Origin of the sequence: Rhizobium sp. CC1099 (assembly GCF_029714385.1) — a bacterium.
Lineage (GTDB): Bacteria > Pseudomonadota > Alphaproteobacteria > Rhizobiales > Rhizobiaceae > Rhizobium.
On sequence record NZ_CP121641.1, the window covers coordinates 3,987,672 to 4,043,943 of the forward strand.

General features: G+C 60.0%; 54 protein-coding genes, 1 tRNA gene, 1 other RNA gene and 3 pseudogenes (2 of these 59 only partly in view). 38 read left to right on the forward strand and 21 right to left on the reverse strand.

All coding sequences use genetic code 11. The features are described 5' to 3' along the window. Positions 1-1,114: the 5' portion of a Gfo/Idh/MocA family oxidoreductase gene (locus tag QA644_RS19750; protein ID WP_283070170.1), read on the reverse strand. The gene continues 35 nt to the left of window position 1, outside the view; only the first 1,114 of its 1,149 coding nucleotides appear in the window; the start codon lies at positions 1,112-1,114; the stop codon falls past the left edge of the window. A 132-nt stretch (positions 1,115-1,246) separates the two neighbouring features. Then, on the reverse strand, positions 1,247-1,924 hold the full coding sequence (locus QA644_RS19755; protein ID WP_074066179.1) for a TetR/AcrR family transcriptional regulator: 678 nt from the start codon (positions 1,922-1,924) through the stop codon (positions 1,247-1,249). Positions 1,925-2,131: 207 nt separating this feature from the next. Between QA644_RS19755 and QA644_RS19760 the strand changes: the two genes are divergently transcribed. From QA644_RS19760 to QA644_RS19790, 7 genes are all read left to right on the forward strand, one after another. After that, entirely contained in the window at positions 2,132-3,418 is a 1,287-nt protein-coding gene (locus QA644_RS19760) for an extracellular solute-binding protein (RefSeq protein WP_194728585.1), read from the forward strand. A 5-nt stretch (positions 3,419-3,423) separates the two neighbouring features. After that, entirely contained in the window at positions 3,424-4,386 is a 963-nt protein-coding gene (locus QA644_RS19765; protein WP_239596236.1) for a sugar ABC transporter permease, read from the forward strand. Next, the gene (locus QA644_RS19770; protein ID WP_039843469.1) at positions 4,379-5,266 is read left to right on the forward strand and encodes a carbohydrate ABC transporter permease; all 888 of its coding nucleotides are present in this window, start codon (positions 4,379-4,381) and stop codon (positions 5,264-5,266) included. The genes QA644_RS19765 and QA644_RS19770 overlap by 8 nt, the downstream gene beginning before the upstream one ends. Positions 5,267-5,284: 18 nt before the next feature. Next, a complete protein-coding gene (locus tag QA644_RS19775; protein WP_074066183.1) occupies positions 5,285-6,358 on the forward strand; it encodes a Gfo/Idh/MocA family oxidoreductase in 1,074 nt (357 codons plus the stop codon). A 23-nt stretch (positions 6,359-6,381) separates the two neighbouring features. Further along, complete coding sequence (gene ugpC, locus QA644_RS19780) at positions 6,382-7,458, forward strand: sn-glycerol-3-phosphate ABC transporter ATP-binding protein UgpC (protein WP_074066184.1); 1,077 nt, start codon at positions 6,382-6,384, stop codon at positions 7,456-7,458. 69 nt (positions 7,459-7,527) lie between these two features. Further along, positions 7,528-8,403: a phosphotransferase gene (locus tag QA644_RS19785; protein ID WP_194728587.1), complete on the forward strand. Its 876-nt coding sequence runs from the start codon at positions 7,528-7,530 to the stop codon at positions 8,401-8,403. A 1-nt stretch (position 8,404) separates the two neighbouring features. Continuing rightward, a complete protein-coding gene (locus QA644_RS19790) occupies positions 8,405-10,855 on the forward strand; it encodes an FAD-dependent oxidoreductase (protein ID WP_283070176.1) in 2,451 nt (816 codons plus the stop codon). Between the two features lie 181 nt (positions 10,856-11,036). Here QA644_RS19790 and QA644_RS19795 read toward each other — a convergent pair whose 3' ends face one another. After that, complete coding sequence (locus tag QA644_RS19795) at positions 11,037-12,491, reverse strand: mannitol dehydrogenase family protein (RefSeq protein WP_283070178.1); 1,455 nt, start codon at positions 12,489-12,491, stop codon at positions 11,037-11,039. After that, positions 12,488-13,903, reverse strand: a complete 1,416-nt coding sequence (uxaC, locus tag QA644_RS19800) for a glucuronate isomerase (protein WP_283070180.1) — start codon at positions 13,901-13,903, stop codon at positions 12,488-12,490. The genes QA644_RS19795 and uxaC overlap by 4 nt, the downstream gene beginning before the upstream one ends. Before the next feature lie 168 nt (positions 13,904-14,071). Here uxaC and QA644_RS19805 point away from each other — a divergent pair, with 168 nt between their 5' ends. Next, positions 14,072-14,281: a SlyX family protein gene (locus tag QA644_RS19805; RefSeq protein WP_039843476.1), complete on the forward strand. Its 210-nt coding sequence runs from the start codon at positions 14,072-14,074 to the stop codon at positions 14,279-14,281. 45 nt (positions 14,282-14,326) lie between these two features. Here QA644_RS19805 and QA644_RS19810 read toward each other — a convergent pair whose 3' ends face one another. Together QA644_RS19810 and QA644_RS19815 are read right to left on the reverse strand one after the other, a co-directional pair. After that, positions 14,327-15,808: an NAD-dependent succinate-semialdehyde dehydrogenase gene (locus QA644_RS19810; RefSeq protein ID WP_239596222.1), complete on the reverse strand. Its 1,482-nt coding sequence runs from the start codon at positions 15,806-15,808 to the stop codon at positions 14,327-14,329. 21 nt (positions 15,809-15,829) lie between these two features. Continuing rightward, complete coding sequence (locus QA644_RS19815; RefSeq protein WP_074070105.1) at positions 15,830-17,110, reverse strand: 4-aminobutyrate--2-oxoglutarate transaminase; 1,281 nt, start codon at positions 17,108-17,110, stop codon at positions 15,830-15,832. A 206-nt stretch (positions 17,111-17,316) separates the two neighbouring features. Between QA644_RS19815 and QA644_RS19820 the strand changes: the two genes are divergently transcribed. The 3 genes from QA644_RS19820 to QA644_RS19830 all read left to right on the forward strand — a co-directional run bounded on the left by QA644_RS19820 (position 17,317) and on the right by QA644_RS19830 (position 20,572). Then, a complete protein-coding gene (locus QA644_RS19820) occupies positions 17,317-18,126 on the forward strand; it encodes a MerR family transcriptional regulator (protein WP_283070185.1) in 810 nt (269 codons plus the stop codon). An 85-nt stretch (positions 18,127-18,211) separates the two neighbouring features. Beyond that, positions 18,212-18,838, forward strand: coding sequence for a ribonuclease D (locus QA644_RS19825; RefSeq protein WP_283070186.1), 627 nt, complete (start codon positions 18,212-18,214; stop codon positions 18,836-18,838). 234 nt (positions 18,839-19,072) lie between these two features. Next, positions 19,073-20,572 (forward strand): hypothetical protein, encoded by a 1,500-nt coding sequence (locus tag QA644_RS19830; RefSeq protein WP_283070188.1) that lies wholly within the window; start codon positions 19,073-19,075, stop codon positions 20,570-20,572. Between the two features lie 58 nt (positions 20,573-20,630). Here the strand turns inward: QA644_RS19830 and rpsA are convergent, their stop codons facing one another. From rpsA to QA644_RS19845, 3 genes are all read right to left on the reverse strand, one after another. Continuing rightward, the gene (gene rpsA, locus QA644_RS19835) at positions 20,631-22,331 is read right to left on the reverse strand and encodes a 30S ribosomal protein S1 (protein WP_022713201.1); all 1,701 of its coding nucleotides are present in this window, start codon (positions 22,329-22,331) and stop codon (positions 20,631-20,633) included. Positions 22,332-22,507: 176 nt separating this feature from the next. After that, a complete protein-coding gene (cmk, locus tag QA644_RS19840; RefSeq protein WP_074066193.1) occupies positions 22,508-23,152 on the reverse strand; it encodes a (d)CMP kinase in 645 nt (214 codons plus the stop codon). Beyond that, a complete protein-coding gene (locus QA644_RS19845; RefSeq protein WP_283070195.1) occupies positions 23,149-23,436 on the reverse strand; it encodes a hypothetical protein in 288 nt (95 codons plus the stop codon). The genes cmk and QA644_RS19845 overlap by 4 nt, the downstream gene beginning before the upstream one ends. Before the next feature lie 217 nt (positions 23,437-23,653). Here QA644_RS19845 and QA644_RS19850 point away from each other — a divergent pair, with 217 nt between their 5' ends. From QA644_RS19850 to QA644_RS19880, 7 genes are all read left to right on the forward strand, one after another. Then, positions 23,654-24,037: a TIGR02300 family protein gene (locus QA644_RS19850; RefSeq protein WP_022713204.1), complete on the forward strand. Its 384-nt coding sequence runs from the start codon at positions 23,654-23,656 to the stop codon at positions 24,035-24,037. Between the two features lie 147 nt (positions 24,038-24,184). Beyond that, positions 24,185-24,260 (forward strand) — tRNA-Ala (locus QA644_RS19855). A 242-nt stretch (positions 24,261-24,502) separates the two neighbouring features. Then, on the forward strand, positions 24,503-24,949 hold the full coding sequence (locus QA644_RS19860; protein WP_183906422.1) for a helix-turn-helix domain-containing protein: 447 nt from the start codon (positions 24,503-24,505) through the stop codon (positions 24,947-24,949). A gap of 67 nt (positions 24,950-25,016) precedes the next feature. Further along, positions 25,017-25,289, forward strand: coding sequence for a hypothetical protein (locus tag QA644_RS19865; protein ID WP_283070202.1), 273 nt, complete (start codon positions 25,017-25,019; stop codon positions 25,287-25,289). Between the two features lie 510 nt (positions 25,290-25,799). After that, positions 25,800-26,924 (forward strand): DNA replication/repair protein RecF, encoded by a 1,125-nt coding sequence (gene recF, locus QA644_RS19870; RefSeq protein WP_283070204.1) that lies wholly within the window; start codon positions 25,800-25,802, stop codon positions 26,922-26,924. Further along, the gene (locus tag QA644_RS19875; protein ID WP_239596210.1) at positions 26,921-27,745 is read left to right on the forward strand and encodes a molybdopterin-synthase adenylyltransferase MoeB; all 825 of its coding nucleotides are present in this window, start codon (positions 26,921-26,923) and stop codon (positions 27,743-27,745) included. Before recF ends, QA644_RS19875 begins: the two co-directional genes overlap by 4 nt. Next, entirely contained in the window at positions 27,742-28,215 is a 474-nt protein-coding gene (locus QA644_RS19880; RefSeq protein ID WP_283070207.1) for a GNAT family N-acetyltransferase, read from the forward strand. Before QA644_RS19875 ends, QA644_RS19880 begins: the two co-directional genes overlap by 4 nt. Here the strand turns inward: QA644_RS19880 and QA644_RS19885 are convergent. Continuing rightward, complete coding sequence (locus tag QA644_RS19885) at positions 28,212-29,213, reverse strand: D-glycerate dehydrogenase (protein WP_074066199.1); 1,002 nt, start codon at positions 29,211-29,213, stop codon at positions 28,212-28,214. The genes QA644_RS19880 and QA644_RS19885 overlap by 4 nt on opposite strands. 186 nt (positions 29,214-29,399) lie before the next feature. Here QA644_RS19885 and QA644_RS19890 point away from each other — a divergent pair, with 186 nt between their 5' ends. After that, entirely contained in the window at positions 29,400-29,939 is a 540-nt protein-coding gene (locus QA644_RS19890; protein WP_283070210.1) for an SH3 domain-containing protein, read from the forward strand. On the opposite strand, the gene QA644_RS19895 is transcribed toward QA644_RS19890, so the two are convergent. Further along, positions 29,932-30,924, reverse strand: a complete 993-nt coding sequence (locus QA644_RS19895) for an adenosine kinase (protein WP_283070212.1) — start codon at positions 30,922-30,924, stop codon at positions 29,932-29,934. The two genes, QA644_RS19890 and QA644_RS19895, sit on opposite strands and share 8 nt — an antisense overlap. 201 nt (positions 30,925-31,125) lie before the next feature. Here QA644_RS19895 and QA644_RS19900 point away from each other — a divergent pair, with 201 nt between their 5' ends. Beyond that, the gene (locus tag QA644_RS19900) at positions 31,126-31,365 is read left to right on the forward strand and encodes a hypothetical protein (protein ID WP_239596200.1); all 240 of its coding nucleotides are present in this window, start codon (positions 31,126-31,128) and stop codon (positions 31,363-31,365) included. Continuing rightward, positions 31,346-32,293: an AEC family transporter gene (locus QA644_RS19905; protein WP_074066203.1), complete on the forward strand. Its 948-nt coding sequence runs from the start codon at positions 31,346-31,348 to the stop codon at positions 32,291-32,293. The genes QA644_RS19900 and QA644_RS19905 overlap by 20 nt, the downstream gene beginning before the upstream one ends. Positions 32,294-32,353: 60 nt before the next feature. Here the strand turns inward: QA644_RS19905 and QA644_RS19910 are convergent, their stop codons facing one another. Further along, on the reverse strand, positions 32,354-32,932 hold the full coding sequence (locus QA644_RS19910) for a cytochrome c family protein (protein ID WP_283070216.1): 579 nt from the start codon (positions 32,930-32,932) through the stop codon (positions 32,354-32,356). Between the two features lie 155 nt (positions 32,933-33,087). Here QA644_RS19910 and QA644_RS19915 point away from each other — a divergent pair, with 155 nt between their 5' ends. Continuing rightward, complete coding sequence (locus QA644_RS19915) at positions 33,088-33,843, forward strand: 3-deoxy-manno-octulosonate cytidylyltransferase (protein ID WP_074066205.1); 756 nt, start codon at positions 33,088-33,090, stop codon at positions 33,841-33,843. An 11-nt stretch (positions 33,844-33,854) separates the two neighbouring features. Continuing rightward, the gene (locus QA644_RS19920; protein ID WP_239596194.1) at positions 33,855-34,715 is read left to right on the forward strand and encodes a prephenate dehydratase; all 861 of its coding nucleotides are present in this window, start codon (positions 33,855-33,857) and stop codon (positions 34,713-34,715) included. A 32-nt stretch (positions 34,716-34,747) separates the two neighbouring features. Here the strand turns inward: QA644_RS19920 and QA644_RS19925 are convergent, their stop codons facing one another. From QA644_RS19925 to QA644_RS19945, 5 genes are all read right to left on the reverse strand, one after another. Beyond that, entirely contained in the window at positions 34,748-35,116 is a 369-nt protein-coding gene (locus tag QA644_RS19925; RefSeq protein ID WP_022713217.1) for a VOC family protein, read from the reverse strand. Positions 35,117-35,239: 123 nt separating this feature from the next. Continuing rightward, positions 35,240-35,371: a hypothetical protein gene (locus tag QA644_RS19930; RefSeq protein WP_257788093.1), complete on the reverse strand. Its 132-nt coding sequence runs from the start codon at positions 35,369-35,371 to the stop codon at positions 35,240-35,242. Positions 35,372-35,540: 169 nt separating this feature from the next. Beyond that, positions 35,541-36,224: a YafY family protein gene (locus QA644_RS19935; protein ID WP_039843495.1), complete on the reverse strand. Its 684-nt coding sequence runs from the start codon at positions 36,222-36,224 to the stop codon at positions 35,541-35,543. Between the two features lie 9 nt (positions 36,225-36,233). Continuing rightward, the gene (gene nudC, locus QA644_RS19940; protein WP_194728603.1) at positions 36,234-37,196 is read right to left on the reverse strand and encodes an NAD(+) diphosphatase; all 963 of its coding nucleotides are present in this window, start codon (positions 37,194-37,196) and stop codon (positions 36,234-36,236) included. Then, complete coding sequence (locus QA644_RS19945) at positions 37,193-37,603, reverse strand: HIT family protein (protein ID WP_283070223.1); 411 nt, start codon at positions 37,601-37,603, stop codon at positions 37,193-37,195. The genes nudC and QA644_RS19945 overlap by 4 nt, the downstream gene beginning before the upstream one ends. An 89-nt stretch (positions 37,604-37,692) precedes the next feature. Here QA644_RS19945 and ffs point away from each other — a divergent pair. From ffs to QA644_RS19965, 4 genes are all read left to right on the forward strand, one after another. Continuing rightward, an RNA gene (ffs, locus tag QA644_RS19950) (signal recognition particle sRNA small type) lies at positions 37,693-37,789 on the forward strand. Between the two features lie 46 nt (positions 37,790-37,835). Continuing rightward, positions 37,836-39,713 (forward strand): DNA polymerase III subunit gamma/tau, encoded by a 1,878-nt coding sequence (locus QA644_RS19955; RefSeq protein WP_283070224.1) that lies wholly within the window; start codon positions 37,836-37,838, stop codon positions 39,711-39,713. A gap of 21 nt (positions 39,714-39,734) precedes the next feature. After that, positions 39,735-40,058 (forward strand): YbaB/EbfC family nucleoid-associated protein, encoded by a 324-nt coding sequence (locus QA644_RS19960; RefSeq protein ID WP_022713223.1) that lies wholly within the window; start codon positions 39,735-39,737, stop codon positions 40,056-40,058. A gap of 34 nt (positions 40,059-40,092) precedes the next feature. Beyond that, positions 40,093-40,704: a LysE family translocator gene (locus QA644_RS19965; RefSeq protein ID WP_283070225.1), complete on the forward strand. Its 612-nt coding sequence runs from the start codon at positions 40,093-40,095 to the stop codon at positions 40,702-40,704. Positions 40,705-40,812: 108 nt separating this feature from the next. Here QA644_RS19965 and QA644_RS19970 read toward each other — a convergent pair. Then, positions 40,813-41,044 (reverse strand): annotated as a pseudogene (locus QA644_RS19970) (Lrp/AsnC family transcriptional regulator); the annotation flags it as partial. After that, positions 41,023-41,651: pseudogene (locus tag QA644_RS19975) on the reverse strand (MOSC domain-containing protein). The pseudogenes QA644_RS19975 and QA644_RS19970, both read right to left, overlap by 22 nt. A gap of 58 nt (positions 41,652-41,709) precedes the next feature. On the opposite strand from QA644_RS19975, the gene recR reads away from it, so the two are divergent. Together recR and QA644_RS19985 are read left to right on the forward strand one after the other, a co-directional pair. Beyond that, positions 41,710-42,315 carry a recombination mediator RecR gene (gene recR, locus QA644_RS19980; protein ID WP_039843500.1) on the forward strand — a complete coding sequence of 202 codons (606 nt, stop codon included), beginning with the start codon at positions 41,710-41,712 and terminating at the stop codon, positions 42,313-42,315. 9 nt (positions 42,316-42,324) lie between these two features. Beyond that, a complete protein-coding gene (locus QA644_RS19985; RefSeq protein ID WP_283070226.1) occupies positions 42,325-43,701 on the forward strand; it encodes a lytic murein transglycosylase in 1,377 nt (458 codons plus the stop codon). Positions 43,702-43,706: 5 nt separating this feature from the next. Here the strand turns inward: QA644_RS19985 and QA644_RS19990 are convergent. Both QA644_RS19990 and QA644_RS19995 read right to left on the reverse strand, forming a co-directional pair. Beyond that, a pseudogene (locus tag QA644_RS19990) lies at positions 43,707-44,161 on the reverse strand (GNAT family N-acetyltransferase). Positions 44,162-44,173: 12 nt separating this feature from the next. Continuing rightward, on the reverse strand, positions 44,174-45,805 hold the full coding sequence (locus tag QA644_RS19995) for an MFS transporter (protein ID WP_283070227.1): 1,632 nt from the start codon (positions 45,803-45,805) through the stop codon (positions 44,174-44,176). 234 nt (positions 45,806-46,039) lie between these two features. On the opposite strand from QA644_RS19995, the gene rimP reads away from it, so the two are divergent. The 9 genes from rimP to pnp all read left to right on the forward strand — a co-directional run. Next, positions 46,040-46,645 carry a ribosome maturation factor RimP gene (gene rimP, locus QA644_RS20000; RefSeq protein WP_194728608.1) on the forward strand — a complete coding sequence of 202 codons (606 nt, stop codon included), beginning with the start codon at positions 46,040-46,042 and terminating at the stop codon, positions 46,643-46,645. A gap of 59 nt (positions 46,646-46,704) precedes the next feature. Beyond that, entirely contained in the window at positions 46,705-48,309 is a 1,605-nt protein-coding gene (gene nusA / locus QA644_RS20005) for a transcription termination factor NusA (RefSeq protein WP_022713231.1), read from the forward strand. Then, entirely contained in the window at positions 48,309-48,995 is a 687-nt protein-coding gene (locus tag QA644_RS20010; RefSeq protein WP_074066213.1) for an RNA-binding protein, read from the forward strand. Before nusA ends, QA644_RS20010 begins: the two co-directional genes overlap by 1 nt. 99 nt (positions 48,996-49,094) lie before the next feature. Further along, positions 49,095-51,776: a translation initiation factor IF-2 gene (gene infB, locus QA644_RS20015; RefSeq protein WP_283070228.1), complete on the forward strand. Its 2,682-nt coding sequence runs from the start codon at positions 49,095-49,097 to the stop codon at positions 51,774-51,776. A 75-nt stretch (positions 51,777-51,851) separates the two neighbouring features. Then, the gene (gene rbfA / locus QA644_RS20020) at positions 51,852-52,259 is read left to right on the forward strand and encodes a 30S ribosome-binding factor RbfA (protein ID WP_039843506.1); all 408 of its coding nucleotides are present in this window, start codon (positions 51,852-51,854) and stop codon (positions 52,257-52,259) included. Positions 52,260-52,271: 12 nt separating this feature from the next. Further along, positions 52,272-53,204 carry a tRNA pseudouridine(55) synthase TruB gene (truB, locus tag QA644_RS20025; RefSeq protein WP_283070230.1) on the forward strand — a complete coding sequence of 311 codons (933 nt, stop codon included), beginning with the start codon at positions 52,272-52,274 and terminating at the stop codon, positions 53,202-53,204. Between the two features lie 125 nt (positions 53,205-53,329). Continuing rightward, positions 53,330-54,181, forward strand: a complete 852-nt coding sequence (locus QA644_RS20030; RefSeq protein WP_283070232.1) for an alpha/beta hydrolase — start codon at positions 53,330-53,332, stop codon at positions 54,179-54,181. Positions 54,182-54,337: 156 nt separating this feature from the next. After that, positions 54,338-54,607: a 30S ribosomal protein S15 gene (rpsO, locus tag QA644_RS20035; RefSeq protein WP_026283114.1), complete on the forward strand. Its 270-nt coding sequence runs from the start codon at positions 54,338-54,340 to the stop codon at positions 54,605-54,607. Positions 54,608-54,945: 338 nt separating this feature from the next. Continuing rightward, positions 54,946-56,272, forward strand: partial view of a polyribonucleotide nucleotidyltransferase gene (gene pnp / locus QA644_RS20040; protein WP_283070237.1) — the 5' portion only. It continues 815 nt past the right edge of the window; 1,327 of the gene's 2,142 nt are visible here — the first part of the coding sequence; it begins with the start codon at positions 54,946-54,948; the stop codon falls past the right edge of the window.

Consider the following 56,272-nt stretch of genomic DNA (forward strand, 5'->3'; position numbering starts at 1 on the left):
GCTCGGCCCAAGATTTGAGGCCCAACTCCGCAAGCTGGACGCCCTTGGCGCCCGCCTCTAGGCCGTAGGGCCATGGGGCGTCTTCGGCGACATGGCGCAGGAACATTTCCCACTGCACCTTAAAACCGTTGTCGAATGTCTGCGTATCCGGCACCTCGTCCCAGGTCTGGTAGAAGTCGATCGTTTGCGGCTGGTCCGGATTCCACACCGGCTTCGGCGTATTGACGCGATGCTGCGTCCAGCATTTCGTAAGACCGGCGACGGCAGAACCGTGCGTGCCGTCCACCTGGAAGGTCACGAGATCGTCGCGGCGCACGCGCACGGCCCAGGACGAATTGATCTGCGCAATCACGCCGCCTTCAAGCTCGAAGGTAGCATAAGCGGCATCATCCGTATCGCAGTCGTAGGCCTTGCCCTGCTCGTCGACGCGGCTGCCGATATGCGTTGCGCCGAGGCAGGAAACCGCTTTCACCTCGCCGAAAAGATTGTCGAGCACGTAGCGCCAGTGGCAGAGCATGTCGAGGATAATGCCGCCGCCATCGCCCTTGCGGTAGTTCCAGGACGGCCGCTGCGCCGGAACGCCCCAATCGCCCTCGAAAACCCAATAGCCGAACTCGCCGCGCACCGAGAGAATCTTGCCGAAGAAACCGGAATCGCGCAGCAGCGCCAGCTTGCGAAGACCCGGCAGGAAGAGCTTGTCCTGCACGACGCCGTGCTTGAGGCCGGAGGCTCGCGCTTTTCTTGCAAGGTCGACGGCCACTTGCAGGTCGTCGGAGATCGGCTTTTCGCAATAGACGTGCTTGCCGGCATCGAGTGCCTTGGAAAGCAGCTCGGCGCGCATCAAGGTCGTTCCGGCATCGAAGAAAATCTGATCGTCCGGGTTGGCGAGCGCTCCGTCCAGATCTGTCGACCAGCGCTTGATGTTGTGCTTCTTCGCCAGCTCTTCCATCTTGTCGCGGTTGCGGCCGACGATGATGGGGTCGATCTCCAGCCGCTCGCCGGATTTCAAAAACAAACCGCCCTGGTCGCGGATGGCCAGGATCGATCGCACTAGGTGCTGATTGTAGCCCATGCGGCCTGTAACGCCGTGCAAAATGATCCCCAGACGAGCCATCTCATTTCTCCCTGCCAAATTATCGAACGGCGGGAGCGGGCGTTGCCCGGCCCTCCCAAGCCAGTAACTAAACGGTTACTTGATGGCAGATCGGAAGCGGGGCTGTCAATAGTCAATTCAAATTTTGAATTTTCAGCGCTTGATCGAGGCGAGGGTCACGTGGACGATATGCTGTTCCCAACTGTCGAGATTTGAGGGCTCAATCAGTTCGCGCCCGAAGATCGTCGAAAGCGTATGTTGGTTCGAAAGGTAGAAGTATCCGAGCGACGCGATCGTCAGATAGACGTGAAGGGGATCGGCGTTCTCGATGAAGACGCCTTCCTTCTTGCCACGCTCGAGAACCCGCGCAAGCTCACCGATCAGGTGAGAATGCAATTCCTTGAGCCGGACGGATTGGCGAAGCCAGCGGGCGCGGTGCAGGTTTTCCGTACCGAGAAGGCTTAAAAACTCCGGATGCTTGAGGAAATAGCGCCAGGTGAAGAGAGCAAGTTCGCCGATTCCTTCTTCCGGGCTGCGGTCGCCGATATGCAGGGCACGCTCCGCTGTACGGATGCCGACATAAGCCTCCTCCAGCACACGTAGGTAGAGCTGCTCCTTGTCGCCAAAATAGTGATAGAGCATGCGCTTATTGGTGCCGGCCCGCTCGGCAATTGCGTCGACGCGCGCCCCGCCCATGCCGTTTTCGGCAAATTCGCGGGTAGCTGCTTCCAGGATCGCGGCCTTGGTTCTTTCGGGGTCGCGCTGCAATACGCGTTCGCCGGCCACCCGCTTGGCTTTTTTCTTTTCCCCGGTCTCGCCGCTATTATCCATCCGCTCATCTCCCCAGACGCTCTGTTGCGCTCATAAGGCTTCGGTGCGAGATTGTAAAAGCGACAATCCGGGAGGAGAACCTCGCGAAATTATCACCGCTTGACAGGCCCGATGCTTGTCCATAGCTTGTAACCAATTAGTTATTTGTTGCAAGAGAAACCAGCAAGGAGCGTGTGGAGGCGCTCCCCAAGGGAGGAGGAAAAACAGATGACACTACGCGTAAGCAGACGTAACTTCATGGCGGGCGGGGCAACGCTTCTCTCGCTTTCGGCACTGGGTTCCAGTGCCTTTGCGCAGGATACACGCCTGCGCCTGCTGTGGTGGGGATCCCAGCCACGTGCAGACCGCACCAACAAGGTATCGGAACTCTACAAAGCGAAGAATCCGGGCACGTCGATAACCGGCGAGTATCTCGGTTGGGGTGATTACTGGCCTCGCCTCGCGACGCAGGTCGCTGGCAAGAATGCCCCCGATGTTATCCAGATGGATTACCGTTACATCGTCGAGTATGCACGCCGCGGCGCACTTGCGCCTCTCGATTCCTACATGCCGTCGAAGCTCAATCTAGGTGACTTTGACAAGGCGCAGATCGAGGGCGGCAGCGTCGATGGACATCTTTATGGCGTGAGTCTGGGTGCGAATTCGGCGGCAACCATGCTGAGCAAGACCGCGTTCGAGGAAGCGGGCATCGATCTTCCGACAAAGGCAACGACCTGGGAAGAGTTTGGCAAGATGGCAGCCGAACTGACCAAGGCCGGCAAGCGTAAAGGCATGTTCGGAATGGCCGATGGCAGTGGTGGGGAGCCGCTTTTCGAAAACTACCTCCGCCAACGCGGAAAGGCGCTTTATACTGCTGATGCGAAGATTGGCTTTGGCGTCGAAGAGGCATCCGAATGGTTTGATATGTGGAACAAGTTCCGTGAAAGCGGTGCATGCGTTCCGCCTGACATTCAGGCTTTGGACAAGAACGACATCGAGACCAATACGCTGACCCTTGGCAAGTCTGCCGCTGGTTTCGCGCACTCGAACCAATTCGTGGCATATCAGCAGATGAACAAGGACAAGCTCACTCTGGCAAACCACATGCGAGTGACAAAGGACTCGAAGGGCGGCCACTACCGCAAGCCTTCGATGTTCTTCTCGGTTTCAGCTCAGTCGAAAGTGGTCGATCAGGCAGTCGATTACGTGAACTTCTTCGTCACGAACCCGGATGCCGCGCTGGCGCTGGGTGTTGAACGCGGCATTCCGGAATCGGCAGCGATGCGTGAGGTCGTGGCAGCCAAGCTCGACGCAGTCGGCAAAGTGCCGCTGGAATACGTCTCCGGCCTCGGCGATCTCGCCGGCAAGTTGCCGCCACCGCCGCCTGCGGGTGCCGGTGAGGGCGAGCTCACGCTTCGAAACATCTCTGAGCAGGTCGGCTTCGGGCAGTTGACAGCGGCAGACGGCGCCAAGCAACTCGTGGACGAACTTACGCGCATTCTCGCGCGGGGCTGATCCATATGAATAATGCGATGCGCACGATGCCTGCAGAGGCGGCGACGGTAGAACGGTATCGGGGGGCGGTGGCCGACAGCCGGTTCAGGCGGCTGTGGAATGCCAATGCTCCAGGCTATCTCTTCCTGCTGCCCTGGCTTCTGGGTTTCTTCGGGCTGACGTTCGGACCTGCCCTGATGTCGCTCTACCTATCCTTCACCGACTTCGACATGTTGAGGTCGCCGGGCTGGGTGGGCGCGGCAAACTACGTGCGCATCGCCACTGCCGATCCGAAATTCGCCTCGGCGATGTCGGTCACACTGACCTACGTGATGTTGGCCGTGCCCTTCAAGCTTGCTTTTGCGCTGATGGTTGCGCTGGCGTTGAACCGGGGCATCAAAGGCCTACCAATCTATCGTGCTATCTTCTATCTGCCCTCGCTGCTCGGCGCGAGCGTGGCGATCGCCGTCCTCTGGCGCCAGCTTTTTGCCGGTGACGGCTTGGTCAATGCGGCACTTGCACAAGTTGGCATTCAGGGACCGAGCTGGATTTCGCATCCGAACTATTCAATCTATACGCTGGTTGCGCTCAGCGTCTGGCAGTTCGGCTCGCCGATGATCATCTTCCTTGCCGGTCTGCGTCAGATCCCGCAGGACATGTACGAAGCCGCCAGTCTCGACGGCGCCTCGAAGTTCCGGCAGTTCTACAAGATCACGCTGCCGCTTCTGACGCCGGTCATCTTCTTCAACGCCGTCGTGCAGACGATCGACGCCTTCAAGGCCTTCACGCCCGCCTTCATCATCTCCGGCGGCACCGGCGGGCCGATCAATTCGACGCTGTTCTATACGCTTTATCTCTACCAGGAAGCCTTCGGGAACTTCCGCATGGGCTATGCCTCGGCGCTTGCCTGGATCCTAGTGATCATTATCGCGATCTTCACCGCCTTCTCCTTCCTGTCCTCGCGTTACTGGGTGCACTACGATGACTGAGATGACTGCCATTGTCACCGCCCCGCAGCCGCCCTCGGACGTCAACAAGCGCAGCCTGCCGGGCTCGATCCTGGTCCATGCCCTGCTGATCGGCGGCTCGCTCCTGATGCTCTATCCGTTGCTGTGGATGGTTTCGGCTTCGGTGCGGCCGGAAAACGAAATCTTCACGTCAACGTCGATTTTTCCATCGTCCATTGATTTCTCATCCTATCTTCGTGGATGGGTCGGCCTCGATGTCAGCTTCGGTCGGTTCTTCTGGAACTCGCTGGTGATCTCGGTGCTGACGGTGGTCGGCAATGTCATTGCCTGTTCCCTCGCTGCCTTCGCCTTTGCGCGCCTGCGCTTTGCTGGCCGGAACTTCTGGTTCGCGATCATGCTCGGCACGCTGATGATCCCCTATCACGTGACGCTGATCCCGCAATATGTGCTCTTCCTGAACCTCGGCTGGGTCAATACCATCCTGCCGCTGGTGGTGCCGAAGTTCCTGGCAAGCGACGCCTTCTTCATCTTCCTCATGGTGCAGTTTTTCCGCGGCATTCCGCGCGAACTGGATGAGGCCGCGATGATGGACGGCTGCAGCGCTTGGCGCATCTATTGGAAGATCATGCTGCCGCTATCGCTGCCGGTGTTGGCGACAGCCGCAATCTTCTCCTTCATCTGGACCTGGGACGATTTCTTCGGTCCGCTGATCTACCTGAATGACATGAACACGTACACGATCCAGCTCGGTCTGCGAACCTTCGTCGACTCGACCAGTGCATCGGATTGGGGCGGCCTATTCGCCATGTCGACGCTCTCGCTCGTGCCCGTCTTCTTCTTCTTCCTCTTCTTCCAGCGCCTGCTGATCGAAGGCATCGCCACGACCGGCATGAAGCGCTGATGCGGATGGGAAAGTGACATGAGCATCAAGACTGTTGCCATCGTCGGCTGCGGTATCGGGCGTTCTCACATCGTCGAGGGCTACCTGCCGCATCCGGATAAGTTCAGGGTCGCAGCCATCTGCGATCTCAATGAGGAGCGCCTGAAAGCCGTCGGCGACGAGTTTGGAATTGAGAAGCGTACGACCTCCTTTACGGAGCTTCTGGGCGACGACGGCATCGACATCATCGACATCTGCACGCCACCCGGCATTCATCGTGAACAGGTCGTGGCAGCTCTTGCGGCGGGCAAGCATGTCGTCTGCGAAAAACCGCTCACCGGCTCCCTCGCCGCTGTTGATGAGATCGTGGAGGCTGAAAAAAGTGCCAAGGGCGCTTTGATGCCGATCTTTCAGTATCGCTATGGCGATGGCATCCAGAAGGCGAAATACATCATCGACGCAGGCATAGCCGGCAAGTTCTACATGGGCGCTGTCGAGACCTTTTGGCTGCGCAAGCCCGAATATTACGCGGTTCCCTGGCGCGGCAAATGGGCGACTGAACTCGGCGGCGTACTCGTAACGCATGCGCTGCACCTGCACGATATGCTCTTCCACCTCGCAGGTCCGGCCGCCCGCGTTTTTGGCAGGGTTGCCACTCGCGTCAACAACATCGAGGTGGAAGATTGCGCCTCCGTCAGCCTTCAGATGCAGAACGGCGCCTTCGTTTCGCTTTCCTGCACGCTGGGTTCGCAGCAGCAGATCAGCCGGCTGCGGCTGCATTTCGAGAACGTTACTTTCGAAAGCAACCACGATCCCTACGCGCCGGGCAAGGGGCCGTGGCAGATCATCGCCGCAAATGACGAAGTGCAGGCAAGGATCGACGCTGCGGTTGGCGACTGGCGACCGGTTGCGCCGCGGTTCAACACGCAAATGGCCCGCTTTCATGATTACCTCAGCGGTCATGGTCCGCTGCCGGTCACCAGCGCCGATGCGCGGCGTGCGCTGGAACTGGTAACAGCAATCTATCAATCGTCCGATAGCGGCGCAGACATAGCGCTGCCCATCGGTCGCGACAGCCCTAAATACGCCGACTGGCGTGCAAAAACGAGATAACGGACCAGGAGAGGGTTTAGAAGATGGCAACAAGTGTCGTTCTTCAGAAGGTCGAGAAGCGCTACGGGTCGCTGGATGTCATCCATGGCATCGACCTCACGATCGATCCCGGCGAGTTCGTGGTCTTCGTCGGTCCGTCCGGCTGCGGCAAGTCCACGCTGTTGCGCATGATCGCCGGCCTCGAGGAGATTTCAGGCGGCGGCCTGCTGCTCGACAACGAGCGCATGAACGAAGTGGCGCCTGCCAAGCGCGGCATCGCCATGGTCTTCCAGTCCTATGCGCTCTATCCGCATATGTCGGTCTACAAGAACCTTGCCTTTGGTCTTGAGACGGCTGGATACAAGAAGGCCCAGATCGAACCGAAGGTGCGCCGCGCCGCTGAAATCCTGCAGATCGAGAAGCTTCTGGAGCGCAAGCCGAAGGCCTTGTCCGGCGGTCAGCGCCAGCGTGTCGCGATCGGCCGCGCCATCGTGCGCGAGCCACGCATCTTTCTCTTCGACGAGCCGTTGTCGAACCTTGATGCGGAACTGCGTGTTCAGATGCGCGTCGAAATTTCCCGCCTGCACCGTAATCTCGGCAACACGATGATCTATGTCACCCACGATCAGGTCGAAGCCATGACCATGGCGGACAAGATCGTGGTGCTGAATTCGGGCCGCATCGAGCAGGTCGGCGCTCCGCTCGACCTTTACAACCATCCGGCAAATCGCTTCGTCGCAGGCTTCATCGGCAGTCCGAAGATGAACTTCCTGAAGGCGAAGATCGAGCGCGTCAATGACGGCGACACGACGATCAATGTCTGCGGCAATTCAATCCGCCTGCCGCGCCGCTTGAAAGGTTCGGCCGATCAGGAGGTTACCTTCGGCATCCGTCCGGAACACTTGTCCGTGGCCGATGGCGGCATTGCACTTGCGACCGTCGACATCGACCTGGTCGAAAACCTTGGCGGCGCCACCATGCTCTATACGAAGACGCCGGACGGCCAGCACCTGACGGTGGCTCTGGACGGTCAGCAGAAGGTTGAGCGCGGCACGAATGTGACGGCGTCCTTCGACCCCGCCCGCTGTCATGTTTTCGATGCTTCGGGCGCCACGATATAAAGCCTGCTCTGCTTGACAGCCAAGCCTGCTCTGGCCCATCCTTTGCAGGTGGGTTGCGAGGGGGAAAGCGTGACGCCTGAAGATAGGATTCATGCACTCGGCATCTGGCAAGGCCCGATCGAAATCGCACCGATTGCCGGCGGCATTACCAACCGGAACTATCTCGTAACCGATCGCATATCGCGCCGCGTCGTGCGCCTCGGCGCCGATATCCCGGTTCATCATATCAGTCGCCAGAACGAGCTTGCAGCGAGCCAGGCAGCCCACGCTGCCGGGCTTTCGCCTGCGGTCATCCATCATGAGCCCGGCGTGCTCGTCCTCGATTTCATCGAGGCGCGGGCTCTGACGGCGGAAGACATCCAGGATGCGCAAATGCTCGCACGCATCGTGCCACTGGTTCGCGCCTGCCATCATGACATCGCCCTTCATTTCCGTGGCCAGGCGATGATCTTCTGGGTCTTCCATGTCATCCGCGACTATGCGGCCACTCTGATTGCCGCGGAAAGCGACTATGCGCCGATGCTTCCCGCGCTGCTCGAAAAGGCCGAACGCCTCGAGCAGACCGCCGGCCCTTTCGATATCGCCTTCGGCCATAACGACCTTCTCGCCGCGAACTTTCTTGATGACGGCAAGCGTCTCTGGTTGATCGATTGGGACTACGCAGGTTTCAACACGCCGCTCTTTGATCTCGGCGGCCTCGCCTCGAACAACGAGTTTTCGGAAGGTGCCGAGCGGCAAATGCTGGAAACCTATTTCGGCCGGCCGCTGACGCGGGATCTCTGGCAGCGCTATAGCGCCATGAAATGTTCATCTCTGCTCCGCGAAACGCTTTGGAGCATGGTCTCCGAGATCCATTCGACCATCGATTTTAATTATGCGGCCTACACAGTCGAAAACCTCGCGCGCTTCGAGCGTGCCTACAAGGCATTTGAACAGGACCAGTAATATGGCGAAGGAATTACCGAAGACGGCGAAAGCTGTGGTCATCGGCGGCGGCATCATCGGTTGCTCGACGGCCTATCATTTGGGCAAGCTCGGCTGGACGGATACGGTGCTGCTCGAGCGCAAGAAGCTCACCTCCGGCACCACCTTCCATGCGGCGGGCCTCGTCGGTCAGCTGCGTACCAGCGCCAACATCACCCAGCTGCTTGGCTATTCCGTCGATCTTTACAAAAAACTTGAAGCCGAAACCGGTCTCGGCACCGGCTGGAAAATGAACGGTGGATTGCGGCTTGCCTGCAATGAAGAGCGCTGGACGGAGGTGAAGCGCCAGGCAACGACAGCGCAATCTTTCGGCCTCGACATGCGATTGCTCACTCCCCAGGAAGCCTTCGAACTCTGGCCGCTGATGACGATCGACGACCTTGTGGGCGCAGCCTATCTGCCGACCGACGGCCAGGCCAATCCTTCCGACATCACGCAGGCGCTGGCGAAAGGCGCCCGGATGTCCGGCGTCTCGATCTTCGAGGATACGGAAGTTCTCGACCTGGAAATCGACAAAGGAAAGATCCGCGCCGTCATCACCGAAAAAGGCCGCATCGAATGCGAACGCGTCATCGTCTGCGCCGGTCAGTGGACCCGGGCTTTCGCTGCTCGTTTCGGCGTCAACGTGCCGCTCGTCTCCGTCGAGCATCAGTACATCATCACCGAATCCTTCGGCGTGCCTTCCAATCTGCCGACGCTGCGCGATCCGGATCGCCTCACCTACTACAAGGAAGAAGTTGGCGGGCTCGTCATGGGCGGCTATGAGCCAAATCCAATCCCCTGGGCGGTGAACGGCATTCCGGAAGGTTTCCATTACACGCTGCTCGACAGCAATTTCGATCACTTCGAGCAGATCATGGAGCAGGCGCTGGAGCGGGTTTCAGGCTTGCAGAAGGCGGGGGTCAAACAGCTCCTGAACGGACCGGAGAGTTTCACGCCGGATGGCAATTTCATTCTCGGCGAAGCGCCGGAGCTGAGGAATTTCTTCGTCGGCGCCGGGTTCAACGCTTTCGGCATAGCCTCGGGCGGCGGTGCCGGCATGGCGCTCGCCGAGTGGGTCGCCAAAGGTGAGCCGCCTTATGATCTCTGGCCGGTCGACATCCGCCGCTTCGGCCGCCCCCACTTCGATACCGACTGGGTGCGTACTCGCACGCTGGAGGCCTATGGCAAGCATTATACGATGGCTTGGCCTTTTGAAGAGCATTCGAGTGGTCGCCCCTGCCGCAAGTCGCCGCTTTACGATCGCCTCAAGGCTCAGGGCGCCTGCTTCGGCGAAAAGCTCGGCTGGGAGAGGCCGAACTGGTTCGCCGATCTCTTTGCCGACGAGGAGCCGAAGGACGTCTATACCTACGGCCGTCAGAACTGGTTCGATGCCGTCGGCCGCGAGCACAAGGCCGTGCGCGAAGCGGCTGTCATCTTCGATCAAACATCTTTTGCAAAGTTTGTTCTGAAGGGGAGGGATGCAGAGGCCGCTCTTTCGTGGATCGCCTCGAATGATGTCGCCAAGCCCGCCGGATCGCTCACCTACACGCAGATGCTGAACGACAAGGGCGGCATCGAATGCGACGTCACCGTCGCCCGCATCGCCGAGAACGAATTCTACATCGTTACCGGCACCGGCTTTGCCACTCACGATTTCGATTGGATCGCCCGCAATATTCCGGCAGATATGCGGGCCGAGCTTGTCGATGTGACATCGGCCCATTCGGTTCTTTCCCTGATGGGGCCGAATTCCCGCGCTGTCCTTGAGAAAGTCACTACCAGTGACGTGTCCAACGCCGCCTTTCCGTTCAGCCGGGTAAAGACCATCGGCATCATCGGCTGCCCCGTCAGAGCGTTGCGGATCACCTATGTCGGCGAATTGGGCTATGAACTCCATGTCCCTGTCGAATATGCAACGACGGTCTATGATGCCTTGATGGCTGCCGGTAGTGGTTTCGGTCTCGTCAATGCCGGCTACCGTGCCATCGAAAGCTGCCGTCTGGAGAAGGGCTATCGCGCCTGGGGTTCGGATATTGGCCCAGATCATACACCGATCGAGGCGGGGCTCGCCTGGGCAGTCAAAACGAAGAAGAACATCGACTTCCGTGGTCGCAAGGCGATCGAGCGCCAGCTTTCAGGCGGTGTGAAAAAGATGCTCGCTTGCGTCGTGCCGGACGATCCGGAGACCGTCCTTCTCGGCCGCGAAACCATTTATCGGAATGGCAAACGTGTCGGCTGGCTTTCCAGCGGCGGCTTCGGCTACACGATCGGCAAACCGATCGGCTACGGCTATATCCGCAATCCCGACGGCGTGACCGAGGATTTCATGTTGTCGGGAACTTATGAACTGGACGTTGCGAGGGAGCGTATTCCCTGCACGGTGTCGCTGAAGCCGCTCTATGATCCGGAGATGAAGCGCATCAAGGCTTAATAGGTGTTTGCAATGCGGCTGTACTGCCAGATTTTGGCAAGCGCCCAACTCTCTCCTTATTCCTGTCCTTGTGACAGGAGCCCAGCCAGGGCGCGTCTCGCCGTGAATCACCCGCTTAAGGAGCCTTCAGCGCCCAATGACCTGGGCGCAGTGGCGGCGGAGTAACGCGGCGCGCCCCCGCTCAAATCAACGGCAGCCTGTTATCCTGGATCAGAATCTCCAGCTTGTTCGCCACGTCCTCGGTCCAGGCGGCGTTTTTCGCCAGTGCCGCTGGGAAAAGCCCAGGCAGGCCGAAAAGCGCCGCTGCTACCGCAGCGCCGTTTCGCGGGACATCTGTAAGGAGATCTGCGATTTCACCAGCTCTCGGATCACGCAATTCGTAACTTTTGCCGTTCCGGTCGGCGCCCAGCGCATAGCGCATCCAGGCGGCGACTGCGATTGCATAAGTCTCCGCCTTGCTGCCATGAGCAAGCGCTTCCGTTGCCGGCTCCAGGAGACGTTGCGGCAGTTTCTGCGTCCCGTCCATGGCGATCTGATAGGTGCGGTGCGCGATCGCCTTATTTGCAAAGCGCGCTATGAGTTCTTCCGCATAATGCTCGAGATTGATCCCTGGAACGGGATCGAGGGTCGCAGCTGCCGCGCTCATATGCCGCCGCGCAAGCGCTGCCAATCCGGCATCTTCCATGACATCGCGGATGTATTCATAGCCACCTATATATCCAAGATAGGCGAGCAGGGAATGCGCCCCGTTCAGCATGCGAAGCTTCATCTTCTCGTAGGCCGAGACCTCCTCGACCATCAGCACGCCAGCCTTGTCCCAGGCCGGGCGGCCATTGGCGAAATGGTCTTCGATCACCCATTGCGTGAAGGGTTCGGTCTCGATCGCCGCGAGATCCTGCCGCCCCGTCAGGCGCTCGGCATCGGCATAGGTAACGTCGGTACTGGCCGGGGTGATGCGATCCACCATCGTGGAGGGAAAGGGTACGGTCTGTTCGATCCAGTCGTGCAACGAAGGATCGACGCGGCTCGCGAATTCGAGAACCAGGCGCTTGAGGACTGCGCCGTTGCTCGGCAGGTTATCGCAACTTAGCGGCGTGAAGGGCGCAATACCCTTTTTACGCCGACGCGCTAGCCCTTCGACAAGATAGCCGACAACGCCGCGCGGCGTATGCGGATGGATAAGATCGGCGGCAATGTCGGGATGGTTGAGATCGAGGCCGCCGGTAAGGGTATCCAGACCATAGGCCTTCTCGGTCACCGTCAGGCTGACGATGCGGATTGCCGGATCTTCCAGGCGGGCAAGCAGCCCTGCCGGGTCTCGCGTTGCGACATGCGCCTTCAGGATCGGGCCGATCACCTGCGCTGTCGTTCCCGACGTATCGCGGATCAGCATCGCATAGAGGCCGTTCTGCTCGTTCAGGTGATCCGCGACATCGGCGGTGCGCAGGCTTGCGACTTCAATGCCCCAGTCGCCGCCGGCGGCCGCAAGTGCCGCATCGGTAAAGGGTGCAAAATGCGCGCGGAAAAAGGCACCCGGGCCGAGATGCAGGATGCCGCTTTTCAGCTTGCTTCGGTCATAGGCCGGAAGTTTTGCCGTCGGCGCGAGGCCCGTCAGGTTTTGCAGTCGATCCGTCACAACTTGTATGCCTTCTTCGCATTGTCATAGGAAAGTTCGCGCGCGACGATCTCGGCATCCTTCTTTGAAATCCGGTGCTCGGCTGCGAGCTGCGCCAGGAAGCGGCAGACCTCGCGGCGCCAGACGTCGTGGCGGGCGGGGATTGAAAGCAGTGCCCGCGTATCGTCGTTGAAGCCGGCGAGATTGGCAAAGCCGGCCGTTTCAACGACCTGGTCTAGATAGCGGCGAATGCCGTTCGGGCTGTCATGGAACCACCAGGGCGGGCCGATCATCAGGCACTCCCAGTGCCCGGCCATCGGTGCCAGTTCGCGGGCATAGGTCGTCTCGTCGAGTGTGAAGAGCAGAACCCTGAGACCGGACGCATGGCCGTATTTCGATAGCAGAGCGTTCAAGCCGCCGACCCAGTCTGTGCGTGTCGGAATGTCGGCGCCCATGTTCGGACCGCGCGTCTGGAAAAGGCCGCTGTCGGTGTTTCGGCGGGAGCCGGCATGAATTTGCATCACCATGCCGTCTTCGGCCGAGAGGCCGGCCATCTCCGTCATCATCTGGCCACGGAAAAGCTCGGCATCTGCCCCAGAAAGAGGACCTCTCAGGGCTTTGTCGAGCAGCGCCTGCTTGTCGGCGAGCGGGAGATCGGCGGTAAAGGCCGTCGGCACGCCGTGGTCCGTGGCCGTTGCGCCGAACTGGCGGAAATAGGCGCGGCGCTTGCGGTGCGCATCGACCATGCCATCCCACCGGGTAATGTCGGTGCCGGTGATTTCGCCGAATTGCAGGAGATTGGCACGGAAACCGACGGCATCCGGATCGGTGACGCTGTCCGGCCGGTATGTGGTGCGCACGCGGCCGATCCAGCCCTCAGCCGCCATCTTCTGGTGATGGGTCAGCGGGTCGAGCGCGCCTTCCGTCGTCGCAATCGTCTCGATACCGAAACGCTTGTGCAGCGCGCGCGGGCGGAACTCGGGCAGCGCCAATTGTGCGTTGATGTGGTCGTAAAGCTTATCGGCATTATCCGGGGTCAGCTGTTCGTCGCAGCCAAGCACGGCCGACATCGCATGATCGACCCAAAGACTGGAAGGCGTACCGCGGAAAAGGTGATGCTGTGCAGAAAATGCCCGCCAGATCGCCCGGCCCTCCGCGACCGGCTTGCCGTCGAGCCGCGGCACGCCGAGATCGTCCAGCTTGACGCCGACACTGTGCAGCATGCGGAAAAGATAGTGATCGGGAATGACAAGCAGCGAAGCCGCATCCTCGAAAGGCTTGTCCTCGGCAAACCACGAAGGTTCGGTGTGCCCGTGCGGGCTGACAATCGGCAGATTGCGAACCGCTTCGTAAAGCTCGCGCGCGATGGTTCGCGTTGCCGGATCGGCCGGAAAGAGCCGGTCCGGATGAAGAAAGCCGTTTCCTACATCCATCAGATTTCCTCCCTGATTAGACAGGGCCTATCCCACCTGGGCAAGGACGGCAAGCCCTATTAGTAACTAAACGGTTCACTTTCGGAATCGTTTTTTGCGAGCCTCGAAAGCATTGACGCAAAGACTTATTTCCGCTTTGGAAAGGCAGAAATTGCCGGGAGAAAACCGATGTCCGACGAGACGGGTCGAATCACCAAACTTGAGGAAATGGTCGCCCATCAGGCAAAGACGATCGACGAGCTTTCCGATCAACTCGCGGAGCAATGGAAGGTAGTCGAGCAGATGCGCACCAAGCTCGACCGGCTGACGGAACGCTTTCTGTCCCTTGAGGAGCAATCCCTCGAAGCCCCGGCGATCACCCGTCCGCCGCATTATTGACTGGCAGTAAAAGGGCGCCGCCGCCGGCGCCCTTTTACTTTCGGCTCAGAGATTGCCGATGCAGAGGTATTTCATTTCGAGATAATCGTCGACGCCATGGCGCGAACCTTCGCGGCCGTGTCCGGATTGCTTGACGCCGCCGAAAGGCGCCGTCTCCGTGGACATCAGGCCGGTATTGATACCGACCATGCCATATTCTAGCGCTTCGGCAACCTTCCAGACCTTCTTCAGATCGCCGGCGAAGAAATATGCGGCAAGGCCGAATTCGGTGTCGTTCGCCTGTTCAATCACCTCTTCAACAGTATCGAAGCGGAAGAGTGGAGCAACAGGACCGAAAGTTTCCTCACGTGCTACCTTCATGCCGCGGGCAACGCCGGTCAATACGGTCGGCGTGAAGAAGGTGCCGGCGCCTTCGATGCGCTTGCCGCCGGTCAGCACCCTGGCGCCCTTGGAAAGCGCGTCGCTGACGTGATCTTCGACCTTCGCAAGGCCCTGCGCGTCGATCAGCGGGCCGATCGTGACGCCTGCCTCGAAGCCGTCGCCGACGGACATGGCTTCGACCTTTGATGCCAGCTTGGCCGCAAATGCGTCGTAGACGCCTGACTGGACGTAGAGCCGGTTGGCGCAAACGCAAGTCTGGCCGGCATTGCGGTATTTGGAGGCGATCGCACCTTCGACGGCGGCATCGAGATCGGCATCGTCAAAGACGATGAAGGGTGCGTTGCCGCCGAGCTCGAGGCTCACCTTCTTGATCTGGTCGGCGCACTGGCGCATCAGGATGCGGCCGACTTCCGTCGAACCGGTAAAGCTGATCTTGCGCACTTTGTCGTTGCTGCAAAGTTCCTTGCCGATCGCCGGACCGTCTTCGCCGACAATGACGTTGAAAACGCCAGCCGGAATGCCGGCCTGTTCGGCAAGAACCGCAAGCGCGATCGCCGAGAGCGGGGTCTGCTCGGCGGGTTTCGAAACAACCGTGCAGCCGACAGCCAGCGCCGGAGCGATCTTGCGGGTGATCATCGCTGCCGGGAAGTTCCAAGGCGTGATGGTGCCGACGACTCCGACCGGCTGTTTGATAACGATCATGCGCTTGTCGTTGGAAGGAGCAGGGATCGTTTCGCCGTAGATGCGCTTGGCTTCCTCCGCATACCATTCGATATAAGCGGCGGCATAAAGGATCTCGCCGCGCGCCTCAGGAAAAGGCTTACCCATTTCCGCAGTCAGGATCGCCGCCAGCTCATCGGCGTTGGCAACCATCAGGTCGAACCACTTGCGCAGGATAGCGCTACGCTCCCTTGCAGGACGTGCTGCCCATGCAGGTTGCGCCGCATAGGCCGCGTCGATGGCTTTGCGGGTGTCGGCAGTACCCATGTCCGGCAGCGAGGCGAGCACTTCGCCTGTGGCCGGGTTCAAAACGTCGAAGGTTTTCGTTGCTTCGCCCCTCGTCCATTCGCCGTTGATGTATCCGGAGTCGCGGAGGAACGGCGAGGAAAAGGGCACATGCTTGGTCAGTGCAGTCGTGAATGACATGTCATTTACTCCGAAGGGCGGTTACTTGCCCGCACTTGCTTGAAGGATAGAGGCTTCGAGGATATCGAGCGCTTCGACGAAGATATTGTCCTGGATGGTGATCGGGGCAAGGAAGCGAATGACGTTTCCGTGCACCCCGCAGGTCAAAAGAATGAGACCCTTCTCCAGCGCGATCAGGCGGACCTTATTCGCGAAATCCGCGCTCGGCAGCTTTGTCGCCTTGTCGTTGAACTCGACGGCGTTCATGAAACCCGGGCCGCGGATGTCGACGATTTCCGGCACCTTGTCGCGCAGAGATTCCAACCGTTGCTTCAGGCGGCTGCCGAGCTGGTTGGCTCGGTTGCAGAGATCCTCATCCTTGATGACGTCGAGCACGGCATGCGCCGCGGCGATGCCGAGCGGGTTGCCGCCATAGGTGCCGCCGAGACCGCCAGGGGCAGGTGCATCCATGATCTCCGCGCGGCCGGTGACGGCAGCCAGCGGAAAGCCGCCGGCAAGGCTCTTTGCCATGGTCATCAGGTCGGGCGCGACCTCATGGTGGTCCATCGCAAACATCTTACCCGTGCGTGCAAAGCCCGTCTGCACTTCGTCGGCAATCAGCAGAATGCCGTGCTGGTCGCAGAGTTCGCGTAGCGCCTTCATGAATGCGACCGGCGCCGGATAGAAACCGCCTTCGCCCTGAACCGGCTCGATGATGATAGCGGCCACGCGCTGCGGATCGACATCGGCGGCGAAGAGCTTCTTCAGGGCGGCAAGCGACTGTTCAAGGGACACGCCATGCATCTCTACGGGGAAGGGCACGTGGAAAACATCGCCCGGCATCGCGCCGAAGCCAACCTTGTAGGGCACGACCTTGCCGGTCAGCGCCATGCCCATGAAGGTGCGCCCATGGAAGCCGCCGCCAAAGGCGATGACGGCGGAGCGGCCGGTCGCAGCACGCGCTATCTTCACGGCGTTTTCGACGGCCTCGGCGCCCGTCGTCACGAAGATCGTCTTCTTGGCAAAGTTTCCGGGCGTCAGCGCGTTCAGGCGTTCGGCGAGATGCACGTAGCTTTCATAAGGCACGACTTGATGGCAGGTATGGGTGAAGTGATCGAGTTGATCTTTTACCGCGGCGATCACCCGCGGATGGCGGTGGCCCGTGTTGAGCACTGCGATACCGGCCGCGAAATCGATGTAGCGGCGTCCCTCCTTGTCCCAGATCTCGGCATTCTCCGCTCGGTCGGCATAGATCTGCGTGGTCATGCCAACGCCGCGCGAAATTGCGGCATTCTTCCGGTCCGTAAGGGTGATCGTGTTCATCGTGCTCGCGCTCCTGCGCTGGAAAGGGTCGAGGAATTATCTTGCATAATTTCTGCAAGGCATTTAGAAAATTCCTACATTTTTCCTGCAGGAAATCAAGCGGCATTTTTTGCTTCAAACATCACGCTTTTTGATGGATGCTCGCGCCAGAAGATTCTGACGCGCACAGCGCCTAAAACAAAACGGAATCAGGGATTTATTGCTTGATGAACAACAACGGTCCGATGCGCTACAAGGTGGCCGAAGCGGCAAGGCTGGCAGGCATTTCCGCCTCCACGGCGCGCCTCTGGGAAAGCCAGGGCCTGCTCGTTCCCGGCCGCTCGGAAACAGGGCATCGGCAATACAGCGCCGAGGATGTCGCCCGTCTGAAGCGGATTTCGTGGTATCGCGTCGAGCGCGGCCTCAATCCGGCGGCGATCCGCGAGGCACTGGAAAGCGAGGAGCCATCGGCCGAATCCGCCGAGAGCAGCAGCACTTCCGACATCGGCCGCAGGCTCCGCAGTCTTCGCCATGCGGCGGGCAAGACGCTGGAGCAGGTGGCGAGCGATATGGGCATCACCTCTTCGACCCTGTCGACGCTGGAGCGCACGTCGCAGGGCGTCAGCTTCAAGACGCTGCACGATCTCGCGGAATATTACGGCACCACAGTCTCGCGCCTTTCCGGCGAGGAGAGCGAAGACGTTACCGCAATCATCCGTTCCGGCGAATGGCGCACCTGGCCGCAGACGACGCCCGGCGTTACGGTGCAACTGCTGGCCGAAGGCCGACGGATGATGGATTGCCATCGTTTCGTGCTGGCACCGGGGGCTGCCAGCGAAGGCGCCTACCGGCATGAAGGCGAGGAATTCATGCATGTGCTTTCCGGCCGCCTCGAACTCGTTCTGGATTCCGACCAGTTCTTCGATCTCGGCCCCGGTGACTCGCTCTACTTCGAAAGCCGCCGCTATCATTCCTGGCGCAATCGTCACGATGGCGAGACCGTACTCCTGTGGATCAATACGCCACCGACATTCTAGCTCTCGAAGAACGTTAAAGCGGTATCGCTACGGCTGCCTTTGCGCTATAGCGCGACGTGAGACATTGAAACGATAAGAGACAGCCATGGCCGCCACCATCCGTTACCACGAAGGCGATATTTCAGAGCCGGACGCCGCCCGTTATACAGGTGCGATCGCGATCGATACGGAAACGCTCGGCCTCGTGCCGCGCCGCGACCGGCTCTGCGTCGTGCAGCTTTCTCCGGGCGACGGCACCGCCGATGTCATCCGCATTGCCGCCGGACAGAAGGAAGCGCCCAACCTCGTCGCCATGTTCGCCGATCCGGCTCGCCAGAAGATATTCCATTATGGACGCTTCGATATCGCTGTGCTGTTCCACACCTTCGGCGTCACTACGGCGCCGGTCTTCTGCACCAAGATCGCATCGCGCCTGTGCCGCACCTATACGGATCGCCACGGCCTGAAGGACAATCTCAAGGAAATGCTCGACGTCGACATCTCCAAGGTGCAGCAGTCGTCGGATTGGGGAGCGGCGACCCTGTCGCCGGCGCAGCTCGAATATGCCGCCTCCGATGTGCTCTATCTGCATGCGTTGCGCGACAAGCTGACCGAGCGGCTGATCCGCGACGGCCGCATCGACCACGCAACCGCCTGCTTCGAATTCCTGCCGACCCGCGCCAAACTCGATCTGCTCGGCTGGGAAGAAGCGGATATCTTCGCCCATAGCTGAAGTCTTTAAGGCCAAAAACACGCCTGCGGCGGCCGGGCGGGATTTCATCCCCGCCCGGCCGTTAGCGTTTCATTAACGAGACTTCGGTAAGATTATCGCTAATTTTTATGCATTCGACGGTGCGATGACGCGCCATGCGGACAGGAGGATCTGCTGGAGAATGCGAGGGGCCGGATGAGCGCGGTCCTCTTGTGATCTGCTTCCATCGTCACTTTGCGACAAAAGGAGCATGCCATGTTGACTCCGGTTCGTGCAGCGTCAAATGCAAGCCTTTCCTCCCACGGCCAAACTGCGGTGATCGTTGCCAACGGGCTCGGTCGTTCAGTCGTTGCGCCGACGCCTGTCCAGGCAGTCGAAGCCACAGACCTCAATTCAGCGATTGCCGGCAAGCTCAATATCCTTCTCGCAGCCGCTCGCGAGCGCATGTTCGACGCGCTGCTCGATGCCATCAATGCCGCCTCCGGCGCGCTGCCGCTGCCGCGCCGGGAATTGGAAAGCAATCTCGCTTTTGCATCCCGTCTCGCAGAAGCCATCCAGAAGCTTCCGGCCGCCCGGATCAACGAGATCGAGACCCAGCTCGCGGGCGCCGGTCATACTCTGCCGTTGCGGTTGATTGCTGAGGCACTGAAGAATCCGGCCGGTCCGGAGGCAGCCCGCGTGATCGCCTATCTGGAAACGATCCGTTATAAGGATCGTGATCTGGCGGCCCGCGCCGTCGTTCGCTCCTATCGCCAGAACGATGCTTCGCCTCTGCGCCCGGAAGCACGGCCAAACATCGCAATCCAGGAAGAGAAACTGCTGCCAATCGCAAAGGCGCAGCAATCGCCCGTACGGGAAACTCAGGCCTCCATGCCAACCAAGAGAGCGTTGCCGCTTGCGCCAGCTGTGCTCATTGCCGAATTGGCGGAGCAACCGGTCAAAATCGTCGAGGCGGCATTTGAAGAGCCTGCGCGCGCAGAGGACAACCCTCTCGAATTCCGTGATGCGGTTGACGTGCAGGCCGAGGATCCGGTTTCGGCGGATACGCCGAAGTTGATCGACGAGCCAATAGACGTTGAAGCTCAGATCCCGGCGGTGCGCTCCGATCCTTCGGAGCCGGTTATTCCGAAAGTCTGGACCGGTGTTCTTGCCTCGATGACCGAAGAAGCTTCGGAGCTCATCGTTGCAATCATCGGCGAGCAGGAAGCGGCAACACTCCTGGACGATTTGGCAGCGATGCCGGGGACAACCGAGAGGCCAGCCGGCGACATGGTAGCCGAGGCAGAGCCGGCGCCGGCAGACATTTCCGAAGCCGCGGTCCCTGCGAAGCTGCAGCAGACAGTGGTGACTGCGCGGTTACCGGTTGCCGATTCCACGCAGATTGTCCACCAGCAGAAAGACATCGTCGCGCAGCCGCAGGTTCTTCCTGCCGATATTGCAGAGGCCGTGCAGAAGTCAGGTTTGCTGAAGCCAATTGATGGGATGCCATACGCCCAGCATCCTTACCAGTTCGCCAAGGACGGTGCCCCACGCCGCGACGGCGAAATGCATCGTCGCGACTACGAAGGCAGTGGCTCCGAGGGCGAGCAGCAGGCCAACACAGGCAGCGAGCATCAGGACGCAGAGGCTGAAGGCGAGCAACGAGCGGAAGGTGGCGCGCCGCAGGATCTGCCCGAGGTCGACGCCACAGCATCAGGTAATACCGTCGCCGATCCGGTTTACGCACTCTATCAGCGCATGGCCGGCTGGGTATAAGCAAACAAAAAACCCGCCGGATCGCTCCAGCGGGATCTTGATTTCAAAGGCTTGACGATTACTCGCCGCGGTTCTTCAGAGCCGCGCCAAGGATGTCGCCGAGCGAAGCGCCGCTATCGGATGAACCGAACTGAGCGACAGCTTCCTTCTCTTCTGCGATTTCCAGCGCCTTGATGGACAGCATGATCTTGCGGTCCTTCTTGGAGAAGTTGGTGACGCGGGCGTCAACAACCTGGCCAACCGAGAAGCGTTCCGGACGCTGCTCGTCGCGGTCACGCGAGAGGTCTGCGCGGCGGATGAACGAAGTGATGTCTTCGTGGTCGACGAGCTTCACTTCGATGCCGCCGTCGTTGACTGCGATGACTTCGCAGGAAACGACTGCATTCTTGCGCAGGTCGCCGGAAGCAGCTGCTTCGCCAACCGCATCCTTGCCGAGCTGCTTGATGCCGAGCGAGATGCGTTCCTTCTCGACGTCGACGTCGAGAACGACTGCCTTGACGACGTCACCCTTGTTGAACTCTTCGATGACCTGCTCGCCCGGACGGTTCCAGTCGAGGTCGGAGAGATGCACCATGCCGTCAACGTCGCCGTCGAGACCGATGAACAGGCCGAATTCGGTCTTGTTCTTGACTTCGCCTTCAACTTCAGTGCCGGCCGGATGATTGCGGGCGAATGCTGCCCACGGATTTTCCAGCGTCTGCTTGAGGCCGAGCGAAATACGGCGCTTGGACGGATCGACTTCGAGGACGACGACTTCGACTTCCTGGCTCGTGGACAGGATCTTGCCGGGGTGTACGTTCTTCTTGGTCCAGGACATTTCCGAGATGTGGATCAGGCCTTCGATGCCCGGCTCCAGCTCGACGAACGCACCGTAGTCGGTGATGTTCGTGACTGTACCGGAAATCTTCTTGCCTTCCGGATACTTGGCCTGGATGCCATCCCACGGATCGCTCTCGAGCTGCTTCATGCCAAGCGAGATGCGGTGGGTTTCCTGGTTGATGCGGATGATCTGAACCTTGACCTGCTGGCCGATGTTCAGGATTTCCGACGGATGGTTCACACGGCGCCATGCCATGTCGGTGACGTGCAGCAGGCCGTCGATGCCGCCCAGGTCAACGAATGCACCGTAATCGGTGATGTTCTTGACGACGCCGTCAACAACCTGGCCTTCTTCGAGGTTCTGAACGATTTCAGAACGCTGCTCGGCACGGGACTCTTCCAGAACCGTACGGCGCGAAACCACGATGTTGCCGCGGCGCTTGTCCATCTTGAGGATTTCGAAGGGCTGCGGGTTGTGCATCAGCGGGGAAACGTCGCGGATCGGACGGATATCGACCTGAGAACGCGGCAGGAAGGCGATCGCACCGTCGAGGTCGACCGTGAAGCCGCCCTTGACCTGGTTGAAGATTACGCCTTCGACGCGCTCGCCGGCTTCGAACTTTGCTTCAAGCTTGATCCAGCTTTCTTCGCGGCGAGCCTTCTCGCGCGACAGAACCGCTTCGCCAAGCGCGTTTTCGATACGCTCGACATACACTTCAACTTCGTCGCCGACCTTCAGCGAACCATCCTTGGCTTTCGCGCCGAATTCCTTGAGCGCGATGCGGCCTTCGACCTTCAGGCCGACGTCGACAACGGCGACATCTTTTTCGATGCCGGTGACGATGCCCTTGGTGACATAGCCTTCAGCCAGATCGTTCTTGGCAAAGGACTCTTCGAGAAGGGCCGCGAAATCCTCGCGAGAGGGAGTAGCTACTGACATAAAATCTCCTGCGTGACCTTTGATACTGACAAGGCCCACGTATGCGCCGGTTGGTTCGTGTTAAACGGGCCTGAACCCAGTCCGCCTCCTTGCAAGGAAGCAATCCGGCGCTTGGACGGAATTTCAGGCTTTTAATAAAGCGCTTCCCGGCAAAAGCACGGAACGATCGCTCGAATTCAGTTATTTCGGCTCAATGCTGCGTCGATGATCGATTTCGCAGCTTGAAACGCGGCCTCTATACTCATTTCCGACGTATCAAGCAAGTGTGCTTCTTCCGCTGGTTTCAAGGGGCTGTCGGCCCGTCCCATATCGCGCTCGTCGCGCCGCTTCACGTCCTCGAAGATCGCATCGAAATCCGCCGTTCCTCCCTTGCCGATGATCTCCTCGTAGCGGCGCCTGGCGCGCACCTCCGGGGAAGCCGTCACATAAAGCTTCACCGGCGCATCCGGGCAGACGACGGTGCCGATATCACGTCCGTCGAGCACTGTTCCCGGAGCCTTTTCCGAAAACCGCCGCTGCGCCTCCACCAGCGCCCGGCGTACGGCCGGCATGACGGCAATCTTTGAGGCGGCTTCGCCGATCTCATGCTTTGAAAGTATATCGCGTTCGAGGTCGGCCAGTTCAACCTCGCGAGCGATCTTTTCGGCGACCTGCTCGTTATCGAGCGGCAGGCCGGCGTCGAGCAACGCCTTCGCAGCCGCTCGATAAGTCAGGCCAGTATCGAGATGATGAAAGCCGTACTCATCGGCGATCTGCCGCGAAAGGGTGCCCTTGCCCGCGGCTGCGGGTCCGTCGATGGCGATTGTAAATGTCTTGCTCAATGGTTTCCTTCCAGCCTGCCGGATCGCTTCACAAGATCCAGCATCTCGGCCTCACCAGTCGTCCCGCCGACGCCTGCCGCCGCGCCTTCGCGACCTGCGGCCGGCCTGTTTTGGCTGACCTTCCACTTGCCTTCGATCGCCGCAATCTCGAGTTCGACGCCGATGATGCCTTTCAGTTGCGCTCGGATAAAATCCTCAGGTGCGTCGACGACCCATGGATGGGCGCGGATCAGCTGGTGCTCTGTCGCCAGATCATCTTCCCTGAAACGGGGTGATTGATACATCTGTCTCTCGATGATTTATCGTTTCCGGCGCTACCTAACACAATGTTATTTACCGGTCATCTGACGATCATTTCACCATACTGATTGCAGCGCGAAGTTTTAGCTTTGACATCGTTGGCCGCAACGATTATGGGGACCGGCTTATAAATTCCGATGAAACGCCGGTTTGAACGGCATTTGCCGAATTTAGCATTCGGCCATTCTCACGAGGCTTATAGTGGCGAAAGCGGAACTTGGAACCAAGCGTACCGATCCGGAAACCGGCAAGAAATTCTACGATCTGAACCGGGATCCGATCGTTTCTCCTTATACCGGAAAGTCCTACCCATTGTCGTTCTTCCAGGAAACCTCGGCCGCAGCAGCCGAGATCGCCGAAGAAGATGAGGTTCAGGAAGTCGATACCGAAAACACCGAAGTCGAACTCGTATCGCTGGAAGACGCTGATGAAGGCGCATCCGGCGATGATATCCCAGATATCGGCGATGACGACGTCGAAATCGAAGGCGATGACGACGATACCTTCCTCGAAGCCGACGAAGACGATGAAGACGACGACATGAGCGACATCATCGGCGTCACCGGCGACGAAGACGAAGTCTGATCGTAAAGCGCGGCCCGGACGACAAAAAGTCTCCGGGCCGTTTTTTTGGGCTTGCCATCTGCGAAAACCGCAAGTAAGAAGCCGCCACTCCGCCAGGCATATGCCACGGAGTATCCCAGGACCGGCAAAATACCGGACCACCCTGATGGGGCTATAGCTCAGCTGGGAGAGCGCTTGCATGGCATGCAAGAGGTCAGCGGTTCGATCCCGCTTAGCTCCACCAATTATCCAAGCAAAACCCGACTACGAATTTGTGGGCAAGCAACGGGAAGTACGAGCGACTTCTTGTGTAGTTCTCCGAGGCGCGTTGTTGTTCGCCAGCTATCAGGGGCCGAATCTCGGGAGTGGAACCATTAATCATCACAAAAAGTTTACGGGTTGCGGATATTGCAGTTATTGCGGATATTGCGAATACTGATTCGCACTGCTATATCCTCCTAAAAATTATAAAAAAGGATGTCACCAATGTCGCAACTGCTAGAACGCCCAATCCTGCCGTCGGCGGACGATACTGAATTGGCCGCCGAGGCCAGTCGCTACATTTCACGTGCGAAGCATGAAGGTGCTGAACTTCGAGTTCAAGTTGATGGCGGGGAGCTTCTAAAGCTTCCCAAGGCTGTCAGCGAGTTACTGTATCATCTCCTAACTGAAATGGCTCAGGGTAATGCTGTAACTTTGATACCCGTCCATGCTGAGCTGACAACTCAGGAGGCGGCAGATCATCTTAATGTGTCGCGGCCCTACCTGATCAAACTTTTGGAAGAGGGGAAAATCCCATTCCATATGGTTGGAAGCCATCGCCGAATAAAGTTTAGCGACCTGGACGGTTTCCGTCGAAAGGCTGAGGACGAAAGAAAACGGCTCATGGACGAGCTGGCGAGCCAGGCCCAAGATTTGGGGATGGGCTATTAAGAAGTCTAGTTACACAGTCATCCTTGATGCTTGCGTCTTGTATTCCGCGCCGCTGCGAGATTTCATTATGGAACTCGCTGCGGCGGGGCAATTCAGAGCAAAGTGGTCAGATGAGATCCACGATGAATGGACACGAAACGTACTGAAAAACCGTGACGACCTTACAATTGAGCAACTCGGTCGCACCAAGGATTTGATGAACGCAGCGGTGCCAGACAGTGTGGTCGATGGCTATAGTGATCTTGTGCCTGCGCTTGCGCTTCCGGACCCAGACGATTCTAGAGCGTCAGGGGTTACCCAAGACCGTAGCCGACTGCGGGAATATCTTTTTGCGATTTAGCAAAGAGCTGCAACGGGAACTCTTAAGTTTGTGGCGCCGCATACCTGATCCGGCCGTTGTCAACAAACAACCCGTCTGGTGTTCGTTACCGCTTCGCACCCAGTCACGCGCGTCGTTGGCCTTACCACCGAATAGCCGAATTGATCGGGGCGGCGTCTTTTTGCCTTTCAAAAGTCCGGGAAGCACCAGGGAAGTACGGAGACGGAAATCACTGGAATGATCCTGCCGGAATTTTATTGGAACGGAAGGGTTTAGAGCAATATGTGGTAAAGCAGGGGAAATCGTGACCCGTTGCATGGCATGCAAGAGGTCAGTGGTTCGATCCCGCTTAGCTCCACCAAGATCTCCAGATTTCACGTTTATTCGGTGCTGGTCGGCGTGTTGTCGTTTCCCAAGCAAACCATTCTAGCAGCCGCCCCGCAGTTTAAAGCGGCTTGTCTCATACCCGACCCTTGCCATGAACTGCCGTTCGGCATAGCTCTGCCCCAATGCCCCGAATCCGGATATTCGATGCCCCACAAGGTTTCCCTTTCCCGTCTGAAGCTGACCGACTTCCGCAACTACGCGGCAGCTTCGCTCGTGCTCGACGGGCGGCATGTCGTGCTGACGGGGGATAACGGTGCCGGCAAGACCAATCTGATGGAGGCGGTTTCCTTCCTCTCGCCTGGCCGCGGTCTTCGCCGTGCCACCTATGCAGATGTTACGCGGGTCGGGGCCTCCGCGGGGTTTTCGATCTTCGCCGAGCTTGACGGCATGGAAGGTGAGGTCGAAATCGGGACTGGCATTGATACTAGCGATGAAAATACCAGCCGCAAGCTGCGCATCAACGGCACGCCGGCAAAGACGGCCGACGAGTTGACGGATCATCTGCGCGTGCTCTGGCTGACGCCTGCCATGGATGGCCTTTTTGCCGGCGGATCTTCAGACCGGCGCCGCTTTCTCGACCGCCTCGTGCTGTCGCTCGATCCAGCACACGGCCGCCGCGCCACCGATTTCGAGCGCGCCATGCGCAGCCGCAACAAGCTACTGGACGACGGCCGTTTCGATCCCGCCTGGCTCTCGGGCATCGAAGAGCAAATGGCAAGCCTCGGCATCGCCATGGCGCTTGCGCGCGAGGAAATGCTCGGCCTGCTTGCCCGCCTGATAGAGGAAACGCGCGAAACCTCGCCTTTCCCCTCCGCCACACTCGAGCTTTCCGGTTTCATGGATGGCCAGTTCGCGCGCCCTTCCGTAGACCTGGAAGATGAATATGCCGCGATGCTCGCTGAAAACCGCTATCGCGACGCGGGCGCCGGCCGCACGCTTGACGGCCCGCACCGAGCCGATCTGCTGGTCCGGCACCGCGAAAAGCAGATGGAGGCGGAGCGTTGCTCGACGGGCGAACAGAAGGCGCTGCTTGTGGGCCTGATCCTCGCCCATGCCAAGCTCGTCGCCAATCTCACCGGCCATGCGCCGATTCTGCTTCTCGACGAAATCGCCGCCCATCTCGACGAGGCCCGCCGCGGCTCGCTCTTCGATCTCATCGATGCGCTTGGCGGCCAGGCCTTCATGACCGGCACCGATCGCTCGATGTTTTCTCTCCTCGGCGACCGCGCTCAATTCTTCACTGTTGCCGAGGGCCGGGTCTTCGAATGACGGATGCCGCTTTCCCCGCGCCTTCAGGCCATGATAGCATTGCGTCCATGGAACCTTTGAGCCCGGAAGAAATCGCAAGATATCAGCGTCATATTCTGCTGCCTGAGATCGGCGGGGCGGGTCAGCAGAGACTGAAGGCCGCGCGTGTGCTGGTAATCGGCGCGGGCGGGCTTGGCGCACCGGTTCTGCAATATCTGGCAGCTGCCGGGATCGGCACACTCGGCATTGCCGATGACGATCGCGTTTCGCTCTCCAATCTGCAGCGGCAGGTCATCCATGACTCCGGCACAATTGGCGAACTGAAGACGGAAAGCGCCGCCTTTGCAATCGCCCGGCTGAATCCGCATGTGAACATCATCCGCTTCGAAGAGCGCTTTTCGTCGGAGTCCGCCCGCCGGCATCTTTCTGGCTTCGATTTGCTGATCGATGCGTCGGACAATTTCGAGACGCGTTACGCCGCAGCCGATGCCGCTGAGAAAGCGGAAATTCCGCTCGTGAGCGGCGCTGTCGGCCGTTTCGACGGTTCCTTGACTGTGTTGAAACCTTACGAACGAGCCGAAGATGGCGCGCTCAACCCCGCCTATCGCGATCTCTTTCCGGAAATCCCGCCGGAGGGCCTCATTCCCGCCTGCGCCGAAACCGGCATCATCGGAGCATTGACCGGTGTCATCGGCACGCTGATGGCGATGGAGGCGATCAAGCTCATGACCGGCGCCGGCGAACCGCTTATCGGCCGGTTGCTGCTCTACGATGCGCTTTCTGCCCGTTTCGACAGCGTCCGTTACAAGCGCCGCCGCGCGCAAGGGCCGAGCGTTTCATGAAGATCGTCCGGATCGATGAGAATTTTCACCGCTGGAACGAGTTGCTGCAACTAATCCTCTCGTCCTTCGCCTATATGAATGGCCGCATCAATCCGCCGTCTTCGGCCTTGAGCCTGACACCGCAATCGCTTGCCGAGAAGACCCTAAACGAGATCGGCTACGTCGTGCTTGAAAACGAGGATTTGCTTGGCTGCATGTTCTTGAGGCCTGAGCCGGGATGTCTTTATCTTGGCAAACTCACGGTCGCGCCGGAGGCGCAGGGCAGGGGTATCGGCAGGCTGTTGCTGCAGGTAGCCGAGGCGGCTGCGAGAGAGCGCCTGCTATCTGCGCTGCGGCTCGATACGCGCATCGAATTGACCGGCAACCATTCAGTCTTTGCCGCCTGGGGCTTTGCGAAGACGGCCGAAAAATCTCATCCGGGTTTCGATCGGGTCACCTATATCGAAATGCGCAAGGTTCTCGCCGTTTAGCGGCCGGGCAGTACGCGATTCGGCGGTCGGTGGCCGTCGATGAAGGTGCGGATGTTGATAATCACCTTGTCGCCCATATCGATGCGGCCTTCGATCGTTGCCGAACTCATGTGCGGCAGCAGCACCACCTTGCCCTCGTTCGCAAGTTTGACAAGCTTCGGGTTGACGGCAGGTTCGTTTTCGAAAACGTCGAGGCCGGCGCCGGCGATCTTTCCCTCCCTCAGGCATTTGATCAAGGCGCTCTCATCCACGACGTCACCGCGCGCCGTGTTGACGATATAGGCTGTCGGCTGCAGCAGCGCGAGGCGGCGAGCGGAAATCAAGTGAAAGGTTGCGGGCGTCGAAGGGCAATTGATGGAAACGATGTCGACCCGTGCCAGCATCTGGTCGAGGCTTTCCCAATAAGTCGCCTCTAGTTCGTCCTCGGTCGCCGGGCTCACCCGCTTGCGGTTGTGATAGTGGATCGACAGGCCGAATGCCTTGGCGCGGCGCGCGACGGCCGTGCCTATCCGGCCCATGCCGACGATGCCGATGCGCTTGCCGTGAATGCGCCGGCCGAGCATCCAGGTCGGCGACCATCCAGCCCATTCGCCGGGCTTGTCGGTAAGCACCCGTGCACCTTCGCCGAGGCGCCGGGGCACGGCGAGGATCAGCGCCATGGTCATGTCGGCCGTGTCCTCGGTCAGAACATTCGGCGTGTTGGTGACGGTAATGCCCCTGCGGGCTGCCGCCTCGACGTCGATGTGGTCGGTGCCGTTCGAAAAGCTCGCTATCAGCTTCATTTGCGGCCCGGACTGCTCGATAAGAGCGGCATCGATGCGGTCCGTCACCGTCGGCACCAGGACGTCGGCTGTCTTTACGGCCTCGATGAGTTCAGCGGCGGAGCGTGGCGAATCATCGATATTGAGCTCAGCGTCGAAAAGTTCCCGCATGCGGGTTTCCACCGCATCCGGCAGTTTCCGGGTGATGTAAACCTTCGGTTTTTTCTTTGATGTCATCGCGGCCGGCCATGCCTTGTTCAGAGGTCTTTAACCAAGACGGGGGATAATTTTCCCGTCTCGGACATTTTCTACCAGACCCACACGCGAAGACAAACAAAACTCGCGGGTAGCGTTAGGTGAATGTCAAAGCCCGGCGGCAAGCAGGCTGGATCTGCTGGCGTACTTGAGCGAACGGAAATCTCCATGCGTGGAAAATATTTGAAGGTCTGCCTCGTCTTTGCGGTTGGTCTGATGCTTGCGGGTGAAGCCGTCGAACCCGCGTATGCGCAGGTGGCAAAGGGCCCGAGCGGCCTGCCACTTCCGCGGTTCGTCTCGCTGAAGTCCAAGCGCGTCAATCTGCGCATCGGCCCGGGAACGGATTATGCCGCGTCGTGGATGTATCTGAAAGCCGGCCTGCCGGTCGAAATCATCCAGGAATACGACAACTGGCGCCGTATCCGCGATGCGGATGGCACGGAAGGTTGGGTCAACCAATCGCTGCTGTCGGGCCAGCGCGCGGCGATTGCCGCACCGTGGATGAAGGGCAAGGGCAAGTTCGTCTATGTCAACATGCGCCGTGAGCCGCAGTCGTCAGCGACCGTGGTTGCCAAGCTGGAGCCGGGTGTGATGATCCATATCGCCGAATGCAACGGCGATTGGTGTCATGCCGAAGCCGACAGCGCCGAAGGTTGGGTGGCGCAGTCGGAAATCTGGGGCGCTTATCCGGGCGAAGCTTTCAAATAAGCTGCGCGTCGCGGGCGGCTTCGGAAAGCGATTTCATCGGCCGCGGCCCGATCTGCTGAATGACGATCCCAGCTGCAAGGCAGCCAAGCTTGCCGCAATCTTCCAGCGTCCGTCCCTGCGTGTAACCATAGAGGAAACCTGAAGCGAAGAGGTCGCCGGCACCGGTCGTATCGACCACTTCCTTGATGCGGATCGCATCGACATACCAGCGCTCGTTGCCCTTCAGCATAACGGCGCCGTTTTCGCTCATCGTCACGGCCGCGATCTTGCAATCCTTGGCGATCTTGTTGAGCGCCACCTCGAAATCGTCCGTCTCATAGAGCGCGAGTACTTCCTGCCGGTTGGCAAACACGATGTCGACAGTGCCGGAGCGCATGAGGTCGAGGAACTCCGCGCGGTAGCGATCGACGCAGAAGCTGTCCGAAAGCGTCATGGAGACTTCGCGGCCGTTCTCATGGGCGATGCGGGCGCATTCGCGAATCGCTTCCTTGGCGCGCGGCGGATCCCAGAGATAGCCTTCGAAGTACGTCACCTTGGCTTGTGCTACGACCTCGGGCTCGACATCCTCCGGGCCGAGTTCGACGCAGGCGCCGAGATAGGTATTCATCGATCGTTCGCCGTCATCCGTGACGAAGATCATCGAGCGCGCGGTCGGTGGGAACGTGCCCTTTGGTTTCGTCTGGTAATGTACGCCCTGTGCCCGGATGTCGTGCGCGAAAATCTCGCCGAGCTGATCCTCCGCTACCTTGCCGAAATAGGCGGCCCTGCCGCCGAGGCTTGCAACGCCCGCTGCCGTATTGCCGGCGCTGCCGCCTGAAGCTTCGAGCGCCGGCCCCATGCGCGAATAGAGAAGTTCGGCGCGGGCGGCGTCGATAAGGTTCATCGCCGCCTTGGTGATTTTGTTGTCAATGAGGAACTGGTCGTCGCAGCGCGCGATGATATCGACGATGGCGTTGCCGACAGTCAGAACATCGAATTTTGTCATGAAAGGGAAGGTTCCGGATTAGATGATAGCCGGGATCCGGTCTTACCGGAATTTCCGGGCTTTGGAAGAAAAAACGCCGCCAGTTGCCCATTTCTTCGCAAATGCCGTCGATCCGTCATGTCGTTGTCACCTTGAGCTTTTAGACACGATCATAAGCAGACCGGCATGAGCAGCCTTTGGGTTGCGGCCGGATGAGAAGGGATGATGCCCTTCGACTGTGTACCGGAGCAGGCGCTGACCACGGATGAACTGGCAGCACCGGAACCGGGTGTCCGGCCAGTCCGGATGCGGAAAAGCGGGCAGTGCCCGCTTTTTTTGTTTCTGCCGTCCGGTTCTTTGCGCGCCTCTTTTGCCAATCCATTTGTCAACGAAGAAGTTTTGCTGCTAGAGCAGGGTGTCCCCGCGCAAGGCATCCCTCCGCATGATAGCCATCATTTTTGACGTCCTTCCCATCTTCATCATGATCCTGATCGGCTGGCTGATCGTCAAAACTGGACTGATGAAGGCAGATGTCGGCGACGCCTTGAGCGATTTCGTTTTCAAGATTGCCGTCCCACTGCTCCTTTTCCGCACGATTGCCGAAGCGGATTTTCATGGCGCTTCGCCGTTTCGTCTCTGGATCGCTTATTTCTCCGGCGTTGCGGTGACGTGGACGGCGGGCCACATCGCAGCGACCCGTTTTTTTGGCCGTGATGATCGCATCGGCGTGCTTGCCGGCGTTTCGTCGGCATTTGCCAATACGATCTTCGTCGGTCTGCCGCTTGTTCAACGTACGGTCGGCAATGAGGGCCTTGTGCCGCTTTCCATCCTCATCGCCGTGCATCTGCCGGTCATGATGGTCATCGGCACGATCATGATGGAACGGGCGGAGCGGAAGATTGCGGGCAAAGGCGAACGCAGCATGCTGAAACTCTTTCGCCAGATCGGTCTCAATCTTGTCCGCAATCCGCTCGTTATCGGTCTTGTCGCAGGTGCCGCGGTTCACCTTGCAGGTCTCCCAATGCCGCTGCCGGTGGCGTCCATTGTCGACCAACTGGCGGGCGTTGCTGGGCCTGTGGCCCTGGTATCTCTGGGCATGGCGCTCGAGAAGTATGGCGTTTCCGGCAATGTCGGCATTGCCAGCGTCACATCTGCCTTCAAACTGGTGTTGCTTCCATGCTGCGTCTGGGCCGCAAGCCATCTGGTTGGATTGACCGGCAGTTGGACCGCGGCGCTGGTGCTGATCGCCGCTGTTCCCACCGGCGTCAACGCCTGGCTGATCGCCAACCGTTTCGGCGTCGGCCACAGCCTCGCGGCCTCCACCATCACGGTCACGACAGCACTCGGCGCCATTTCGGTTTCGCTCTGGGCCTACCTGCTCGGCGCCTGATCGCAACAAAAAAGCCCGGCGTCGGCCGGGCTCTCGATTTCGTCGGAAAGCTTTGCAGGACTACTGCGTAACGGTGTCGGGCGCGTTCGGATCCGGCAACGGAACCGGTGCGTCTGCCAGCGTGTGCAAGTAAAGGATCACGTTCGCGCGGTCCTGTTCCTTCGGCAGACCGGCAAAGCCCATGGCCGTGCCCGGAACCTGCTTTTTCGGTGCCAGCAGGAAGTGGTTCAGGTGATCGAAGGTCCACTTTTCGCTGCCGCCCTTGGAGAAATCCTTCATGGGGGAGGAATAGGCGAAGCCCTCATGCGAAGCGACCGGACGATCGACGAGACCATAGAGGTTCGGGCCGACTTTGTTTGGCCCTCCCTTGGTCGCGTCATGACAGGACTGACACTTCTTGAATACCGTTTCGCCAGCCTTGGCATCGGCGCTGGCAAGAAGCTTGGCGATCGGAACCACAGCTGCTGCAGGTGCAGCTTCGCCACCGCCGGCAGCGGGTGCCTCTGCCGCAACGATGGCGAAACCTTCCTTCTCCGGCGCTTCGGAGTGGAAGATCCCTTCGGACGCGATCGAGACTGACATCAGGACGAAAATCGTTCCGAGCAGCGCCCCAACGCCCATATTGACATAAGAATTCATCTGCAATGCTCCCCGTGCAGTCGGCAGACCCTGAATAGGCACCATCTTGAAATCGCGCGGAACCTATGTCTTTTGGCAGTTCGTTGCAACTGTCTAAATGGTCTTGTACGTGAGACTTTTTGACACTTTCCCGCCTGGAATAGAAGGTCCGAACGATGACTGCTTCAAATTTAGATGACGTGCTGGTTCTGATCCCCGCCCGCATGGCGTCCACCCGCCTTCCCGGCAAGCCGCTAGCCGATATTTGCGGATTGCCGATGATCGTCCAGGTCGCTTTGCGAGCGAAGGAAGCGGAGATCGGCCGTGTCGTCATCGCGGTCGACGACGAGGAGGTTTTCGAGGCGGTTTCGAAGGCCGGCTTCGAAGTCGTTATGACCCGCAAGGATCATCAATCCGGCTCCGATCGCATTTTCGAAGCCTTGCACAAGGTCGACCCGGACGCGAGCGCCAGGATCGTCGTCAACGTCCAAGGCGATCTACCGACCATCGATCCCGAAACGATCCGCGCTGCATTGCGCCCGTTGGAAGAGGAGACCGTCGATATCGCGACGCTCACCGTCGAGATCACTGATGAGGAAGAGAGGACCAATCCGAACGTTGTCAAGGTCGTGGGGTCTCCGCTCTCCGAAACGCGTCTTCATGCGCTCTATTTCACCCGCGCGACAGCACCTTATGGCCAAGGGCCGCTCTATCACCATATCGGCCTCTATGCATATCGCCGGGCTGCGCTCGAGAAATTCGTCTCGCTCGGACCGTCGGCCCTTGAGAAGCGCGAATCCCTGGAGCAGCTTCGCGCGCTCGAAGCCGGCATGCGCATCGACGTGGAGATCGTTAAAACCGTTCCGCTTGGGGTCGATACGCCGGCCGATCTCGATAAAGCCCGCCGCATTCTTTCGGCAAGGAAGGCATGAAGGACATCGTCATGAACATCAAGACCAATCGAATCTCGTTTCAAGGCGAATTCGGCGCGAACTCCGACATGGCCTGCCGTGACATGTTCCCGACAATGGAGCCGTTGCCTTGCCAGACATTTGAAGACGCCTTCATGGCGGTCGACAACGGTGATGCCGATATTGCGATGATCCCGATTGAAAACACGATCGCGGGCCGAGTCGCCGATATCCACCACCTCCTGCCGGAGTCGCGGCTGCACATCATCGCCGAATACTTCATGCCGATCCGTTTTCAGCTGATGGTGCTGCCCGGAGTCGCGAAGGACGAAATACGCACCGTGCACAGCCACATCCACGCGCTGGGTCAATGCCGCAAGATCGTGCGGGCAAATGGCTGGAAGCCGGTGATTGCGGGAGATACGGCAGGTGCCGCAAAGCTCGTCAAGGAAACCGGCGACCGAACCATGGCGGCGCTTGCGCCGCGTCTTGCCGCCGAACTCTATAGCCTCGACATCGTTGCCGAAAATGTCGAGGACACCGAGAGCAATGTTACGCGCTTCGTCGTGCTCTCGCGCGACGAGGAATGGGCAAACCGCAGCTCCGAGGAAGAAAAGATCGTCACGACCTTCGTCTTCAACGTCCGCAACATTCCGGCCGCGCTCTATAAGGCTCTGGGTGGTTTCGCGACGAACAACATCAACATGACGAAGCTCGAAAGCTATCAGCTGGGTGGCAAATTCGTGGCGACGCAGTTTTACGCCGATATCGAGGGCCATCCGAACGATGCCCATGTGCGCCGGGCCTTGGAAGAGTTGCGGTTCTTTTCAGAGAATGTCCGCATTCTCGGGGTCTACAGGGGCCACCCGATGCGCGGCCAACTGCACAAGTGAGGAAGGGCGCCGGCGGCGCCCTTCCTGCTCTTTCACTTGTCGGGTTCGCAGACGCGCAACCGGTGGCCGTCCGGATCGAGCGCGACAAAGGTCGGACCGAAATCGAGATCGGTCAGCTCCTGAGCAATCGGCAGACCGCGCTTTCGCCAATCCTCGTATTGTTTGGCAACGGCATTTTCGCCAGCCACCATGAAGGCGACCTCGCCGCGATTGCCGATCGCGGAAGGTTGCGGCTCGACCGTGCTGCGCCGCCATAGCCCGAGCGTGAAGCCGCCGTCGAGCGGGAACGCGACGAAATTCGGCGCGGCTACCCCGGGTTCGCGGCCGAGCAGATCCTTGTAAAAGATCGCACTTTCGGCAGGATCCTTGACGTAAAGAATGATGAGGTTCGGGCTGGTCATATCGGTGTCCCTCGTATTTGGAAAAGGTTTCGCAGATTCAGCGCTTGCCGGCGTCTAACGACGGCAAGCGCTAAAGCCGCCGCTGATGCGGCGGCGCTACGTCGGTTAGACGGTTTAGTGAATTCAGTTGCTCTCGTGGTGTGGGTGGTTCCAGTCCATGAACCCGATATCGCGCTTCATGTAATCGGACATCGCATCGAGATCGAGCTGAGGATAGCGGCTCCGCACCATCTTGCGCGATGCGTTCAGCATCATTCGCAGCATCAGAGATTGGGGGTATCTCGCTTGCGTAGTCGTGTCCTCGACCGCGCGATTTCTGCATGTCGATCGGGTGAGGTTCAAGCTCGTCATCATCGGTCCTCCAGTTTGGGATTGTCCCGATAATAGCGCTGACCACTGTCAGTTTATGGCAGTAGCGTCGAGGCTAAGACGAAATTTCCTGCTGATCCCGCCACTCCTTGAGAAGCACTGCGCGGCGGCGCGGATAGCGTACGTCTTGGGGTCTCATTTCGACGATCCGGTCGGTGCGGAAATGACGGTAATCCTGCCGCAGTTCGCACCACGCCACCACGACGCGGACCTGCTCGAAGTAGCTGAGCGCAAAGGGCCAGATATTGCGGACGGAGACGGTTCCGCTCTCGTCGGAATAGGTCAGCTTGAGAATCCGTTCGCTGCGGATCGCCTTGCGAATGGCGTCAAGATCCGCCTTGTCGGCAACGGGCGGACGCAGGTGAACGAGAAGCGTCGAGGTCTCGATTTCATCGCGCATTTCGTGTGGCAGGACATCGGCAATCTTCGCCAGTGCATCGGCGCCGGCAGCAGCAAGACGCGGATCGGCGGCGCGGGCGACCCAGCGCGAACCGAGGACCAATGCCTCGATCTCGTCCTGCGAAAACATCATCGGCGGCAGCATGAAGCCGGGCTTCAAGACGTAGCCGATGCCGGGTTCGCCTTCGATCAGGGCCCCCTGCCCCTGGAGGCTGGCGATATCGCGATAGAGCGTGCGGATGCTGACGCCTGTTTCCGTAGCAAGGACGGCACCGCTCACCGGCCGTCGGTAGCGCCGCAACGTCTGAAGCAGGGTCAGAAGGCGTTCCGAGCGCGCCATCACATCAGCCTATTGCTTTTTCCACTCCACCCAATCGCGCATCAGGCGGTGCGCGATAGCGCCTTTGGGCGGCGAAGCCTGGCCGTTGGCGCCGGGGCGTTCGAGCATTTCAAGTGTTTCCTCGCGGGTGAACCAGCGGCAATCTTCCAGTTCCGATTCGTCGCGGTGGACCTCTGTTGATTTCGCCTCGGCATAGCAGCCGATCATCAGCGTATGCGGCATCGGCCAGGGCTGCGACGCGTGGTAGCGAATCCGGCCGGTCTTGATACCGGATTCCTCCAGCGTCTCGCGGCGCACGGCATTTTCGATCGTTTCGCCGGGCTCGACGAAGCCGGCGAGGCAGGAATACATGCCCGGCGTAAAATGGTGGCTGCGGCCGAGCAGGCAAAGGTCGCGCTGTTCATCGATCGTCAGCATGATGACCACCGGGTCGGTGCGCGGGAAGATCATGTGTTCGCAGGCCGTGCACACCCGCTTGTAGCCGCCGATGCGCATCTCCATCGTGCTACCGCAGCGGCCGCAGAAGCGGTTGTCGCCGTTCCAGCGGATGAGGCTTGCGGCCTGGGCGAATTCGCCAAGCAGAACGTCATCGACGAGCTGGTCGCGGTAGAGCGTCCGGCCGTCGGCGGGCTTGTAGTGGCTTTCAAGTTCCTCGGCCGGAATGCCGACGGGAACGGCAAGCCGCGGTTCGCCCGTCTTGCGGTAGCCGAGCAGGATCGTCTCGTCCCAATGTGGCTGCAGTTCCTGCAGTTCGTAGCGGGCAAACAGCGGATCGAGCACTTGTCCATCATGCTTCAGGACAAGCTTGTCCTTGGCGAAGGCGAAGATATGCGTGCCGTCCTTCGCCAGTGCATTTTCGACGGACTGCTCGTCGCGATGTTCGGAATCGCGATTGAGGTCGTTTGCGGCAAAGGCGGTGAGATTGCTGGGCTCCGGATGTGGGACATCCGAATCGAAAAGCGAACGGTTCATGATGAAAGGGCTTCCCGCAACTTCGCTATGAATTCATCTCTCTTGCCCGCTTCGTAGGGCACGGCCTTACCGAAGCTCCACACGGGGCCTGGCCAGTTGGCATCGCCTTCGAAGCGGGCAATGACATGAACATGAAGCTGACGGACGATATTGCCAAGGGCCCCGATGTTGATTTTTGTAGCACCGGTGATCTTCTTCAGCGCAGCCGCGGTCATTTCCGTTTCGAAGGTGAGAAGCACCTGATCGAGCGGCGTGAGTTCGAAGATCTCCGTCATGTTGGCCCTGCGTGGCACCAGGATCAGCCACGGCCAGCGGGCGTCCTTCGATAATCGGAGATCACACAGACCCGTCTGCATGACGCTGTCGCTATCGCTCTCCAGCCGACGGTCGAGAATGAAATCGTCCAACAGGCATTCCTCCATATTTTTCCTATGATTAGCAGTTTTTTTTGAGCTTGGCTTGCTTTTGATGGCGATATTGCCGATATGTGCATCCGGGAGGTTGGTGGTGGACGAGCCACTCGCCAACCGGGTCAGGTCCGGAAGGAAGCAGCCCTAACGAGCCCGGCACGGGTCATCGTGCCAGCCTCCCACCCTTCTCTCTTCCAAATGCCCGGCGTTCCGGGCGATAAGCAGGGCGATGAGCGACACCGAGCGACAGTCACAAGATGCCGCCTCGACGGGCACCGGGTACCGGGTGCTGGCACGCAAATACCGCCCCAAGGATTTCACGGACCTCATGGTCGGCCAGGAGCCGATGGTCCGCACGCTGACCAACGCCTTCGAGACCGGCCGCATTGCGCAGGCCTACATGCTGACCGGCGTCCGTGGCGTCGGCAAGACGACGACAGCCCGTATTCTGGCGCGCGCGCTGAATTACAAGACGCCCGAGATCGACAAGCCGACGATCGACCTGCGCGTGCCGGGCGAGCATTGCCAGGCGATCATGGAGGGCCGCCATGTCGACGTGATCGAGATGGACGCCGCCTCCCATACCGGTATCGACGATATCCGTGAAATCATCGAGCAGGTACGCTATCGGCCGGTGTCTGCGCGCTACAAGGTTTATATCATCGACGAAGTACACATGCTTTCGACACAGGCCTTCAACGGCTTGCTGAAGACGCTCGAAGAGCCGCCGGAGCACGTGAAGTTCATTTTTGCGACCACCGAAATCCGCAAGGTTCCGATTACCGTTCTCTCGCGCTGCCAGCGCTTCGATCTCCGCCGCATCAGCGCGGCGGATCTGGTCGGCTTGTTTACAACCATCGCAGCGAAGGAAGGCATCGATGCGGAGCCGGATGCGCTGGCGATGATCGCGCGCGCCGCTGAAGGCTCGGCACGTGACGGCCTTTCGCTGCTTGACCAGGCAATCGCCCATGGTAGCGGTGTAGTCCAGGCGGAAGCGGTGCGCGGCATGCTGGGCCTTGCCGATCGTGCTCGCATCGTCGATCTCTTCGAGCATGTTGCCAGAGGCGACGTCGCCGCAGCGCTTGCCGAATTTCAGGCGCAGTACGAGGCGGGCGCAAATCCCGTCGTCATGTTGACCGACCTTGCCGATTTCACCCATCTCGTTACCCGGCTGAAATATGTGCCGGACGCGGCTAATGACCCGTCGCTCAGCGAAGTCGAGCGAACCAGGGCTTCCGAGTTCGCTCAAGGGATTGCGGTAACGACGCTGTCGCGGATCTGGCAGATGTTGTTGAAGGGCATTCCGGAAACCGAAAGCTCTTCGCGCACGGCCGGTGCGGCGGAAATGGTGCTGATACGGTTGGCGCATGCGGCGCATCTGCCGTCGCCCGAAGATGCCGCGCGTCGCCTTGCCGAGCTCTCCGAAAACGGCAGCGGTTCGCGTCCTTCGCCTACGCCGTCGGGTACCGGTAGCAGCAATGGTGTCCGTGTACCATATCAGTCGGCGGTAGCCGTACGCGCGACGGAGAGCACGCCGAGGCCGCAGCCTTCCGGGGGACCGGCCATGTTGCGTGCCGTACCCGATCCCGATCCGCAGCTGATGCAGACGGCAGGCCGCATCGAGACGAAGCCAGCGGAAGCGCCCAAGCCGCTCGTTCATGTCAATTCGATCGCCGATATCGTCAATCTCGCTGCGGAAAAGCGCGACCCGAAGCTGAAAGCACTCGTGCGCAATTTCGTGCGGCCCGTGAAGATCGAGACCGGCCGTCTCGACGTTAACCTTACCGACGGGGCGCCCGCGACACTGCTCAACGAGCTTGCCGTCAAGTTGAAGGAATGGACCGGCATACACTGGATCGTCAGCCTCAGCCGCGAGGCCGGCGACCCGACGATGGTCGAGGCAGAAGCCAAGGCCAAGGAGCAGCAGGTGAGCGACGCCCGGCAGGATCCGGATGTGGCGGCAATCCTGGCGCAGTTTCCGGGCGCAAAGATCATCGACGTCCGGGTAAGGGCACCCGAACCGGAGGAGGAAGGCGAGGCGAAGCCGCCTGCAGTCGCTGAATCCGAAGAGGGTGACATTCTGCCCGGCGACGACATAGAATTCTGAAGTTGAAGAAGGAACCAGACGATGCGCGACCTCATGGGCATGATGGGCAAAGTCAAGGAAATGCAGGCCAAGATGGAGCAGATGCAGGCGGAAATAGCCGAGCTCCAGGCTGAAGGAAAGGCGGGCGGCGGTCTCGTGACCGTTGTCATGAGCGGCAAGGGCGAACTGAAGAGCCTGAAGATCGACCCGTCGCTCTTCAAGGAAGACGATGTCGAGATCCTCGAGGATCTGATCATTGCCGCCCACAAGGATGCCAAGGACAAGGCGGAAGCCGCTGCAGCCGAAAAGACGAAGGCGCTGACCGCCGGCCTGCCAATCCCGCCCGGCTTCAAGATGCCGTTCTGAGCTTTGCAGCGATCTACGCGGGAAGAGAGCGCCGATGACGCTGACCAGTCTCCTTGTTTTTGCCGGCGCTCTCTTCATGGCCGCCGGTTCGCCGGGGCCGAGCGTTGCGGCGCTTGTCGCCCGCGTATTGTCGAAGGGCGCCCGTGATGTTCTGCCATTCCTCGCCGCCATGTGGATCGGCGAAGCGATCTGGCTGACCTGTGCGGTGGCTGGCCTTGCCGCCGTTGCCGAAACCTTCCATTTGGCCTTTGTCGCCATCAAGTGGCTCGGTGTCTGCTATCTGCTCTATCTCGCCTGGAAGATGTGGTTCGCCTCGTATGATGCGAGCGAGGAAAAGCTGCCTGAAGCGCAATCCGCCGCAAAGCTCTTCTTTGCGGGCATGACGGTGACGCTCGGCAATCCGAAGATCATGATGTTCTACGTCGCCCTGCTGCCTTCGATCATCGATATCCAGTCGGTGACGATTGTTGGCTGGACAGAACTCGTCGCGACCATGTTCGTTGTGCTGATTCTGATCGACGTCAGCTGGGCACTGCTTGCCACAAAAGCCCGCGGCTTCCTGAAAAGCCGCCGTGCGATCAGGATCGCAAACCGTGCCAGCGCCGGAACCATGGCCGGTGCCGCCGCCGCAATCGCGATGCGCTGAGTCACGTCTGGGCGAAAATCCAGAACATCGCTTTCGGCAACAAGCAGCGGACTGTCGAATCCGGTCAGGAGCGGCTTTAGGTCAGTCGCAACAGATCGCGACCAACGGCTATGGCGGTTCGCCGCGCAGCACGAGCGAAGTCGTGACCGCGCCCTGGCGCCCAATGCTGTCGACAATGGGTTCAAGTTCCAACGGGCGAGAGATTGGAGCAATCTTCTCTCGTCAGCCGAAGCATCTCAATCACCTGCGGCATCTCGGAAAATTGCTTCAAGTAGGGGCGTACGTGCTCGTGCGTGGTGGGCAGCCTGATGACCGCCATCATTGCAAGTCCGAGAGCTGTGCTTCCAGAATGTGGCGCAGCTTGTAGTGGATGGCGCGGCGAGATACCGCGCACGGTCCTCGGCGGAGAGCAACTTGCCGAATGTTGCGAGCATCTCGGGCATCGTCACCTTCTGACCTCCGTAAGGCACGTATTCGACGGGCATTCCGGCCTCCGCCACCCCACCAGTGATAACCCGGCAATAAATGCCGGGGCGGCTGGCCTTGGTGTAGCGCTTCACGAATTTCGGATCGGCCATCTTGGCGGCGAAGGTCGCGCACGGAATGCGCGCCGACGTCGCCTCGAGAACGAGCTCGCCCGTTATCAAGCGATCGCCAACTGAAACTGCGCGGTTGTCGAGGCCATCGATCACAAGATTTTCGCCGAACGTGCCGGGCTCGATCGGGCGCCCGAGCTCTCCCGCCCACCAGTCGAGTGTCAGCGATCCTTCGAGATAGACGGCCTGATCGACACCGCCGTGATGCTCGCGGTTGCAAATGGCGTCGCCGACGAGACCTTCGGAGTCGATGATCACGGCGCCGTTGACGGCATGCTTGTAGATACCCGTCTTGTATTTCTTGCCGGGCAGCCGCTCGGGATTGGCGGTGCAGACGGCACGTATTTTCATCATATGGTCGACTCTTTCCGCGATTCCGTTTTGGCAACATATGGGCTAAGAACGGCACATGACAAAGCGAGTCACCGGCCCCGAAATCGAAAAACTCATCCAGCTTCTGGCGAAGGTGCCGGGCCTCGGGCCTCGCTCGGCCCGGCGCGCGGCGCTGCACCTGATCAAGAAGAAGGACCAACTGCTCGGACCGTTGTCGACCGCGATGGGTGAGGCCTATGACAAGGTGAAGGTCTGCTCGCGCTGCGGCAATGTCGATACCGTCGATCCCTGCACCGTTTGCACCGACGAGCGCCGCGACCACTCCGTCATCATCGTCGTTGAGGATGTTTCCGACCTCTGGGCATTGGAACGCGCCGCAGCGATGAACGCAGCATATCATGTACTCGGCGGCACGCTTTCGCCGCTCGATGGCATCGGGCCGGATGACCTGAACATTCGCGGGCTGATCGATCGCATCGGGGAAGGCGGTATTCGCGAACTCATCATCGCCGTTAACGCGACCGTCGAGGGCCAAACCACAGCGCACTATATAACGGACCAGCTGACGGGATTGGACGTGAAGATCACGCGGTTGGCGCATGGCGTGCCGGTCGGCGGTGAACTCGACTACCTCGACGAAGGGACACTGGCTGCCGCCTTGAGGGCAAGGACTGCGATCTGAGGAGGAAAAATGCGAGACGACACCCCCCTCTACCACTTTGTGACATCCCCCCTACGAGGGGGGAGATCAGATGGAGCTCGGCGAGGGCGCTTCCTGCCGATCTCCCCCATTGTCGGAGAGAGATCCAGCAGGGCGGAGTGGGGCAGCATTTGCCGTTGGGCCATTGCTTTGGCATGTTTTTTCGCTCTCCTCCCTCTTCCTGCGCTTGCCCAGAACAGGCCGGCGGTGGAAAGGCAATTCCAGCAATGGATCATCAGCGATCTTGGCCCTGATGCGAAGAAGGCCGGCATTTCAGAAAAGACGCTGCAGGCCGCATTCAAGGGCATCGCGCTCAACTGGAGTCTTCCCGATCTTGCGCCTCCCGGATTCCCACCGGCGAAAGAGCGCAAGCAGACGCAGGCGGAGTTTTCTTCGCCCGGTCCGTATTTTAACGCGGACCGGCTGAAGAAGCTGGCGGCAACCGGACGCGGTTTTGCCTCGCAATATGCCTCGACGCTGAAGCGCATCGAAAAGACCTATGGCGTGCCGGGCTCGATCGTACTGGCGATCTGGGGCCGGGAGACGGGCTTCGGCGCGGCGAAGATCCCGAATTCGGCGATCGAGGTGCTGGCGACCAAGGCCTTCATGTCGACTCGCAAGGAAATGTTCCGGGTCGAGCTGATCGCGGCGCTTCACATTCTCGATGGCGGTGACGTGACGCCGGCCGGCTTCAGGAGCTCTTGGGCGGGAGCGCTCGGCCAGCCGCAATTCATGCCGACCAGCTATCTGAAATATGCGGTCGACTTCGATGGTGACGGGCACCGCAATATCTGGACGTCCGTACCGGATACACTGGCATCCATAGCCAACTATCTTGTTAAGAAAGGCTGGCAGCGAAATCGTGACTGGGGCTTCGAGGTGACGATCCCGGCGGCGGTTTCCTGCGCACAGGAGGGACCGGATATCGCACAGCCGCTTTCGCACTGGGCTTCGCTCGGCATCAATCGCAAGTCCGGCAAGGGCTTTCCATCCGGCGAAATGAAGGCTGCGGGTATGATGCTTGTGCCGGCGGGCCGGGATGGGCCGGAATTCATCGTCACGCCGAACTTCTACATCATCAAGGAATACAACAACTCCGATCTCTATGCGCTCTATATCGGCAACCTCGCCGACCGGATCGCTTATGGCTCCGGCGCCTTTCAGGGTGCTTGGGGCGATGTCGGCAAAATGCTGCGATCCGATGTGGCGGCAATGCAAAAAGCACTGGAGCGCCAAGGCTACGACGTCGGCGGATCGGACGGCTTGCCGGGCTACAAGACCCGGCGTTCGATCGGACAGTGGCAGGAAAAGAACGGTATGCAACCGACCTGTTTTCCCGATGCTTCGATGAAGGGCAAGCTGAAGTAACCGTCCTATAGCTTACGCTTCAGACCTTCATGGCTCGCAGTAAAGCCGAGCTTTTCATAGAAGCGTTGGAATCCGCCCGGGATTTGTCCGAGGTGAGCTGCACGAGCTTGCAGCCGCGCGCACGGCATGTCTCTACCGCCCATTCGATGAATTCGGTCCCCAGCCCGCTGCCGCGCGCTTCCCTTGCAATCCTTACGCTCTCGATCTGCCCGCGCCACGTGCCGGTGCGCGACAGTCCGGGAATGAACGAGAGCTGCAAACAGCCGACGACGTGATGCTTTTGATCCACGGCAACCGCCAGCAGTTGGTTTTTATCTACGTCGATTGCGGCAAAGGCTGTCTGGTAGCGCCCATCGACGGGATTGGCGACGACCTCTCTGCCTTGGCCGATATCGTCGTCGGCAAGCAGCCGGATGATGTCGATAAGGTCGGTTTCGCGGGCTTTTCGGAATGCGTGGATCATCGCATTGCCTCAGTGGTGAAGATCGATCGGCGCCTTGTGGAACACATCGTCGGATGGCGGGATGGTCTGCCGCTCAATCATGCGGTGAACATGCGGCGCTGCCGTGCCGCGGTGGAGGGCGCGCAGGCGATCGGCGTTTTCCGCATCGGCCTGCGTGCGGCGCTGGTTGTGGCGGATGTACTCGACCCAGGTCGGCGTGTGATAGGTTTCGGTCCAGGTGCCGGGATTTTCGAGGTCGCGCATCAGTGCCCAGTTGCGTGCGCCGTCGCGGATGCGGATGCGCCGCCGTTCACCCATCAGCTTCAGGAATTCGGGCAGGTCGCTATCGCCGATCTGATAATCGACCTGAATGACGATCGGCCCGCTGCGGGGCGTGATGTCGAGCCCAAGCGCGGGCTCTATGAAGCGGTTGAGCGGGTCGAGATTAAGCGAGGCAAAGGCCGGCATCGAGAAGCGAAAGCCGATAACGATGCCGATCAGCATCACTGCGGCTGAGCCATAAAGCGCATTCGAAACGCCGAAGCGATCGGCGGCCACACCCCAAAGCCAGCTGCCGCCGGCAATGCCGCCGAAGGTGACCGTCTGATAAAGCGACAGCGCCCGACCGACGACCCAGCGCGGCGTCGAAAGCTGTACGATCGTGTTGAACAGCGAAAGCGCGAGTACCCAGCACGCGCCGGAAACGAGCAGCCCCGCCGAGGTGAGCACGGCAAACGGGCTCGACGCGGCAATCACCATGCTGATGGCAAAACCGGCAAAGGCGTAGCGGATGATGGTCTCGCTGCTGAACATCTCGCGCAGCCGCGCATTGAGCGCCCCGCCGCCGATTGCGCCGATGCCGAAGGAGCCGAGCATGAAGCCGTAGGTCAGTGGCCCGCCGGCGACGAGATCGATTGCGACGATCGGCAGAAGCGCGAGCACCGAGCTCGCGCCCACGCCGAAGATCAGCCCGCGGATAAGTACCTTTTCAAGGTTGGGCGACATCGAGACATATCGAAGACCGGCGGAGATCGCACTCCCGAGGCTTTCGCGCGGAAGGCTGGAGGCGGGCAGCGATGGCTTCCAGCGCGTGAGTGCGTAGATGAGCGCAAAATAACTGAGCGTATTCACCATAAAGGCAGCGGCGGCACCCGCCGTCGCGACAATGACGCCGCCGATGGCGGGGCCGACGCTGCGGGTCATGTTGAAGCCCATACTGTTCAGCGTCACCGCGTTCGGCAGGTCTGCCCGCGGCACCATATCGCCGACGGAGGCCTGCCAGGAGGGGTTGTTGAGTGCCGTGCCGCAGCCGATCAGGAAGGTGAAGAACAGGAGCAGCCAGGGCGTGATCCAGCCGAGCAGGGCACAGGCGGTGAGGATCGTCGAGACGGCAAGCATGAGGAATTGCGCCGTCAGCATCACCTGCCGCCGGTCGAAATTGTCGGCGAGCGCGCCCGAGATGAGCGAGAAAAGCATTATGGGAAGCGCTGTCGAGGTCTGGACCAGCGCCACCATGTCCTCGGAAGCGGTGAGGGTCGTCATCATCCACGCGGCCCCTACCGCCTGGATCAACCCGCCGAAATTCGAGGCGAGGCTTGCGAACCAGATTGTGCGGTAGGTTTCATGCTTCAGCGGCGCCAGCGTTGATGAATTGGATGGCACGATTCCTCCCGCTTGCTAAATTTCCCTCGGCTCCAATATATGATGAAGCTCGACCGTGGCTAGGCGCGATTGCGCCTCCGCGGCGCATTTGAGCCGAGAGCTTGCAATTTCGTAAAAACAGGCCTATATGCCACTCAAATTCTTGATCGTGCGATGAAGAGTGGGCCGCAAGGACCCGCTCTTTTTTATTAGCGCGATCGTCTAAATGCATGAAAATTGCGAGGAGCGCATCGCTTGTCGGATCCGACGAACGCAGACAATGAACTTGAGCCGCGGTTGATTACCGAAACCGGGCTTGACCAGCGCCTTGCCGACATCATCGAACCCGTGCTCGTCGGCATGGGCTTCCGGCTGACCCGCGTGCGCATGCTCAACCAGAACGGCGCTACGCTGCAGATCATGGCAGAGCGCCACAATGGCACGATGAGCGTCGAAGACTGCGAAGAGGTCTCGATGGCCATTTCTCCGGTTCTTGATGTGGAAGATCCGATCGATCGGGAGTATCATCTGGAGGTGTCTTCGCCCGGTATCGACCGTCCTTTGGTGCGGAAATCCGATTTCACCCGTTGGCAGGGGCACCTTGTGAAGTGCGAAACGTCGATCATGATCGGCAACCGCAAGCGCTTTCGCGGAAAGATCATCGAAGCGGACGCGGATGGTTTCACGCTCGAACGTGACCAGGTTGCCGATGGCGAAGAGCAGAAGGTCACCATTCCCTTCACGGCGCTCAGCGATGCGAAGCTCATTCTGACCGACGATCTGATTCGCGATGCGCTGCGCGCCGATAAGGCCGCGAAAGCGCAGGCAGCGAACCAGAACGAGGCGGACGACGAAGAATAACCGATCAACTACGGCTCCAGGGACGGGAACCCGCAAGGCCAAGACGGAGAGATAAGACAATGGCAGTTAGTGCGAACCGGCTCGAACTTCTGCAGATCGCAGATGCAGTGGCGCGCGAAAAGGTCATCGACCGTGAAATCGTGCTTGCCGCGATGGCGGATGCGATCCAGAAGGCGGCGCGCTCCCGTTACGGCACGGAATCGAACATCCGCGCCGATATCAATCCGAAGACCGGCGAAATTCGCCTGCAGCGCCTGCTCGAAGTCGTCGAGAAGGCAGAAGACTACTCCACGCAGATCCCGTTGGAGCTGGCCCGCGACCGCAACCCCGACGCAGCGCTTGGCGACTTCATCGCTGATCCGCTGCCGCCGATGGATTTCGGCCGTATTGCCGCCCAGTCGGCCAAGCAGGTCATCGTCCAGAAGGTTCGCGAAGCCGAGCGTGACCGGCAGTTCGACGAATTCAAGGATCGCGTCGGCGAAATTGTCAACGGTACCGTCAAGCGCGTCGAATATGGCAACGTCATCGTCGATCTCGGCCGTGGCGAAGGTATCATCCGCCGTGACGAAATGATCCCGCGCGAAAACGTCCGCTACGGCGACCGCGTTCGCGCATATGTCTATGACGTCCGCCGCGAACAACGCGGTCCGCAGATTTTCCTGTCGCGTACGCATCCGCAGTTCATGGTCAAGCTCTTCACCATGGAAGTGCCGGAAATCTACGACGGCATCATCCAGGTCCGCTCGGTCGCCCGCGACCCGGGTTCGCGTGCCAAGATCGCTGTCATCTCGAACGATAGCTCGATCGATCCGGTCGGTGCCTGCGTCGGTATGCGCGGTTCGCGCGTCCAGGCCGTCGTTGGCGAGCTTCAGGGCGAAAAGATCGACATCATTCCCTGGTCGCAGGATCCGGCGACCTTCGTCGTCAACGCGTTGCAGCCGGCTGAAGTCGCCAAGGTCGTTCTCGACGAAGATGCAGAACGCATTGAAGTCGTGGTTCCCGACGAGCAGCTTTCGCTGGCGATCGGCCGTCGCGGTCAGAACGTGCGCCTCGCGTCGCAGCTGACCGGCTGGGATATCGACATCATGACGGAAGCCGAAGAATCCGAGCGCCGTCAGAAGGAATTCAACGAACGCACCAACCTCTTCATGGATGCGCTCGACGTTGACGAAATGGTTGGCCAGGTTCTGGCTTCCGAAGGCTTTGCCGCCGTTGAAGAACTCGCCTACGTCGACCTCGACGAAATTTCGTCGATCGACGGCTTCGATGAAGAGACGGCGCAGGAAATCCAGCAGCGCGCTCGCGAATATCTCGAGAAGCTCGAAGCGGAGATGGACGAGAAGCGCAAGGCGCTCGGCGTTTCCGACGAACTGCGTCAGATCGACGGTATGACCGCCCAGATGATGGTTGCGCTTGGCGAAGACGGCATCAAGACGCTGGAAGATTTCGCGGGCTGCGCGGCGGACGATCTCGTCGGCTGGACAGAGCGCAAGAACGGCGAAACCAAGAAGTTCGAAGGCCTCTTCTCGAAGTTCGACGTTTCACGTGTCGAGGCCGAGCAGATGGTCGTCCAGGCACGCCTTGCTGCCGGCTGGATCACCGAGGAGGATCTTGCGAAGGACGCTGAAGTTGTCGAAGCCGACGCTGCCGAGCAGGAAGCATAATGATCGCGGAGGTGCACGCTTCTCCTGAGGATGATGATCTTGCAGGTTATGACGTGAACAGCCGCATGTGCATCGTGACGCGTGAAAGCGGATCGCCGGATGAGTTGATCCGCTTCGTTGCAGCGCCCGACGGGACGGTGATCGCCGATCTGAAGCGTCAGCTTCCGGGACGCGGCTGCTGGGTCAAGCTTGATCGCGCGTTGGTCGACAAGGCGGTGGCGAAGAAGTCTTTCGCCCGCGCATTGAAGGCGGATGTGAAGGCAGCAGCCGATCTCGGTGAAACCGTCGACCGGCTGCTCGCACAGCAGCTGATGCAGATGATGAACATGGCGCGCAAGGCGGGCCAGTTCGTCAGCGGCTCCTCGAAAGTGGATGCCGCAGTCAGAAGCGGAGCAGCACTCGCCGTGTTCCATTCGACGGATGCCGCGGACGATGGCGTGAGAAAAATCGACCAGGCTCGCAAGGCCTGGCACCTCGGAATGGAAACCGAGGAGAAAATACCTTCTTTCCGGCTCTTCTCGGAGAGCGAAATGGAAGGCGTGATGGGCCAGAATGCTTTTATCCATGCCGCAGTGCTTGCAGGGCAGGCAGGTGAGGGTGTAGTGAAGCGCGCAAAGATGCTCGAAAAGTACCGCAGCGGCGGTCAATCCCGGGCACCAGGCGGCGCTGGCCAGCAAAAACAATGATGCGGCGACCGGCACCGGCCGGCCCATCATTGATCGAAAAGTATTTGAACGATAGGGTTTGATGACGTCATCGCTCCCTGTCCGAAGGAACGGGAACGAATGACAGATAGCAATGACGACAAGACGCTTGGAGCAAAGAAGACGCTTACCCTGAAGCCATCGGGGATAAGCCAGGGCACCGTGCGCCAGGATATGGGCCGTGGCCGCACCAAGGCGGTCGTTGTCGAGACGCGCAAGCGGCGCCCGATGCGCCCCGAAGACGATCGCCCGACCACGCCGGCTCCAGCGCCCCGCGCGGCAGAACCCGCTCCGGCGGCAACGCAGGCGCCTGCACCTCGCATCCAACAGCCGGGCGGCCAGCCTCCGCGCCCGCAGCAACCGGCTTCGCAGGCTCCTCGCCAGCAGGACCGCCCGCGTCCGGTTGTCCTGAACCATCTTTCGCCTGAGGAAATGGACGCCAGACGGCGCGCGCTAGCGCTGGCCCAGGTCCGTGATGCAGAAGATGCAGTCCGCCGAGCTGAAGAAGAAAAGCGCCGTGCAGCCGAAGAAGCCGTCCGCCGCGAAGCGGAAGCAGCCGACGCAGCCCGACGTGCAGCCGAAGAGGCCGCCCGTCCTTCTGCGCCGGTCGAGGAGGCTCCTGCGCCCGAAGCAGTTGAGGTCCAGGCGGAGGCTCCGCGCCCGGCGCCGGCCGTGCGCCGTCCCGAGACTTCGGCGCCTACTTCTGCACGTCCGGCTCCAGCTGGGGTTGCACCCGCAGTCCGTGGCCGCCGTCCGGAAGGTGAGGAGGAAGAGCGCGGATCTCCTCGTGGGGCTCCTGCCCGTGGTAGGGTCGTTCGTCCGGAACCGGCAAAGCCGGTGACGACGCGTCCGAAGACCGAAGAGGAGCGCCGCCGCGGCAAGCTGACGATCACGACGGCAAATGTCGATGACGACGGCAATGCGCGCGGCCGTTCGCTTTCCGCTATGCGTCGTCGGCAGGAGAAGTTCCGCCGCAGCCAGATGCAGGAAACGCGCGAGAAGATTTCCCGCGAAGTCATTCTGCCGGAAACCATCACCATTCAGGAACTGTCGCAGCGCATGTCCGAACGCGCCGTCGACGTCATCAAGTTCCTGATGAAGGAAGGCCAGATGATGAAGCCAGGCGACGTCATCGACGCCGATCTGGCAGAACTCATCGCTGGTGAATTCGGTCATACCGTCAAGCGTGTTTCTGAATCCGACGTCGAACTCGGCATCTTCAATGTGACGGATGAAGGCGGCGAACAGGTCTCGCGTCCGCCGGTCGTCACCATCATGGGTCACGTCGACCACGGCAAAACCTCGCTGCTCGACGCCATCCGCCATGCGAACGTGGTTGCCGGCGAAGCCGGCGGCATTACGCAGCATATCGGCGCTTACCAGGTGGAACAGAACGGTCAGAAGATCACCTTCATCGATACCCCCGGCCACGCCGCCTTCACGGCAATGCGTGCACGCGGTGCGCAGGCGACTGATATTGCCGTTCTCGTCGTCGCTGCCGACGATAGCGTGATGCCGCAGACGATCGAATCGATCAACCATGCCAAGGCGGCAGGCGTTCCGATCATCGTTGCGATCAACAAGATCGACAAGCCGACGGCCAATGCCCAGAAGGTCCGCACCGAACTTCTGCAGCACGAGGTCTTCGTCGAGTCCATGGGCGGTGAGGTTCTCGACGTCGAGGTTTCGGCGAAGAACGGCACCAACCTCGACAAGCTGCTTGAGGCGATCCTGCTGCAGTCGGAAATCCTAGATCTGAAGGCCAACCCGGACCGCACCGCGGAAGGCACAGTCATCGAAGCTCAGCTTGATCGCGGTCGCGGTTCCGTTGCGACGGTCCTCGTTCAAAAGGGTACGCTGCGCCCCGGCCAGATTATCGTCGCTGGTGATGTCTGGGGCCGCGTGCGTGCCCTCGTCGATGACAAGGGCAACCATGTCAAGGAAGCGGGACCGGCCACTCCGGTTGAGGTTCTGGGTCTCTCAGGCACGCCGCAGGCGGGCGACAAGTTCGCCGTTGTCGAAAACGAAGCTCGCGCCCGCGAGATTTCCGAGTACCGTCAGCGGCTTGCCCGCGACAAGGCTGCTGCCCGCCATTCGGGCCAGCGCGGCTCGCTGGAACAGATGATGAGCCAGCTTCAGACGGCTGGCGTCAAGGAGTTCCCGCTGGTCGTCAAGGGCGACGTGCAGGGCTCGATCGAGGCGATCGCCGGTGCGCTCGACAAGCTGGGAACGGACGAAGTCCGCGCTCGCATCGTGCATTCTGCGGCTGGTGGCATCACCGAGTCGGATATCTCCCTTGCGGAAGCATCCGGTGCTGCAATCATCGGCTTCAACGTTCGTGCGAATGCGCAGGCGCGTACGCTCGCCGAGCGTCAGGGCATAGAAATCCGTTACTACAACATCATCTACGATCTCGTGGATGACGTTAAGGCAGCGATGTCCGGCTTGCTCTCTCCGGAGCGGCGCGAAACCTTCCTCGGCAATGCCGAGATCCTCGAGGTGTTCAACATCACGAAGGTCGGAAAGGTCGCGGGTTGCCGCGTTACCGAAGGCAAGGTCGAGCGTGGCGTCGGCGTCCGCCTCATCCGCGACAACGTCGTCATCCACGAAGGCAAGCTCAAGACACTCAAGCGCTTCAAGGATGAAGTCTCGGAAGTGCATTCCGGCCAGGAATGCGGTATGGCCTTCGAGAATTACGAAGACATCCGCGCGGGCGACACGATCGAATGCTTCCGCGTCGAGCACATCACCCGCACGCTCTGACGGCGCGAGACTGGTATTTTCGACGGGCGCCGGATCATCAGAGGCCGGCGCCCGAACCTTTTTGGGCAGAGAATAATGGCAACAAAACCCACATCCTCGGCACCTTCGCAACGCATGCTGCGCGTCGGCGAACAAGTGCGTGCCGCGATCACGCAGGTTCTCCAGCGTGGCGAAGTGCGCGATGACGTGATCGAAAAGACCGTCATTTCGATCTCTGAAGTCCGCATGTCTCCGGACCTGAAGATCGCGACAGCCTACGTGACGCCGCTTGGCATTTCCGATCACGGCGCAGTCATCGATGCGCTGAACCGCAACGCAAAATACATCCGCGGCCGTCTCGGCCCGCAGCTTCGGCAGATGAAATACATGCCGGAGGTCCGTTTCCGCGACGATACGAGCTTCGACAACTATAAGAAGATCGACGAATTGCTGCGCTCGCCCGAAGTCCAGCGCGACCTCGACGGCGACACTGAAGAACAATAGCAGAAGAAGCGAATGTCCAAACCACGCAAACCCAAAGGCCGCCCGGTTTCCGGCTGGCTGATCCTCGACAAGCCCGTTGATTTCGGTTCGACGGAGGCGGTCTCCAAGATCAAGTGGCTCTTCAAGGCGCAGAAATGCGGTCATGCCGGCACCCTCGACCCGCTGGCGTCTGGAATGCTGCCGATTGCGCTGGGCGATGCGACGAAGACTGTTCCCTATGTCATGGACGGCCGCAAGATTTACGAATTCAAAGTGAGCTGGGGGGAGGAGCGCGCAACCGACGACCTCGAAGGCGAGGTGACTCGGAGTTCCAACAAGCGCCCGACAGAGGAGCAGATCCGCAATCTTCTTCCGAAATACACCGGTGTCATCAGCCAGGTGCCGCCGCAGTTTTCCGCGATCAAGATCGCCGGCGAGCGCGCATATGACCTGGCGCGCGACGGCGAGACGGTCGAGATTCCTTCCCGTGAAGTCGAGATTTTCCGCCTGACGCTGCTTGCCTGCCTGGATGAGAATACCGCGCATCTCGAAGTCGAGTGCGGCAAGGGCACGTATGTACGCGCCCTGGCTCGCGATTTCGGCCGCGAGCTCGGCTGCTACGGCCATATTTCCGGGCTACGCCGGACCTTCGTGGCACCTTTTGGCGAAGACAGCATGGTGGCGCTCGCAAGCCTCGTCGCGCTTGAGAAACTTGAAGACATGGACGAGCGTCTTGCCGCGCTCGACGCCCTGCTGATCGATACCAGCGAAGCCTTGTCCTCACTGCCACACCTTGCCGTCAACGACGATCAGGCACATCGCCTGAGGATGGGCAATCCCATCTTGGTGCGTGGCCGTGATGCGCCGGTTGCCGAAAGCGAAGCCTATGCGACGGCACGCGGAAAGCTGATCGCGATCGGCGAGATCGGTCAGGGAGAGTTCCGCCCGAAGCGCGTCTTCGTTTGAGTCGCAATGCGTCTTTCCGGGAACGCGACCGCGCCGGAGTTACGGATGGTAATTGTCAATCATCCCCCTGAGCTATGTTTCTCCTCCTTGCGGCTATGAAGGCCGCCCAGCTTGAGGAGCAGGTCATGCGCGCAGTTGCGGTCGCAGTCGCGATGTTCTTTTCGGCCGTTCTCGCGGCCGCAAGCGCCCAGTCGGCCGAGCGCTGGGCGGAGTTGCCCGCCTTCCCTCCCATGCCGCCGGCGAAGACGAGCGGCATGGCGCCAGTAAACGACATCAAGATGTATTACGCCGAGTACGGTGCGGGCGACCCGATCGTGTTCATCCATGGGGGCCTCGGCAGTGCCGATGTCTGGGGCCGTCAGGTCGAGGATTTTGCCAAAGACCATCTTGTAATAGTCGCCGACAGCCGCGGGCACGGACGCTCGACACGCAGCGGGCAGCCTTTCGGCTATGATCTCATGACGTCCGATTATGTCGCACTGCTCGATTATCTGAAGCTCGACAAGGTCACGCTTGTCGGCTGGTCGGATGGAGGCATCATCGGCATCGACATGGCGATGAAGCATCCCGAGAAGTTGACGCGTCTCATCGCGCAGGCTGCCAATGTGACGACGGAGGGCGTAAAGCCGGACGTGATGACGAACAAAACGTTCAGTGACTACATCAAGTCCGCGGGCGAGGCCTACAAGAAGCTCTCGCCGACACCGAACGAATATGACGCATTCGTCAACCAGATTTCGGCGATGTGGATGAGTGAGCCCGCCTGGACTGCTGCCGACCTCGGCAAGATTACCGTGCCCGTCACCCTGGCAATCGGCGATCACGACGAAGCGATCAAGCTCGATCACACCGAAAGGATGGCGAAGGAGATCCCCGGTGCAAAGCTCGTCATTCTGAAGGATGCCAGCCATTTTGCAATGCTGCAGGATCCCGAAGAGTACGATGCGATGATCCGTGACGCGATGGCGGGCAAGTGATAAATCCGCCATCTGGTGCGGGCCCCTTTCCATCGAGGCTCATTTGGGTTATAGGCAGCGCCAGCATCAGGCAGGACCTGAGTGCATTCGCGGCCGAAGCTGGACGACATCCCGGCTTTTGGCGACCTAATCTCCTCTCATAGAAAGGAACATCCGATGTCGATTACAGCTGAGCGCAAGACGGCTCTCATTAAGGAATACGCAACGTTCGAAGGCGACACCGGTTCTCCGGAAGTTCAGGTTGCGATCCTGACCGAGCGTATCAACAACCTGACGGAACACTTCAAGGGTCACAAGAAGGATAACCATTCCCGCCGTGGCCTGCTGACGATGGTTTCGAGCCGCCGCTCGCTTCTTGACTATCTCAAGAAGAAGAACGAAGGCCGCTACACCAAGCTGATCACCAGCCTGGGTATCCGCCGCTAATGATTTCCGGCGGGCGTTCCTTATGGACGCCCGCCGGATGCTTTTGAGGGGCCGATGGCCCCATGAAATTCTGCCGCCGCGCCCTATCTTCGCGTGGAGGAAATACGGTGGACCCGGATGGGCCGGTTCTGCCAAACCAACCGTTGACCTGTCATGGGGCAGGATTGCCGGATGCTTTCGGCCAAAGTCTTTCAAGGAGGGCTTTGGTCCGGTTTCTCAGGAAGCTGGGGATGAAAAGCCTCCCGTTGTCTTGCCCATGATACGTCACACCAATTGCGGTCGACTGTGCGCTGCGCTTTCCGCGACGGCGCGCGCTCCCGCATCGAAGGACAAGACATATGTTCGATACCCATACCGTGGAAATCGAGTGGGCTGGCCGCCCGCTGAAGCTCGAAACTGGCAAGATCGCCCGTCAGGCTGATGGTGCCGTTCTCGCGACTTACGGCGAAACCGTGGTTCTCGCCACCGTCGTTTCCGCCAAGGCGCCGAAGCCAGGCCAGGACTTCTTTCCGCTCACCGTCAACTACCAGGAAAAGACCTACGCGGCCGGCAAGATCCCCGGCGGCTATTTCAAGCGCGAAGGCCGTCCGAGCGAAAACGAAACCCTCGTTTCCCGCCTGATCGACCGCCCGATCCGTCCGCTCTTCCCGGAAGGCTACAAGAACGACACGCAGGTCGTCGTGACTGTCGTCCAGCATGACCTGGAGAACAACCCGGACATCCTATCGATGATCGCAACCTCGGCTGCCCTGACGCTCTCCGGCGTTCCCTTTATGGGTCCGGTCGGCGGCGCGCGCGTCGGATATATCAATGGTGAATACGTCCTGAACCCGCATCTCGACGAGATGGACGAATCGAGCCTCGATCTCGTCGTCGCCGGCACGCATGACGCGGTTCTGATGGTCGAATCTGAAGCCAACGAGCTTCCGGAAGACGTCATGCTCGGCGCCGTCATGTTCGGCCACAAGGGCTTCCAGCCGGTTCTCGAAGCGATCATCAAGCTCGCTGAAGTTGCCGCCAAGGAGCCTCGCGATTTTGCACCGGAAGACTATTCGACTCTCGAAAACGAAATGCTTGGCCTTGCAGAAGCCGAACTTCGCGAAGCCTACAAGATCACCCAGAAGGCTGATCGCTACGCCGCTGTCGATGCAGTCAAGGCGAAGGTAAAGGAGCACTTCCTGCCGGAAGAAGGCGAAGCCGAATATACGGCCGAAGAAGTCGGCGCGATTTTCAAGCACCTGCAGGCAAAGATCGTTCGCTGGAACATTCTCGACACCAAGAGCCGCATCGACGGCCGCGATCTCGCGACTGTTCGCCCGATCGTCGCTGAAGTCGGCCTGCTGCCGCGCACGCACGGTTCGGCTCTGTTCACCCGCGGTGAAACGCAGGCGATCGTCGTTGCCACGCTCGGCACCGGCGAAGACGAGCAGTATGTCGATTCCTTGACGGGTATGTACAAGGAAAACTTCATGCTGCACTACAACTTCCCGCCCTACTCGGTCGGTGAAACGGGCCGCATGGGTTCCCCGGGCCGCCGCGAGATCGGCCATGGCAAGCTTGCATGGCGCGCCATCCACCCGATGCTGCCGTCGGTTGAGCAGTTCCCCTATACGCTCCGCGTCGTCTCGGAAATCACCGAGTCCAATGGTTCCTCCTCGATGGCAA

Excerpts from the sequence above, each read along its gene's own strand:
- QA644_RS19755 (WP_074066179.1), bottom strand. The coding sequence starts at position 1,924 with ATGGATAATAGCGGCGAGACCGGGGAAAAGAAAAAAGCCAAGCGGGTG.
- QA644_RS19760 (WP_194728585.1), top strand. The coding sequence starts at position 2,132 with ATGACACTACGCGTAAGCAGACGTAACTTCATGGCGGGCGGGGCAACG.
- QA644_RS19765 (WP_239596236.1), top strand. The coding sequence starts at position 3,424 with ATGAATAATGCGATGCGCACGATGCCTGCAGAGGCGGCGACGGTAGAA.
- QA644_RS19770 (WP_039843469.1), top strand. The coding sequence starts at position 4,379 with ATGACTGAGATGACTGCCATTGTCACCGCCCCGCAGCCGCCCTCGGAC.
- QA644_RS19775 (WP_074066183.1), top strand. The coding sequence starts at position 5,285 with ATGAGCATCAAGACTGTTGCCATCGTCGGCTGCGGTATCGGGCGTTCT.
- ugpC (WP_074066184.1), top strand. The coding sequence starts at position 6,382 with ATGGCAACAAGTGTCGTTCTTCAGAAGGTCGAGAAGCGCTACGGGTCG.
- QA644_RS19790 (WP_283070176.1), top strand. The coding sequence starts at position 8,405 with ATGGCGAAGGAATTACCGAAGACGGCGAAAGCTGTGGTCATCGGCGGC.
- uxaC (WP_283070180.1), bottom strand. The coding sequence starts at position 13,903 with ATGGATGTAGGAAACGGCTTTCTTCATCCGGACCGGCTCTTTCCGGCC.
- QA644_RS19805 (WP_039843476.1), top strand. The coding sequence starts at position 14,072 with ATGTCCGACGAGACGGGTCGAATCACCAAACTTGAGGAAATGGTCGCC.
- QA644_RS19810 (WP_239596222.1), bottom strand. The coding sequence starts at position 15,808 with ATGTCATTCACGACTGCACTGACCAAGCATGTGCCCTTTTCCTCGCCG.
- QA644_RS19815 (WP_074070105.1), bottom strand. The coding sequence starts at position 17,110 with ATGAACACGATCACCCTTACGGACCGGAAGAATGCCGCAATTTCGCGC.
- QA644_RS19820 (WP_283070185.1), top strand. The coding sequence starts at position 17,317 with ATGAACAACAACGGTCCGATGCGCTACAAGGTGGCCGAAGCGGCAAGG.
- QA644_RS19825 (WP_283070186.1), top strand. The coding sequence starts at position 18,212 with ATGGCCGCCACCATCCGTTACCACGAAGGCGATATTTCAGAGCCGGAC.
- QA644_RS19830 (WP_283070188.1), top strand. The coding sequence starts at position 19,073 with ATGTTGACTCCGGTTCGTGCAGCGTCAAATGCAAGCCTTTCCTCCCAC.
- rpsA (WP_022713201.1), bottom strand. The coding sequence starts at position 22,331 with ATGTCAGTAGCTACTCCCTCTCGCGAGGATTTCGCGGCCCTTCTCGAA.
- QA644_RS19845 (WP_283070195.1), bottom strand. The coding sequence starts at position 23,436 with ATGTATCAATCACCCCGTTTCAGGGAAGATGATCTGGCGACAGAGCAC.
- QA644_RS19860 (WP_183906422.1), top strand. The coding sequence starts at position 24,503 with ATGTCGCAACTGCTAGAACGCCCAATCCTGCCGTCGGCGGACGATACT.
- QA644_RS19865 (WP_283070202.1), top strand. The coding sequence starts at position 25,017 with ATGGAACTCGCTGCGGCGGGGCAATTCAGAGCAAAGTGGTCAGATGAG.
- recF (WP_283070204.1), top strand. The coding sequence starts at position 25,800 with ATGCCCCACAAGGTTTCCCTTTCCCGTCTGAAGCTGACCGACTTCCGC.
- QA644_RS19875 (WP_239596210.1), top strand. The coding sequence starts at position 26,921 with ATGACGGATGCCGCTTTCCCCGCGCCTTCAGGCCATGATAGCATTGCG.
- QA644_RS19880 (WP_283070207.1), top strand. The coding sequence starts at position 27,742 with ATGAAGATCGTCCGGATCGATGAGAATTTTCACCGCTGGAACGAGTTG.
- QA644_RS19885 (WP_074066199.1), bottom strand. The coding sequence starts at position 29,213 with ATGACATCAAAGAAAAAACCGAAGGTTTACATCACCCGGAAACTGCCG.
- QA644_RS19890 (WP_283070210.1), top strand. The coding sequence starts at position 29,400 with ATGCGTGGAAAATATTTGAAGGTCTGCCTCGTCTTTGCGGTTGGTCTG.
- QA644_RS19895 (WP_283070212.1), bottom strand. The coding sequence starts at position 30,924 with ATGACAAAATTCGATGTTCTGACTGTCGGCAACGCCATCGTCGATATC.
- QA644_RS19900 (WP_239596200.1), top strand. The coding sequence starts at position 31,126 with ATGATGCCCTTCGACTGTGTACCGGAGCAGGCGCTGACCACGGATGAA.
- QA644_RS19905 (WP_074066203.1), top strand. The coding sequence starts at position 31,346 with ATGATAGCCATCATTTTTGACGTCCTTCCCATCTTCATCATGATCCTG.
- QA644_RS19910 (WP_283070216.1), bottom strand. The coding sequence starts at position 32,932 with ATGAATTCTTATGTCAATATGGGCGTTGGGGCGCTGCTCGGAACGATT.
- QA644_RS19915 (WP_074066205.1), top strand. The coding sequence starts at position 33,088 with ATGACTGCTTCAAATTTAGATGACGTGCTGGTTCTGATCCCCGCCCGC.
- QA644_RS19920 (WP_239596194.1), top strand. The coding sequence starts at position 33,855 with ATGAACATCAAGACCAATCGAATCTCGTTTCAAGGCGAATTCGGCGCG.
- QA644_RS19925 (WP_022713217.1), bottom strand. The coding sequence starts at position 35,116 with ATGACCAGCCCGAACCTCATCATTCTTTACGTCAAGGATCCTGCCGAA.
- QA644_RS19930 (WP_257788093.1), bottom strand. The coding sequence starts at position 35,371 with ATGATGCTGAACGCATCGCGCAAGATGGTGCGGAGCCGCTATCCTCAG.
- QA644_RS19935 (WP_039843495.1), bottom strand. The coding sequence starts at position 36,224 with ATGGCGCGCTCGGAACGCCTTCTGACCCTGCTTCAGACGTTGCGGCGC.
- nudC (WP_194728603.1), bottom strand. The coding sequence starts at position 37,196 with ATGAACCGTTCGCTTTTCGATTCGGATGTCCCACATCCGGAGCCCAGC.
- QA644_RS19955 (WP_283070224.1), top strand. The coding sequence starts at position 37,836 with ATGAGCGACACCGAGCGACAGTCACAAGATGCCGCCTCGACGGGCACC.
- QA644_RS19960 (WP_022713223.1), top strand. The coding sequence starts at position 39,735 with ATGCGCGACCTCATGGGCATGATGGGCAAAGTCAAGGAAATGCAGGCC.
- QA644_RS19965 (WP_283070225.1), top strand. The coding sequence starts at position 40,093 with ATGACGCTGACCAGTCTCCTTGTTTTTGCCGGCGCTCTCTTCATGGCC.
- recR (WP_039843500.1), top strand. The coding sequence starts at position 41,710 with ATGACAAAGCGAGTCACCGGCCCCGAAATCGAAAAACTCATCCAGCTT.
- QA644_RS19985 (WP_283070226.1), top strand. The coding sequence starts at position 42,325 with ATGCGAGACGACACCCCCCTCTACCACTTTGTGACATCCCCCCTACGA.
- nusA (WP_022713231.1), top strand. The coding sequence starts at position 46,705 with ATGGCAGTTAGTGCGAACCGGCTCGAACTTCTGCAGATCGCAGATGCA.
- QA644_RS20010 (WP_074066213.1), top strand. The coding sequence starts at position 48,309 with ATGATCGCGGAGGTGCACGCTTCTCCTGAGGATGATGATCTTGCAGGT.
- infB (WP_283070228.1), top strand. The coding sequence starts at position 49,095 with ATGACAGATAGCAATGACGACAAGACGCTTGGAGCAAAGAAGACGCTT.
- rbfA (WP_039843506.1), top strand. The coding sequence starts at position 51,852 with ATGGCAACAAAACCCACATCCTCGGCACCTTCGCAACGCATGCTGCGC.
- truB (WP_283070230.1), top strand. The coding sequence starts at position 52,272 with ATGTCCAAACCACGCAAACCCAAAGGCCGCCCGGTTTCCGGCTGGCTG.
- QA644_RS20030 (WP_283070232.1), top strand. The coding sequence starts at position 53,330 with ATGCGCGCAGTTGCGGTCGCAGTCGCGATGTTCTTTTCGGCCGTTCTC.
- rpsO (WP_026283114.1), top strand. The coding sequence starts at position 54,338 with ATGTCGATTACAGCTGAGCGCAAGACGGCTCTCATTAAGGAATACGCA.